The sequence below is a fragment of the Ruegeria sp. CDSC068 genome (assembly GCF_059610545.1).
In genome coordinates, this window is the sequence record NZ_JBXWNV010000002.1 from 1 (window position 1) to 57,671 (window position 57,671).

Below are 57,671 nucleotides of genomic sequence, written 5' to 3' on the forward strand. Positions count from 1 at the left end.
GCTCTGCCCCCGGACCCCCGGAGTATTTTGGAAAAGATGAAATTAGAACTCGACCGGACCGTCAAGCTCGTGGACCTGCCACGGTAGGCCGTGCCCGTTCAGCATATCCATGAAGTCATCCGGATCCAGCTGTTCCATGTTCCACACGCCCGGCTCGGACCAGTTGCCTTTCAGCACCTGCGCCGCACCGATCATGGCGGGGACGCCGGTGGTGTAGCTGACGGCTTGGCTGCCGACTTCTGCGTAGCATTCTTCGTGATCGCAGATGTTGTAGATGTAATAGGTCTTCTCGCCGGAGCCGTCCTTGGCCTGACCCGTGGCGATGTCGCCGATGCAGGCTTTGCCTTTAGTTTCGGCACCCAGATCGCCGGGATCGGGCAGCAGAGTTTTCAGGAACTGGATCGGGATGATTTCCTTGCCGTCATGCATCACCGGATCGATGCGGGTCATGCCGACGTTTTCCAGCACCTTGGCATGCATGATGTAGGCATCGCCAAAGGTCATCCAGAAGCGGGCGCGCTCAATCTCGGGGAAGTGGGTCGTAAGCGACTCCAATTCCTCGTGATACATCTGGTACATGTTTTTCTGGCCGATGGCGGGGAAATCGTATTCGACTTTTGTGGTCATCGCCGGGCTGGTATGCCATGCGCCGTTTTCCCAGTGGCGCACTTCGGCCAGCACTTCGCGCAGGTTGATTTCCGGGTTGAAGTTGGTGGCAAATTCCTGATCGTTCGAACCGCCATTGGCGTCCAACACGTCGATCTGGCGGATGGTGTCCAGCTTGTGTTTCTTCAGCCATTTGGCGAACACGCTGGTTACACCCGGATCGAAGCCCGAGCCGAGGATGGCGGTCAGGCCAGCCTCTTTGAACCGGTCCTGATAGGCCCATTGCCAGTGGTATTCGAACTTGGCCACGTCTTCGGGTTCATAGTTCGCAGTGTCGAGATAATGAATGCCCGCCTCAAGACACGCATCCATCAGCACCAGATCCTGATAGGGCAGGGCGAGGTTCACCAGCAGTTCGGCCCCGGTTTCCTTGATCAGCTTGACGGTATCTTCGACCTTGTAAGCGTCCAGTTCGGCGGTGGCGATGTCAACGCCCACGCGATCTTTCACTGCCTTAGCGATGGCATCGCATTTCGATTTCGTGCGGCTGGCCAGAGTGATTTCGGTGAAGATATCCGAATTCATTGCCATCTTGTGCACGGCCGCGTGCGATACGCCGCCTGCGCCGACAACCAGTGTTTTGCCACTCAAAGTTCCCATGGGGGTCATCTCCTCTCTGGAGTTATTCGTAATAGGTGTAGCCATTGATGGAGTCGCGATAGGCGCTCATCAGGGTTTTGCGGTCCTTGGCCATCAGAGTACCGGTCGAGATCGCCTCGTCCACCATTTTGCGGAACGCGGCGACACAATCGTTGGGGTCGAACTCGACATACGACAGAACCTGGCTGATCGTGTCGCCCTCTTGCTCGTGCAGCAGGTCAAAGCCGCCGTCCGCGCGCAGGTCGATGGTGACTACGTTTGTGTCGCCGAACAGGTTGTGCAAATCGCCCAGTGTTTCCTGATAGGCACCGACGAAGAAGACGCCCATGAGGTATTCCTGATCTTCGGGCAGGGAATGCACCGGCAGGCTGGGCGAGACGCCGTCGGCCAGAATAAACCGGTCGATCTTGCCGTCGCTGTCGCAGGTGATGTCGGACAGCACCGCGCGACGATCTGGCGTCTGGTTCAGGCCCTGCAACGGCACGATAGGGTGCAGTTGGTCAATGGCCCAGACATCAGGCAGCGACTGAAACAGCGAGAAGTTGCAGTGATAAATATCGGCCACTTTCTCAAGCTGATCATCCACATCCGTGTCCAGATCATCGCTTGCGGCCAGCGCTTTGAGACGGGCCATCAGCGACAGATAGATCCGTTCGGCCCGAGCCATCTGGCGCAGGTCTACATAGCCGCGGCGGAACAGCGCGCGCAGTTCGTTGCGGTAGAAATTCGCGTCGTTCCAGCATTCCTGCAGTCGGTCGCTGCTGAGATAGCCGTTGATTGCAGCCAAGTCTGAGACCAGATGGTGGTCGTCCGCTTCAACCTCGGGGCCGTTGGGCGCATCGTAAAGCGTGCTTTCCAGCACGTTAAACACCAGCATCGACGATGTTGCCACCACGGCGCGGCCGCTTTCAGTGACCAGCGTAGGGTGGTTCACTTCTGCCTCATCCATCGCATAGGCGACGGTTTCGACAACATTGGCGCAGTACTCCTCGACCGTGTAGTTGATCGAGTTCTCGGCGGCCTTCTTCTCACCTGTGTAATCCACGCCCATACCGCCGCCGAGGTCCAGATGGGTGAGCGGCACGCCCTCGCGTGTCAGTTCAGTGTAATAGCGGCAGGCTTCGCCCACCGCGCGACGTACATCGTTGACGTCCTGCACCTGCGAGCCAAGGTGTGAGTGCTGCAGCTTCAGGCAATGCAGCAGTCCCGCCGCTTTCAGCTTGTCCACCGTGGCGACCAGCTGATCGGTGTTCATGCCAAAGGCCGATCGATCACCCGAGCTTTCTTCCCACTTGCCGCTGATCTGGTTGGTCAGTTTGACCCGCACGCCGATCAGGGGTTCGATGCCCAGCTCGTTATAGACCTGGATGACTGTGTCAGCCTCTTTCGGGCTTTCCAAAACAATGACCGTGTTGAACCCGATCTTGCGGCTGAGGATGGCCAACTGAATGAATTCGGCATCTTTGACGCCGTTGCAGACAATCAGCGCCTCGCTGGCCAGACGATGCGCCAAGGCCACCACCAGTTCAGGCTTTGACCCGGCCTCAAGCCCATAATTGTATTTCTTGCCGAACTCGACAATCCGGTCGACCACCTGCGCTTGCTGGTTCACCTTGATCGGGAAAACACCGCGATAGCTGCCCTTGTAGCCGGTGCGTGCAATCGCATCGCGAAAGCTCTCGTTAATGTGGACAATCTCGTGTTCCAGATAAGAACTGACGCGCAGTATCATCGGCGCTTTGATGCCGCGTTCATCTAGATCACTGAGAATACCCGGTAAGCTGATCGCTTCGGCCTCGGGGGCCATCGGATTGCGCAGACCGATTTCGCCCTGCTCCGTCACCTCAATGAGACCTTTGCCCCATTTCTCAACTCCGTAGATGGAATGCGGTGCGTCGGGCGTGTGTTTCAATCAAGTCAGTCCTTGTAAGTCAGGGTGCCAGTTTCGCGCCCGCCAATACGGCAGCTATATGATTCTTCCAAGTGTAATCTATGGGGCGGAATTTTCCGAATTCATGCAGCTGTGCGAATTGGGATCAAATGGTTGTCCCATTGGCAATCAGCCCGGTTGGATATTTTGGCCTTGTTTGTGGACAATTGCCCGATGACTCCAGTCCCGGTTGTGAACACAAACCCGTTTGATGCGGTGCCAAGGCCGCAAACATCCTCGTGCAGGAAGACGCCATCAAACTGTCCGTCCGCGACCCGAAAACGGTGCACGGCATTGCCGCGGGGGCAGGTGATAGCGACTGTTTCGCCTGCACCGGAAAAGGCGATGCTGCCCGCATATCCCTGCAACGTGCTTTGGTCAGCGTCGGGCGCTCTGAGTAGCAGGGGCTTTTCGCCACGGCGATGCAAACCCAAAAGGGGAGGATGTTGCGATGTATCGCCTTGCCATTGCATCGCGAACCCGATCAAACCGTCAGGTCGCACGGCCAAATGGCGGATCGAGTTTTTGTGAAGCTTTTGTGGCAGTTCTACCTGCTCAAGAACCCCGCCATTTTGGTCCAGATAGGTCAGGCGCGGTTGCATCACAGGCAGGTTGAGCTTGGTTCTTCCTGTTTCTGGGTGGGTTTCGATCCCGCCATTTGCCACAACCAATGTGCGACCATCTGGCATGAGACGCATGTCATGGGGACCGACACCGCCCGAAGCGAACTCGCCAATTCGTGTGTAGTCATCTGTGTTCCAGACACCAATCACGCCCTGACCGGTCTCATAATCGTTTTCGGTGGTGAACAGCCGCGTTCCATCGGTTGAGAACACACCATGCCCATAGAAATGGCGGCCTTTTGGGGCTTCTAACACAGCGGTCTGTGTGCCGGTCGCGCAGTCGATGATGATTGCAAATGTTCCCGGACGGCGTGCAAAAGCCACCGCTTGCGCGTGGTGGGGATGCGCCGCCGCCGCGTGCCCGCGCGCGGGCAACGGCAGAGAAAACAGGATGTCGCCACCCGCGTCCATCCCGGCCAGCCGATAAGTCCCATCCGGGAACAGCGCCGCAGCCAGGTAATCCGGCGCACCGACAGCAGACCATCCACTCATGGGTGCAAGGCTAGCGGCAGCCAGCCCGGCTAGGAAGCGTCGACGGTTGGTCATGGTTCAGTCCCCGTCCAGCGAGTTGAAACCGGCATTGATGCCCAACGTCGGGCCAAGCTCGGTCGAGGCAATGGCGCGGATATCGTTGATGGATTGCTGTAACGCCTCAAGGCGGAACCGTCCCTGCGGGGTTGCCACAGCGACAAATGCCGGATCGTCCAGTGACTGCGCACGGTCGATGGCTGCAGCGAATGCGCCGTCCAGATCTGCCGCGATGTCCGGATGATCTGCCGACAGGCGCGCGGCAAGGTCACGCAAAGCGGTCAGAGACAGCTGCACATGGCGCAACGAACGTTCGGAGCGCCGCGCCTCGGCGCGTTTGGGGCGGGGGCGATCGAAACTTCCCATTGGGCGACCAAGGCGGGTTTCGGCGGTGAATTCCAGACCGGTCGTCAGGGCCTTGTAAAGCTCTTGCATGGCTTCGTCTTCAGACCGGTATGGACTGTTCTCACCCGGGCTTGCCAATGCGCGTGCGTAGTCCGCCCAGTCTGCATCAATTGCCCCGGCATTGCGGTTGATGTCTGCGGTTATGGCCTGCATCAGTGCGCAGCGATACTCGGCGCTGCCCAGATCGGTGAACCGTGGATCGTAGAGCATCAGTTCCAGCGCGAAAAAACCGCGTCCGGCCACGGAGGTTTCCGCAAAGGCATCCGGGGATTGAATGGCTGTATCCTCAGCAGAAATCAGGCCGGACAGGGCTTTGGGGGTGAATCCCTTGGTATCGGGCCAAAACGCCAACGCAAAGGCGCGGTCCTCGGCTTCGGATGGGCCAAAGCGCAGATGACTAACCGAAATCCAATCGTCAAACGCCGCGTGGTATGCAGTGCGAAGCGGGGTCGAGTTCGGGTCACAATCCGCCCGTGCAGCATTAGCCAAAGCATTGGTGGAATCTGACAGGGCGGTATAGCCAGGTAGGATATGAGCCTCGATGGCGTCGGACAGGATCGGCCCACGATCTTGTGCGTTGGCGCCCAGAGGCAATGTCAGGGAAAGAGCAAGTACGAAGGCGCGCATGGGTCAAAGGCTTTCTAGAAAACGGATAAGGGCATCGCGGTCGGGTTTTGGCATCTCGACGACAGCGTCACGCGCTGCCTGCGCCTCACCGCCGTGCCACACGATCGCCTCAAGTAACGACTGCGCGCGCCCGTCATGCAGAAACTGCGTATGTCCTGACACCTGCTGGGTCATGCCGATCCCCCAAAGCGGTGGTGTCCGCCATTCACGACCCGTTGCACGCGCCTCGGGTCGGTTGTCGGCCAGCCCTTCACCCATGTCATGCAGCAGCAGGTCTGTGTATGGCCAGATCAGCTGAAAACTGTGCTCGGGGCGATCTTCCATGCGATGCGTTACGAACGAGGGCGTGTGGCACGATGCACACCCGGTGTCGTGGAACACCTGCTTGCCGCGCAACACGTCAGCGTCGTTCATATTCCGCCGGGTCGGGACACCCAGATTCCGGCTGTAGAAGGCGACCAGATCCATGCCGATTTGATCGATTTCGAAGGTCCGGTCGTCGCCATCACCATGCGGCGCGTTCACGCAATCGACTTGCGCATCAGTGCAATCGCCGTGCGCCGCTGGATAGAGCGGGCTGGAAATGCCTATATCCCCGGCGAAGGCCGCCGCGGATTGCTCCATGATCGTGGGCATGCCTGCCTTGTGGCCAAACCGGCCCACCATCGGCGCGCCATATTCAATCGCCCATACGATGTTGGGGCGGCCGGAGATTCCATCGCCGTTCCCGTCTTCGGGGTCCGCGTTCGCCAACAAGTCCCCGACCGGGATCGCTTCGAGCAGACCCAGGCCGATCATCTGCGGGGCTACGCGTGGGCTTATCATGGCTTCGGGGTGCAGCGGGCCATAACCCAGATCCGCAGCCTCGTAGGTCGGGCGGCGCAAGGTAATGGTTTCCCCATCAGCCAACGTGACGGGAACGTCCTCGTAAGTGATATCCAACCTGTATTCCGCCGGGTGGCCGGGAAGGGCCAGATCCTGCATCTGCCCGCCGTAATTCGGTTCGGGCAGGGTGGCGATGTAGTCTTCGATCTCGGCGTACCCGTCTTCGGATGTGCCAGGGATGGACACGCGCAGGAACATCGAAATCGCGTTGTCATCTGGCCCGTTGGGCGTATGCCCGCGCCCGTCTTTGATGTGACAGCGTTGGCAGGATCGTGCGTTGTAGAGCGGCCCCAACCCATCTGAGGCCAGTGTGGATGACGGAGATGACACCCAGATTTTCTTGAACAGGCCGTTGCCGACTTTGAAGTCAAGCTCCTGCTCGAAACTCAGGTTGCCCGAGGGCTGCGAAAACGCATCTGCGTCGGTGCGCACGCGGACAGTTGCGGCACCACCGGGCAACTCTTCAAAGCGCTGCGGCGCGCTGAAATCGTCAGGTGCGGCGGTTACGCGCGCAATCCTTGCTTGTTCGTCTTCGGTTCTGGGAAGGTAGTTCAGGTGAAAATCCCGCAGCTCGGCCGACAGGGATTGGGTGGCCGCAAGGGCGGCCACCGTCACCAGCGAAAGCTTACGCGCCTTCGTCCATTTTCGATGCGTTGAGTTGCGCATAATTGGCTTCGCCAATCCTTTCGTACAGGTCCAGCTGTGTTTCGAGGAAATCGATATGCCCTTCCTCATCCGCCAGCAATCCTTCAAACAGAGACATAGTGACGTAGTCGCCAGCGCTCTGACAGTATTCGCGCGCTTCCTTGTACAAGGCCCGGGCGTCGACCTCTGCGGCCAGATCACATTCCAACGTCTCTTTTGGGGTCTGGCCGATGCGCAACGGGTCAAGTTGTTGCAGATTCGGGTGACCGCCCAGGAAAATGATTCGCTCGATCAGCTTGTCCGCGTGCTCCATTTCTTCGATAGATTCTTCGCGGCTTTTCTTGGCCATGTGGCCAAGGCCCCAATCTTCCTGCAGGCGGTAATGCAGCCAATACTGGCTGACCGCCGTTAGCTCATGCCGCAGAGATTTGTTGAGATACTCTATGACCTTGGGGTCGCCCTTCATCTGCATTCTCCTGTGTTACCTCGCTGCGAAGTGCGCGAAGCTGCATCGGGACCTCCAACTTATCGCTGGAGCGCATCGAGTCTAGGAAAAGCGGCATGCACCCGCCACAATCTGCTGATTTTCCAAGGGCATGGTAGATTTTACCAGGGGTAATGACCGCGTAAGGATCAGACGTACGCATCCAATCGATGGCTGCGCGGATATCGTGATCCGAGATGTTTGTGCAGTGGCATACGATCATAGCAATCAGGGCTCTGAGTTGTATTTCTTACTGTATTAGTAAGTTAATTTGGAAACGTCCAGAGGCAACAGATCAAAGGTACCTCACAAGATTTGGAGGCGGCGTGAAGCAGCCGCCTCCGTTTGGCGCAAACCTTGTGTTTTACTGGAAGACCGCGTCTGGGTTGTCCAGGCTGTCCGAACCTTCGAACGCGATTTGGTCAAGTTCCAATACAGTCACAATGCGCTCGATCGTCTTGGTCTGATCGACCAGACCGTTAACGCCACCCATGATCAGCACTTCGCCGCCTTCGCTGCCGCGTTTCAGCATCTGGTCATAGGCAAAACCGGCCTCTGCGGTCGATTTCAGACGCCCAAGGGCCTGCATGGTGTTGGCTAGTTTCACCTTCATCTCGGCATCCAGAGCCGGATCGTTGGCAACAACCAGATCCGACAGCGATGCGCCGGAAACCGGAGTGCCGTCGATGCGGGTGTAGCTGCCCAGATAGACGTTCTGAACGCCCAGACCATCGTAGTAGTGGCTGTTGTGGGTGTTGTCCGAGAAGCAATCATGCTCTTCTTCGGGGTCGTTCAGCATCAGGCCCAGACGCATACGTTCACCGGCCTGCTCGCCGTATGACAGCGAACCCATGCCGGTCAGAATGGCGCTGACGCCAGCGGTTTCGTCGGCCGTCAAGGCGGCGCGTGCTTCGCCACCTTCGACCCATTGCGCGGCCATCCATTCCAGATCGCTGACCAGCAGATCAGTCGCAGCGCTCAGGTATTGTGCACGGCGGTCGCAATTGCTGTTGGTGCAGTCGTCACCCTGAACGTAATCGGTATACGGACGGTCGCCTGCGCCCGCGCCATGGCCGTTCAGATCCTGGCCCCACAGCAGGAATTCGATTGCGTGGTAGCCTGTGGCAACGTTTGCCTCGATCCCGTCGGCTTCGTGCAGGGTTTCGCCCAGCAATTCCGGGGTGATTTCGCTGGCGTCGATGGTTTTGCCCGACAGCTCAAAGCTGGGGTTGGCGATGACATTCAGCGCGGCGAACTCGTTCTCGTCAGTCGGACCGCCATAGGCTGCGTCCACATAGTCGATCAGCCCTTCGTCCAGCGGCCATGCGTTTACCTTGCCTTCCCATTCGTCAACGATCGCGTTGCCGAAACGGTAAACCTCGGTCTGCTGGTAAGGAACACGTGCGGCAACCCAAGCGGCGCGTGCCGAGTTGAGTGTGGCGTCTGACGGATCATCGATCAGCGCGTTTACGGCGGCCTGCAGCGACTTTGCCGCGATCAGGCTGTCGTCATATTTGGCTTCGGCGATGTTCGCGTAGGTGGTCAGAACGTCGATCTTCGCTGGGGCGTCCGCAAACGCTGCAGTCGCGATCCCAAGGGTCAATACGCTGGTGGCGGCAAAAAATTTGGTCATAGAGGTGACACTTTCCTGTCAAAAAAACTCACTAGCGCCGCCTCAGCGACGCGCATGCGCCAAAAACTGAGTGAATTAGTAGGTTAAGTCAACCTGAGTCTTATTGTCGGAAATAAATGTCGCACCCTTTCCCCATAATTAGCGGGGTAGGTGGGCCGAAGCCGCGATTGCACGGAGTATTAATCACATTAGAATGGACGACGTGATTCCTTGTTGGATGGTGCTTTGTTTATGAAATGTGCAGCCATTGCTTTGATGCTGACACCGGCGATTGTTCTATCGCAGGTGCAAGGCCCTGCCCATGAACATGGTACGGGATATGTGGATATCGCCTTTTCTGATCAGGCATTTACTTTGTCCCTCAACGTGCCTTCTGCAGACATCATTGGTTTTGAAGGGCCGGCCGAAACCGATGACGATCGCGCGCAGGTGGCGGTTGCGGTCTCAGACCTGTCCAAACCTTTGGGCTTGTTTGTGCTGCCGGAAGAGGCCGGATGCGTTACCGCATCAGCCAATGTCACCCTTACGGGTGAAGGATTGGGGCAGGACAATACCACCAAGTCTGCTGATCAAGATCAACATAGCGATTTTTTGGCCGACTACCTGATTCAGTGCCAGGATATTACAGCGCTGGCTAATATTCGGTTTGCGTATTTCGAGCGGTTCGAAAATGCGCAGACGTTGATCTTGCAGGTGACCCGATCCGGTCAAACCCAAACGTATGAGATAACTCGGAACCAACCGGATCTGGTAATGTGAAATGCCAAAACGCGGGCCATAGCGGACGGCCCGCGCCCATATACGATGCAAAGGGCGCAATCATGCAAGCGTGACGAAAGCGCTATGGACGGCACCCAACGTGCCGTCAGTGCACGAAATGCAGTTCTGAAAAACTCTGCCGCCACTCTGCAACCTCGGCGGCGATATCCGCGCCCGCCAATCCAGAGGTGATCAATGCCGCCAACCGATCAGCGTCTTGCGACGTCATCCCCCATCTGACCAGTTCAGGCGTCCCGAACCGAAGGCCGTTCATGTCCCCTTTTACTTCGGGTGTAGGCAGTCCAATTCCGCAAGCAAGAAACCCAGCGCGGCGCAACGTTTTGGACGCCGCTTGCCCGCCGCCGTAAGATTCTGCCGACACAGCAAACTGGTGTGATTTGGTAAACCCTTCCCGACCCGCAAAGACGGGAACGCCACGAGCGTCCAATCGTTCTGCGAGCGCTTGCGCCATCGAGATCATTTCGGCCGCGTATTGTTTGCCGAAGTCGCGCCAGTCCAGCATTGTTACGGCCAACGCTGCGGACTTGGCCGCGTCGAAGTTGGCCGTCATTCCCGGAAAGGCAATCGCGTCGAGTTTTTGCGCAATTTCAGCGTCATTGGAGACGATCAAACCACCAGCGGGGCCGCCCAGGCTTTTGTAAGTGCTCATCGTCATGAAATGCGCGCCCTCGGCCAGTGGATTGCTCCACGCTTTGCCTGCGATGATCCCGCATTGGTGCGCAGCGTCGAACATGACCTTGGCCCCGATCTCGTCAGCGATCTGCCGGACCTCTTTTACGGGATGTTCGAACAGATTGAGGCTGCCCCCGATAGTGATCAGCTTGGGCCGTTCTTTCTGAGCCAATGCGCGTAGCTGATCCAGATTGACGGTATAACCGTCAGCATCCGTCGGTGCCTCGATTGTGCGCAGACCAAAGAGACCGGCACATCCCGCTAAGTGATGGGTCACGTGCCCACCGATGGAGGCTGGGGGTGCAATTATTGTATCGCCAGGTTTGCAGGTGGCCATAAAACCATAAAGGTTGGCAATCGCGCCCGACGGCACTCGGATTTCGGCGAATTTGGCATCAAAGACCTCGGCGCAGAGTTGGGCAGTGATCACTTCGATCTCTTCAATGGCCTCCAACCCCATCTCATATTTGTCGCCGGGATAGCCCAGCGACGGCCGCGACCCGATGCCCGACGATAACAGCGCCTCGGCCTTTGGGTTCATCACGTTGGTTGCGGGGTTTAGGTTGAAACACTCTCGCTCGTGGATCTCGCGGTTTCGGGTCGCAAGATCATCGATCCGTTTGATCAGTTCATCAGACGAGGCCTGAGACGCCTTAACGGCGATTTGTTGAACCCGAGTTTCGCACTGATCCGGGACCCAGTTTCGGTGTGTGATTGTCATGTCTGTGACCTCCTGCTTGTCACCAGATTGAACAATTGAGGCGACATCGCAAATCAGAATTGCTATTTCTTGGCGTAGAAAAACTGAGTCTAAGGCAATGGCTGTTCTCCCAAGACGCCCGAAAGGGCCACCTCTTAACGCACTCCGCGCTTTTGAAGCTGCGGCAAGGCTGGGCAGTTTCGTAGCTGCTGCCGAAGAGCTGAGCGTCACGCCCGGTGCGATTTCGCAACATATAAAGACAATTGAAGCGTGGGCGGATGTGCCTCTGTTCCGGCGAAACGCGCAAGGGGTTGAGCTGACCGCGCCCGCGCGGCAACTGGCCAGTGATTTCACTCTGGCTTTCGATCAGCTTGCGGCCGCAACGCAGAACCTGCGGAACCTGAGCCCGAGCGTTGAGATCCACATCGCCGCCCTGCCTTCGGTCGCGCAACTTTGGCTGCCGGCGCGTTTGGGACGAATCCGAAACACTAGGCCGGACATGAAGTTTTCGGTAACGGCCATGGAAACATCGCCTCGCCTATCACGTGATCTGTTTGATCTTTCAGTCTTCATTGCCGAACCTGACGGGGCGGCCGATCAAATTGTAATCGCGGAGGACGTCATTTTCCCGGTTTGCGCGCCGGAATTGGCCGAGAGTTTCAATTTTGAATCCACCCCGCTGCTGCACGATCAGACGTGGCATGATGACTGGCGGCGGTGGTCCGAGGAGACGGGGACACTCATCAGCGATCCTAACAAAGGGCCGAAATATTCGCTTTACGGTCTTGCAGTTGAAGAGGCTAAGTCCGGGGCTGGTGCTTTGATGGCGCATGGATGTCTGATCGAACCTGCGCTCAAGGCCGGGCATTTGGTGCGTGTATCGGCGCAGGCCTGCGAAACAGGCCGGTCGCTGGTGATAAACCTTCCACATCCATCGAGGCGACGCGCGGAACTTGAAAAAATTGTCGCACTATTGCGGGAAGGTTAGCGACGATGGGACGATGACTACTGCCCTTAAATAGTAACTGAACTTTGCGAGGATGGTTTCGGAGAGTAATTGAGATCTCGACCATGCAAGGTCCGACTAACGAGTTTCCTGAGTTGGAACTGATACGCCAGGATGCAGCCCAATTCAGCCACGGCGACAAGATCACAAGAGGTGTTTGGGCCTGTGATTGCGACGGTATAATTTGAATGGGGAATTTGGTAGCGGAGGAGGGACTTGAACCCCCGACACGCGGATTATGATTCCGCTGCTCTAACCAACTGAGCTACTCCGCCATGAGTGAGAGGCGATTTAAGCGAGGGGCCGGAAAGGGTCAAGGGGGAAACACCGCCTTACAGAGATTATTTTTGCCCCGATCAATCTGCTTTGGTTGCCTGTTGTTCAGCGACCCCAGCAGTATCAGCAATTCTACGAATGAAGGCCGCGCAGGCGTCGGGTGCGGTGATCGGGATCATATGGCCCAACCCTTCTATCTTTTCGTCGCTCAGCCCGAACCGGGTCATGGGGGCACCGTTGGCGTTGGGTGAAAGTATGGTGTCTTGTGCCCCGTACAGAATGCCGCCGGGTACGGACAAGTCGGCATAGCGGTCTACCTGGGCTCCGATACTTTCATCCACCCCTACAACATCCTGCGACGCGGTAATGAAGGCCGAAGGGCGCAACCCCAGCGCACCGCCGGCGCGGTCCAGAAAGTCATCTGGCGCGGGTTCCGGATAGAAAACGGCTCCCAATGTATGCGGGGCGGTCTTAGCCGATATAGGGACAGCGATCGTGTTGCCGATAAAGTTGCGCAACCACTCGGTACGTATTTCCAGTGGTTTGAAAACTTGCGGCGTGTTCGACAGCTTTTGCGTCAACGGGGCGAGCAAAGCGAGCGCTTTGGTTTTCTCCGGGTGTTCCAACGCCATAGCCAGCGATACGGCCCCGCCCAATGAGTGTCCGACCAGAACGGCGTTGGAAATGCCTTTGGTGTCCAGAAACTCCTGAATCATGCGGGCCTGTTCGGGCAGGCGCCCAAGATCGGCGCTATCGCGGGTTGAGTATCCGCAGCCAGGGCGGTCGACTGCGATGACGTGATAGTCATCCGCCAACAGGTCCATCAGAGAATAGGTGAAATGTTGCAGTTGCCCCGCAAGCCCGTGGATCATGATGACTGTCTGCTTAGTGGGGTCGCCCTTTTCCACGTAATGAATGCTGCCGCCGCGCACCGGGACAATCTGTCCAAGTTGCGGGACGCGCTTCAATCCCTGCCGGGTCAGTCGCCGGGTCCACAGGTTCATGCCGACAAAGAAGCCGCCGATCAGAAGGGCGATAACTAGAATTGTGGTCATCTCATCACTTTCCGCCTGAGGAAGGGGCAGGTTGGTATTGTTCCAGCCCGGATTGCGCCATGCGCTTTTCATACTCTGAAACGGTCCCGGGCCAAAGCGTCGTGTTCCGGCCCTGTGCATCCTGATACCATGAGGCGCAGCCACCCACCTGCCATACGCTGTCTTCGTGCCGTTCGCGCATCTCCTCTTCGAAGGCTTCCTGGTAGTCCGGGCGGGGTGTTATAATCTGCAGTCCGTCGCGGTTCATCTGGTCCAGCACTCGGCCGATGTGGCGAACCTGTGCTTCGATCATCAGCACAACCGAGTTGTGACCGAGGCCGGTATGTGGCCCGAGCAAGATGAAGAAATTGGGGAAACCTGCGATGGCAGTACCCAAATGCGCTTTCATTCCGTCCGACCATGCCTGGCGCAATGTCAGTCCATCGGATCCCGTTATGTCGAGGCGCTCGACCACATCTGTGACATGAAACCCGGTGCCCCAGATCAGAACGTCAGCATGTGTTCGGCTTCCGTCAGATGAAATGATCTGATCGCCCTCAATTGATGCCACACCGTGCGGGAGAACTGTCACGTTTTCACGCGCCAGTGCCGGGTACCAATCGTTCGAGCTGAGGATGCGTTTGCAACCGATCCTATAGTCCGGCGTCAACTGTTTGCGCAGGCCTGGGTCGGCGATCGCGCTTTCCAACGATTTGCGCCACATCTTCATGGCAAAATTTATCATCCGTTTTTCGCCGCTGAACACGCGGTGGCGATACTCGAAGACAATGTAAATCAGTTTCCGGCGTGCCCAAGGTAACACCGGGATGCTGCGATAAAGGCGGCGTAACCGGGGCGCGATTGGGCCATCCGGGCGGGGCAGGACATAGGGCGCGCTGCGTTGAAAGATTGTGACGTGTGCAGCAGTTTTTGCAATCTCTGGAACAAACTGGACAGCGGATGCGCCGGTTCCGACAACTGCGACGCGTTTTTCCTCAAGCGACGTGTCGTGATCCCACTCGGCAGAGTGAAAGCAAGGCCCGGGAAAGCTGTCCGCACCGGGTAAATCGGGGATGCTGGGCAGATGCAGCGCCCCTATGGCTGAGACTAGAAACCGCGCTGACCAGCGCTGCCCACTTTCGGTTTCCACCTGCCAGCGCATGCCGTCCCAGCGGGCAGATTTCAGCTGCTGCCCGAAATGGCATAGCTCGTAAATCCCCTCATCAAGGCAGACCTTTTTCAGATAGGCCTGAATTTCAGCGCCGCCCGCATAAGCCCGGCTCCAGTCCGGGTTCAGATGCGTTACCATGGAATAGAGGTGCGATGGGATATCACACGCGACACCGGGATAGGTGTTCTCGCGCCACGTCCCGCCAATCTCATTCGCTTTTTCAAGGATCGCAATGTCCTTGATGCCGCGTTTGCGGGCCTCAATCGCCATCGTCAGGCCGGAAAACCCGGCGCCGACGATCAGCATATCGGTTTGATAGTCCATGCGCTCGTCCCTCCCAAAACGACCGATATGGTTGGATCAGACTATAGGTGCTGGATTGCGTGAGAACAGCCTCCCGTAGGGTCAGGCACCGTTCACGGTTTATTCAGCCGCGTAGGATTTCGCCATTTGGATCAAAAGGCGGCTCGGACAGAATGGTCGCCTTGTGCGGACGTCCCAATACCATCACCTCGACCTCATCCCCTGCTTTGGCATCGGTTACAAAGCCAAGCGCCAGAGACATGCCGACGGAATAACCATAAGCGCCAGAGGTCACGCGGCCGATACCCTGACCATTTTTGAAGACTGGCTCACCGCCGGTCGCGTCGGCGTTCGACGCGCTGGTGTCAGCCTCATCCAGATGCAAAAGGACAAGCTGTTCGCGGGCAGGGTTGGCTAAAACGGTCTCGGCTGCGTTCTTGTTCAGAAAGTCTTTGCTGAACTTGCACAACCGATCCAGACCTACCTCATGCGGCCAGTATTCGGGGCTGTATTCGCGGCTCCACGAGCCATATCCTTTTTCGACCCGCAACGACATCAGTGCTCGGCTTCCCACTGGGCCTGCGCCAAACTCCTGACCGACCTGAAGCAGGGCGTCATACAGGCGGGCCTGATCTTCGGTGGCACAGTGAACCTCCCACCCCAAATCACCCGTGAACGAAACCCGTAGGGCCAGTACTTCGATTCCGGCCAGTTCGATTTGGGCGGATCGCATGAAGGGGAAATCCTCGGTGGCCAGCGAGGTATTGGTCAGGCGCTGCAATAACTCGCGCGATTTTGGGCCAGCGACGTTGAACCCGCACACGGCCTCGGTCCGGCTTTTGAATGTGGTGCCATCGGGCAGGGGGACCTGTTTGAAGAACCGTTTGTGATACCGCTCGGCCAATCCGGATCCGATGATCCAAAACTCGTCATCGGCCACACGGGTTACAGTGAAGTCCCCGGCGATGCCCCCGCGTTTCGAGATCAGAGGCGTAAGACAGGACCTGCCGACCGATTTGGGCATGGTGTTGGTGAAAACAGCATTCAGCCAGTCCTCGCCTCCCGGTCCCTTGCAGACATATTTGGCAAAGTTCGAGATATCGATGATCCCCGCGCGCTCACGCAGCATCCGGCATTCCTCACCCACGGGTTCCCACCAGTTCTGACGGGTAAAGCCATTAGTGTCTTTGGTTCCTGGCGTATCCGCGAACCACAAGGGGTGCTCCCACCCTGCGTTCAGGCCAAACACTGCGCCTATTTGAGCTTGCGTGTCATAGATGGGGCGCGTGCGCGCTGGGCGGCCTGCGCTGCGTTCCTCGTTCGGGAAGTGGATCGCGAACCGGTGGGCGTACTGGTCCTGAACGCGGGTCATTGTGAACTCTTTCGTCGCCCAGTCATCGAACCGAGCCATATCCCAGGCGAACATATCGTACTGCGTTTCACCCTCGATGATCCATTGCGCCGCCATCAGGCCCATGCCGCCAGATTGTGAGAAGCCGGGGATGATACCGTTGCAACAGAAATAGCCGTCGACCTCGGGCACTGGTCCCATCAGCACGTTGCTGTCGGGCGACCAGATCATCGGCCCGTTGATAACCCGCTTGATACCGGCTTCACCCACGGCGGGCAGACGTTCGATGGCGTTCATCATATTTTCTTCGATCCGTTCCAGATCGTCGGGGAAGAGATCATGCGCGAAGTCGAGTGGCGTGCCGTCCTCGGCCCAGAATTTCATGTCCTTTTCATAGGCGCCAACCAGCAGGCCCTGACCTTCCTGCCGCAAGTAATACTCGCCGTCACGATCACTGACCGAGGGCAGCCGGGTGCCATGCGCTGCCACGTCCGCCATTGTTTCGGTCACGAAATACTGGTGCTCAGTCGGTTGTAGGGGCAGCTCAATTCCGGCAAGTTTGGCGACTTCGCGCCCCCACAGACCGGCGGCATTGACGACCCAAGGGGTGTGGATGTCGCCCTTGGGTGTTCGTACGATCCAAGTGCCATCTTCTTGCTGGTCAGTCGCCGTGACGGGGGTAAATCGATGGATCTCGGCTCCGCGTTGCCGGGCGCCCACCGCATAGGCGTTTGTGACGCCCGATGGATCCACATTGCCACCGTCTGGTTCGTACATCACGCAGCGGATGCCATCGTAGTTGACCAGCGGGTTCAGTCGCTGGGCCTCTTCGATGCTGATCTCATAAAAGTTCATGCCGTAAAGCTTGGCCTTAGCGGCTTGCAGCATCAGCTGATGTTCGCGTTCTTCGGTTTGAGCGAGGTAAAGCGAGCCGGGCTGGAACACGCCGCAGCTTTGGCCGGTTTCGGCCTCAAGCTCTTTGTACAGGTTCATCGTATAGTGCTGAATGCGGCTGATATTGGTGCTGTCGTGCAGCCCGTGGATGTTCGCCGCGGCGTGCCAAGTGGACCCGGATGTCAGTTCATCCCGTTCCAGAAGAACCACATCCGACCATCCCAGTTTGGTCAAATGATAGAGGATCGAACACCCGATCACCCCGCCGCCAATCACCACCGCCTGTGCATTCGTTTTCATGAGCCTGCCGTATCAAAGTTGGTCCCGTCGCCATGTGTCATCATCGCGATGGCACCGGCAACGGACATAAATTTCATGTTGGGTTGAGTGAGTTTAATCTGAGGCTAAACTCAGAAATCCAGCTTTTGGGCGCGGTCATATGCGACTAGCCGCTGGTTCAGCGCGTTAGCCTCGGGCGCGCCGGATTCCAGCGCGAAAACAAAAGCATGCGTGAGGTAGAAACAGGCCGCGTCAATGTCTTGCGCCGCTTCGTGCTCATCCGCGGCCAGGGTGTATAAGCGGATCAGATTGGCATGATCATTGCGATCATGTGCGTCCAATAAAAGGCGATCCAGTTCCTGTTTGTCCATGGGCGTCCCCTTCTAAGATCAACCGGTCGGCCACTTGGCAACCGACCGACTAAAAGAGGTTAATCCGCGCGACCGTTTTCGACTTGCGTCGCGACCCAATGGTGGAAGTTATGCGTCGGCCCGTCCATAGCAGGCGAAAACCGTCCGCCGTCGAACAACATCCCGTGTCGGCCTTTCTGCATGCCTTCGACCACAAAGACATCCTCTTCGAATACCGTCTTCCACAGCTGCGCGTTCGAAGCACGCAGTCCATCCTGCTGCGGAGTGTCATCAATGCTTTTGGCATAGTATAGCTCGATATGTTCGACGGTGTTTTCCTGATCGACCGGCTCCAGCACAATGGCAAATGCGTGATCGCGCTGCACGCCCAGCAGAACGTTTGGATAAACCGCAATATACTCTGCGCCTTCGTTCCACTTGTCGCTCAGCCCGTCAAAATCCGGGAAGGTTGCGCCGTCCTGATCTGTCAGTTGGCGGTAAACCAGGGTCCCTTGACCCGAATACTGACCGCGCTCTTCGATGTTGTAGTGATCCTCCAGCCGCGAATAACTGTTCAGACCGGGATGCACCCATGGCAGGTGATAGCTTTCGCAATAGTTCTCGACCGCAAGCTTCCAGTTGGTCTTGACCTCAAGCTTGAATGAGGACGTTTCACCGCCGTGGAAGACGGGTTTCTCAAATTCCTTCCAACGTTCCAGCAGGGGGCCGTGTACCTCTTCGAATTCCGGTGCTGTGCCGTCAACATTCACAAAGATCACGTCGCGCCAGACGTAGGACCGCACGCGGATCAGACCCAGGTCTTCGCGATTGACGTCTTCGTGCTTGTTCTGGCCGGGACCACCCACATGCGGGGTTGCGCGCAGCTCGCCTTTCAGGCTGTAGCACCAGCTGTGATAGGGGCAGCGGATTGCGCCGCCGATTTTGCGCGGCGTGTCTACCAGAATCATCCCGCGGTGGCGGCAGGTGTTTTGAAAAACGCCAACCTCGCCGTCTTTGTCCCGGACAATCAGCAGCGGCATGCCCAGAAAATCGACTGGTTTTGCATCGCCTTCTTCCGGAACATCCTTGCCGAAGCCGATCCCGGACCAGTTGGCATACAGCACAGAACGCTTTTCTTCGTCAAAAACGGTCGGATCGATGTAATGTTCGTTCGGCAGGCCATTTGCGACGTTTACATCGGCCAGAACGGAAGACAGCGCGCTATGCTTGTTCATCGGGCTCTCCTGAGGTTTTGCTGGATGCTATTAATCCCTATTGGCGGATTGAACCTGTTGGTCTCAATATCAGAAAAGCTCATCAGAGAGTGATTTCACCTAAACCGAACCTTCTTGAACCTCTTGAACGATCCAGTTCTTCAGGGCGCGGGCGCTATCTGAGAGCTCTTCGTCCGGGCGTCCGACCAGGTAAAACTGGTTCGGAGCGGGCACTTGGTGTGTGCCAATAGGAACCAGTTTGCCTGATTGCAGCATGGGTTGGATCAGCCGCTGCCAACCCAGCGCCAGCCCGGCACCCTTGCGCGCAAGCTGCAGCGCGACGGAATAGCTGTTGACGCGGGATTCAATGGGCACTGTGCCATTATATCCCAACTGCTGGAACCATTCGGGCCAGGTGGTCCAGGTGCGGTCTTCTGACTCCAGATGGATCAGCCGTTCAGAAGTCAGATACTCAAGACCGGCATCCGCAAGCCTTTCTGCCATTTCTGGGCTTCCGACCGGGACTAGCTGGTCGCGAAACAGCGGAGTGTGTGACAGGTTGGGATCGCTGTCCCGCCCATAGCGAATGAAAAAGTCGACGTCAGGCCGATCGCGAAAGGGGCGATCCTGTGACAGTTGATCAACATTGACTTCGGGCATGTCCCGCCAGAACCGAATGACAGCCGGAGACAACCACAACGCGGCAACCGCGGTTGTCGATCCTACGGTCACCTTTCCCGCCGTGGACCGGTCGCGGATCATGCTCAGCGTTTTTGAGATGCGCCCGAAGGATGTGGACAGCGCGTCATAAAGCGCCTTGCCATCCTCGGTCAGATCAACGCCGCGATGCTTGCGTTGAAAGAGAGGTGTGTCCAGATCGCCTTCTAGCGCCTTGATCTGGTGGCTGACCGCGCCGGGTGTGACAGACAGTTCAACGGCGGCGTTCTTAAAGCTCAGGTGGCGGGCGGCGGCCTCAAAAGCTGACAAGGTTGTCAGCGGCGGCAGGTTGTAGTGGCGTCTGGACATGGAAGCTGGTGAATCGTTTTTCGGTTTAGTTTAATTTTTATCAACTCAGTTTTAGTTTTTTTGAAGGTGAAAGCTATAGCGCTTTTGATGATTTGATGTTTTTCTGGCTCAAGTTAAAGGCGGATGTCGCATTTTTCGTCAATGCGTCGGTTCTGGCCGAATTTAGAACGGAGCGCCACTATAGTCAGTTCTACCAACAAACGTTGTGTTTTTCGGGCTTTTCGAGAGAATTTTCCGGGCGTCGCAAGACGGTACTGCGACGCAATGATGTCCCGAACTGACAAACGGGAAAGGTCGAAAGGGGACGTGAAGGAGGCGCGAACCCATTCCCAGTTGGTAAGACCGAGTATCGCCTGATTGCACGGTGTGTTGAATTCAATGCAACTCAGAAGGCGTAAGACCATGCGGCGGTGCCGCATTTCTGAAACACAGAAACGAAACAAGAAAGAGCCGATACGTCTGCTGCAGCACCTTCCCCATCGTTCGAGGCGATTGGGCGAATTGCGTGAAATGCAGAGGCAGTTTCGCAATTGATACAGCACCACGGAGGAGCAACATGTCGATACCCGAACCCTTTACGGATCTAGAGATAGAAACGGCCGATGCCGGATTCTATGAAAATTACAGCGTCCCAATCGCCCTAATCAGTAAGGGCATCATGGTTGCCCTTGTACTGTGGGCACTTGTCTTCCCGGCCAATGCCAACAGCACACTTGGCAGCTGGAATGGAAAGCTGCTGGAAATCTTCAACAGCTTCTACGTGGTCATTGTCGGCCTGTTTGTCATCTTCCTCGTCATTGTTGCCATCCTTCCAACGACCGGAAAGCGGGTTATGGGAACAGCGGGCGAAAAACCCGAGTTTTCGAACTTCTCCTGGTTCTCGATGATGTTTGGAGCGGGTCTGGGTGTCGGCCTGATGGTTTTTGCCACCGCTGAACCGTTGGGCCTGTGGGGATCGAACCCCGAAGTCGTGGCCGGTGCAGTTGCAGGCAATGATCCAGAGTCCGTTCAATCCGCGTATCGGTATACTTTCCTGCATTATGGCTTTCATGCCTGGGCAATTTACGTGGTGACCGGCCTGTCGCTGGCCTACTACGCCTATACTCGTGACATGCCTCTGACCATTCGTGCGGCTCTTACCCCGCTTTTCGGTCGTCTGATGAACGGTTTTCTCGGCCACGTCGTTGACGTTCTGGGCGTTGTTGCAACGATCCTGGGTGTGTCCGTTACGATCGGGTTTGGTGTCAGCCAGTTCATCGACGGTCTGTATGCAATCACCGGCATGGAATGGATCATGGATTTTGGCGGTGAAGTACCCACGCCAAGCAAGGTTGGTCTGATCGCGGGTCTGGTTGTCATCATGGGTCTGTCGATTATTTCGGCGGTCTCGGGTGTTGGTCGCGGTGTTAAATACCTGTCGAACCTGAACCTTGTTCTGTCGATCATCCTGCTGGGCACCTTTGTGATCTTCGGCTCGTTCGTATTCGCCATGACAACCTATGGCACAGCACTGTTTGACTACCTTCTGCACTTCCTCTCGCTGAGCTTTGGTGCATACGGTCCGTTGTCGACCGAAGCGTTTGCAGCGGCTCTGCCTGCAGAAGCGCAGGCGCATGCGGCTGATCTGGTGGGTGGCGCAACCAACGCATGGGGCAGCTTTGACGGCTTTAAAAGCGGTCTTGAAGGTGCTGCGGCTGAGTTGAGTGATGACACGCTGGCGGCTGTTTACGCCGCAGGCGAGCAAGGCCGTCAGTTTGGCTGGCAATCGGGCTGGACCACCTTCTACTGGGCTTGGTGGATTGCGTTCTCGCCGTTTGTGGGCCTGTTCCTGGCGCGCATCTCCAAGGGTCGGTCTGTTCGTGAGTTCATTCTTGGCTGCGTACTGGCGCCGGCGCTGGTTTGCTTTGCCTGGATGACTGTTCTGGGTGGCACTGCGATTGATCTGGAATTGGCTGGTGCAGCAGAAGGCGCGATCATCGGTGCGTCGAACACCAACAAGCTGTTCGTGACGCTGTCTTACATGATCGACGGTGGGCTTCTGTCCATGCTGAACGTCATGTGCGTGATCCTGATCATGACCTTCCTAGTGACTTCTGCGGACTCAGGCATTCTGGTTATGAACACCATCATGTCCGGTGGCAGCCAGGAAACCGGCGTCAAGCACCGTATCATCTGGGGTGTTATCCTGACCGCCGTGATCGGTGCGCTGATCTTGGCCGCTGGAGAAAACAACCCGATGGACGCGTTGCGCAATGCGATGATCATCGGTGCTCTGCCCTTTACGGTTGTTATGGGGCTGATGATGGTTTCGCTGACCAAGGCGCTCTATCGTGATGGTCGGCGCGACAAGCATGCTGATGCAAGCACGCAGGCGGCTGAATAAGCGCAGGTCTTAATGCCAAAACAGACGCCGCCCCAGTTGGGGCGGCGTTTTTCGTTCCGGGTTCCCGTGTCGTTTCCTGCAAACAGATATCGCAATCAGTGAGGTGCGCCGGTGCCGAATCCGTCAGTCTGATCAGCAAGATTGGAGGATTGCCCCGTGAACATTCGTACCGCGACACGCTCGGGCGGACGCTCTGCCCGTCGCGCCCTGCGCACTGCCCCGAACTTTGAAATGCTGCCCGGCCTGACCAGAGGTATCCCCTTGTGTGAGGTAATGGATGGTGCTCAGGTCGAACGCATCGACACTGCTTCGATGGATATTCTGGAAAATGTCGGCGTTCAGTTTCGCGACCCGATTGCGCTGAAAGACTGGAAAAAAGCCGGAGCCAAGGTCGAAGGGGAGCTGGTTTACCTCGACCGTGGTTTGGTGCGTGAGTTGATTGCCACCATACCCAGCGATTTCACATATCACGCGCGGGACCCGAAAAAGAATGTGCGGCTGGGCGGTAAACACTCGATCTTTGTGCCTATGACCGGCGCTCCATTCCTGCGCGATCTGGACGACGTGCGCCGAAATCCGTTGCTGGAAGATCTGGCGATGTTCCACAAACTCAGCCACATGATGCCCGCGCTGCATTCCTCGGCGCATCACATCGTGGAACCTTATGACCATCCGATCAGTCAACGCCACCTGCGCATCACCTATTCGTCGATGAAACACTCGGACAAAACGTTCATGGGCATGACCACCTCACCCAAGAACGCCGAAGATGTGATGGATATGTGCGCGATCCTGTTTGGCGAGGAATTCCTTGAAGATCACCCGGTGACCACCGGTAACTGCAATGGCAACTCGCCGTTGGTGTGGGACGAAACCATGCTGGGTGCATTGCGGGCCTTTTGTCGTCGCAATCAACCAGTGCTCTGCTCACCCTTCGTTCTGGGGGGGGCCAACACGCCCGCATCTGTTCCGGCCACGGTGGCCCAGTTGAATGCCGAGGCGCTGAGCGCACTGGCCTACACGCAGGTCATCCGCAAAGGGGCTCCGGCGATCTATGGCCACTACCTGTCGACCGTGTCGATGAAATCCGGTGCTCCGATGGCGGGTACACCCGAGATCAGCCTGATGAATTTCATGATTGGCCAGATGGCACGGCATTATGACGTCCCTTGGCGTACTTCGAACACGTTGGGTGGGGCCAAAACCTTTGATGCTCAGGCCGGATATGAATCTGCCACCACCTTGCAGGCAGTCATACATGCGGGTGCCAACTACATCTGGCACTCGGCCGGATGGAATGAGGCCGGGATGCACTGTTCCGTGGCCAAGTTTATCGTCGACGCCGAACAATGTGCGATGGCGTACCGCATGGCCGAGGGGCCAAAGTGGCACGATTTCGATCAAGCCCTCGCAGCGGTTCCGGATGTTGGGCCCGGTGGTCATTATCTTGGTCACCCCCATACACAGGACAATTTCCAGAGTGCGTTCTTCATGCCCGAGCTGTTCGACAACAACTCGATCGAACAATGGCAGGCAGAAGGCAGCATTGAAATCACCGCGCGCGCCCTGAACCGCGCACGCGCGTTGCTGGCCGAGTATGAAGAACCCAAACTGGATGAGGCGAAAAACGAGGCCTTGCTGGACTACATCGCCCGACGTGAGCGTGAAATCCCGGCCGCTGATGAGCTGAACCAAAGTTACTGAAGTTACTCCCCCGCATTCCACCCGCCCGGCCAGTTGGGCGGGTTTGTCCCTTCAATAGCAGTACGGAACACAAGCCGTGAAAATCGCTGAAATTCACATCTATAGCCACGATCTGCCTGTCAAAAACGGCCCCTACACAATGGCCAATGCCGAGGTCTGGGCGCTAGACACCACATTGGTCAAACTGGTGGCCGACAACGGGTTGGTCGGATGGGGCGAGACCTGCCCGGTTGGCCCCACTTACGCCGAGGCCCACGCCGCTGGTGCTCGGGCTGCGTTGGCTCAGATGGCCGAAGAATTATTGGGTGCTGAGATCTCTCCGCTAGGACTGCACCGACGAATGGGCGGCCTTTTGAACGGACACAACTATGCCAAGGCGGCTATCGACATCGCGGCACATGATCTGCTGGGCAAGCAGTTTGGGATCAGCGTGTCGGAACTTCTTGGCGGTGCAGAAGTAGACAAGGTTCCGTCATATTATGCGACGGGGGTTGGGGCACCCGACGATATAGCCGTTCTGGCTAGGGAAAAATTGGCCGAAGGTTACCTGCGCCTGCAAATCAAAGTTGGTGGTCGACCGGTTGAAATCGATATCGAAACCATCCGCAAAGTGTGGGAGGCAATCGGCGGGTCAGGCATGCGGCTGGCCGTGGACGGAAACCGCGGCTGGACAACCCGTGATGCGTTGCGTGTCAGCCGCGAATGCCCGGACATTCCGTTTGTCATGGAACAACCCTGCGATACGATCGAAGATCTGCAAAAGATACGGTCACAAGTGAGCCACCCGATCTACATGGACGAAAATGCCACCAATCTGAATACGGTTATCACTGCGGTGGGCACTGGTCTGGTGGATGGGTTCGGCATGAAAGTCACGCGGATCGGTGGCCTGCAGTCCATGCGCGCGTTCCGAGATCTCTGCGAAGCGCGGAATCTGCCCCATACCTGCGACGACAGTTGGGGAGGGGACATTATTGCCGCAGCATGCACACATATCGGCGCGACTGTTCGACCCGATCTGCTGGAAGGCGTTTGGCTGGCTGCGCCATACATCGAAGGCAATTACGATGCCCAGAATGGAATTCGCATTGAAGGCGGGCATATCCAAGTTCCAACCGGGCCGGGGTTGGGCGTCGTTCCCGACGAAACCCGCTTTGGCGCGCCGGTCGCATCTTTCTGATGGAGCATATCATGGAGTTTGCGGGAAAATCAGCTTTGGTCACGGGCGCTGCAGGGGGGATCGGAACCACTCTGGTGCGCCGCCTACGTGCCGCCGGCGCGCAGGTTGCCGTTGCTGACCGCCTGACTGACGGGATCGAGGCCGAGGCCCATCTGCCTGGTGATCTGCTGGACCCGACCTATGCCGATGCACTTCCGCAAAGGGCAGCAGATGCGCTGGGCGGGTTGGACATTGTTGTTAACAACGCAGGTGTCATTACGCGGGGTGCCGTTACCGAAACCTCGGATCAGGATTGGTCCCTGTCACTGGGAGTGAATGTCGAGGCCCCATTTCGCATTTGCCGCGCTGCGATCCCGATTATGGCTGCGAACGGAGGAGGGGCGATCGTAAACACCGCATCCTGCTGGGGCCTGCGCCCCGGTCCAAACCACGCTGTCTACTGCATGACCAAGGCAGCGATCGCTTCTCTGACCCAATGCATGGGGATGGACCACGCCCATCAGGGCATCCGCATCAACGCCGTTTGCCCAAACGAGGTTAACACGCCTATGCTGCGATCCGGGTTCGCCAAGCGCGGGTTCGATCCGGATACCGCGGTAGCCGAACTGGGGCAGACTGTTCCCCTGGGCAGAATTGCCGAACCTGAAGATATTGCCGACGTGATCCTGTTTTTGGCCTCGGATGCGTCGCGGTATGTGTGCGGTGCGTTGCTGGAAGTGAATGGAGGCAAGCCGGTATCATGACCCGATTTAATGGCAAAACCGCTCTTGTCACCGGCGGACGCAGCGGGATCGGTCGGGCCATTGCTCAACGACTGGGTCAGGAAGGGGCGCAGGTGTTTACCGCGCAACGTGGGCAAGATCCCAGGTTCGAAGGGATCGAGGCAGATTTTGGTGATCCGAGCGGCCCGCAATCTGTGGTCAATCAGGTCGTTGAGCGGGCAGGGCGTCTGGATATCCTCGTCAACAACGCGGGCATGATGCAGGAAGCCCTTGTCGAAGACATGAGCCTGGGGGATTGGCAGCGCAACCTGACAGTCAACCTGACGGCTCCTTTTTTGCTGATCAAGGCGGCACTGCCTCATCTGCGGCAGACGCAAGGGAACATCGTCAACATCGGCTCGATCGAAGGATTGGGCTGTAATCCGGGCCATGCGGCCTATTGTGCGACCAAGGCCGGGTTGCACGGCTTGACCCGTGCCGTCGCCGTGGATCACGGGGCGGAGGGGGTCCGCTGCAACGCGGTGGCACCCGGCTGGATCGACACTGAACTGAACATGGGTTTCATTGACGCTCAGCCGGACCCGGATGCATTTCGCCGCGACATTGGCCGCATCCATCCCGTCGCCCGGACTGGCCGACCAGAGGAGGTCGCGGCAGTGGTAGCGTTTCTTGCGTCCAAGGACGCCAGCTTTGTCACCGGTCAGATTTACACGGTGGATGGGGGTCGCACGACCAAGCTCAGCCTGCCCTGACAGGTCATTCCTTTCCTGAACGCCACTCTTTCCAAATCAGATAGCTGTTTGCACCCAGTGAGGCGAACGGCTCGGGTGGTAGGCGCGGCGGCATCGGTTGGGTCAGGAAATGAGCCGCGATGTCCGATCCGCCCTGCGTGACCAATTCCGCCACTGCCATGCCCTGCAATGTCCCTCGGGCAATTCCCAAACCGTTCTGACAACAGGCCGAGAAGACGCCCTTGTCCAACGCTCCGAACGCCGCTGATCCGTTTCGGCTAAGGCAAAGCATTCCGGCCCAACGATGCTCCATTCGTACATCGGGCAGATGCGGAAACCGTTCACGAAACTTGCGGTCATGCACCCACCCTGCATTGCGCAGGCGCATGGGGCTGGTCTCGATCGTCGGGTGGAAGGTCGAGCAGGTGCGGATCAGCAGTCGATCCCCATAACTGCCCGAGACGCGCCGGACCGACGTGCCCATCGGATCGGCTGGGGTGACGGCCCAGCGGGGCTGGCCTCCCAATGTCTTGATCTGTTCAGGCGTCAAACGCTCGGTGATCGACGCGTAAAGGCAGATATGCATCAGTCGGCGTTCGTAGAAGCCAAAACTCTCCAGATGGCCGTTATTGGCCAAAATGACCTGGCCCGCTGAAACCTGCGCTTCAGGTGTTTTCACCAGCCATCCCGCGCCTTGTTTTTCAAAGCCGGTAACGGGAGAGTTTTCGAACAGATCAACCTGTGACGACAGGTGAGAGGACAGAGCCCGAATGTAACCGGCGGGCTGGATCATCACTGTGCCGGGTGCATAGAGGCCCGAGCTGTAGTGCGGGCTGCCCGTGATCTCTTGCATCTGTTGGCGGTCATAAAGCGTGCAGGGCTCTCCCAACCGATCCAGATGTGCGGCGAATTCGCGGTTGTGCCTGTCCCCGGCTCGTGTGGCGGCGGCGTTGAACTTACCGCATGGGTCGAACATTTCCTGCGGCAGCTCGCATTCTTCAGCCACGTTCGTTGCAAATCTTATTGCGCGGCGGTTTAGGGCTATGGTTGCGCGGTCCGCTTCCAGCCCGCCCCCGGCGTAATTGTCCGAGGCCAGATCATGGGGCAGATCGATCATGAAGCCCGAATTGCGGCCAGCGGAACCTTCGGCGAAACGACCAGCCTCTAGCAGAACAACCTTGAGCGCCGGGTCAAGCTGGCGCAGCCGGCGCGCAGCGCTCAGCCCGGCAAACCCACCACCGACAATTGTGACGTCGGCTGAGATGTTCTGTTCAAGTCGGGGTAGCGATGTTTGGGGCGGCAGAATGGCGTTCCACCCCGCCGGCCCGGTCTGTCGTGGCAGCCGTTTTGCAGTATAGGCCGTCAATCGATCGCCTCGTCCGCGTCATCGGCCAGATCAATCCAGATGGTTTTCAACTGGGTGTACTGGTCGTGGGCATGGACCGAGTTGTCGCGGCCACCAAAACCGGATTGTTTGTAGCCGCCGAAGGGGGTGGTGATGTCACCCTCTCCGAAGCTGTTCACCGTCACGGTTCCGGCGCGGATCGCCCGTGCGCCGCGTATGGCTCGCTTGGCGTTAGCCGTAAAGATCGAAGCACACAGGCCATAGTCGGTGTCATTGGCAATCTTGATGGCCTCGTCAAAGCCAGACACTTCGATCACCGACAGAACGGGACCAAAGATCTCTTCGCGCGCCAGAGTGCTGTGATTGCCGGGTACTTCGACCACGGTCGCTTCGACAAAACCCTTGTTGGCATTGCCACCAATCACCACGTTTTCGGCTTGTTCTAAGTAGCCGCAGACCTTGTTGTAGTGGCCTTCGCTGACCAACGCACCCATTCGGGTTTCCGGGTCCAGCGGATCACCGATGTTCCACTGCTTCGCGTGATGGGCGATCCGCTCCAGCAACTCGGCCTTTACGTCCTTGTGCACGATCAGACGGGACGAGGCGGAACAATTCTCACCCATATTCCAGAACGCGCCATTCACGACATGGGCCGCCACGCGGTCAAGGTTCTCGGCGTCATCCATCACGATGGCCGGGTTCTTGCCGCCCATCTCCAACACAACCTCCTTGGCGTTGCTTTCCGCCGAATAGGTCAGGAACCGTTTGCCAGTGACGGTCGAGCCGGTGAAAGAGACCATGTCGATATCCATGTGTCGACCAATCGGCTCACCGACATCAGCACCGCCACCCGGAACGATGTTCAGAACGCCACGCGGCAGGCCCGCCTCCATCGCCAGTTCCGCGAGGCGCAGGGCGGTCAGCGTGGTTTCGGTTGCCGGTTTCACCACGACGGAACAGCCCGCCGCCAGCGCTGGCCCGATCTTCCACGCCAGCATCAGCAGCGGGAAGTTCCACGGCAGCACCAACCCCACAACTCCGATGGGTTCGCGCACCACCATGGCGATGTGGTCGTCGCTGGCGGGCGAGACCTGATCATAGATCTTGTCGATCGCCTCGGCATGCCATTTCAGGCAGTGGATCGTCTCGGGTACGTCCACGGTTTCGCAGTCATAGATGGTCTTGCCGCTGTCGATACTCTCCATCACTGCCAATTCACGGGCATTGCGGGTCATCAACTTGGCCAGTCGGATCAGTATGTCCTTGCGATCCGAGGGGTGCATCCTGGACCAGCGTCCATCGTCAAACGCCTCGCGCGCTTTTTCGACGGCAAAATCCACATCCGCCGCGTCGCAAGCGGCAACATCGGCCAGTTTCTCGCCTGTAGCGGGGTTCACCGTCTCAAAGGTCTTGCCTGAGACAGCCGGGCGGAAAGCGCCGTCGATGAAGGCCCCGGTGGGCAAGGTCAGGCCCGCAGCGATGGATTTGTATTCGTCTTGTGTCAGCAATTCCATGCCTTAGCCCTCCGCCACGATATCTGCGATTGTTTTCTTCATCACGCGCGTCACCTGTTCCAATGCGCGTTTGTCATCCTTGTTCAGCCCCTTAAGCGGGGGCCGCATCGCGCCTGCGTCGACCCCGTTCATGGTGACGCCATGCTTGATGGTCTGGATGAACTTGCCGCCCTGTTCCAGCACCCGCATCAACGGCATCATGGCGGACATGATGCGGCGGCCCTTGGCGAAGTTCCCTTCGACAACGCAGGCTTGATATAGTGCTACATGTTCGGCTGGCAGGAAGTTCGACCCACCGCAGACCCAGAACGGTGCGCCCCAGGCGAAGAATTCCAGCGCCTGATCATCCATGCCGCAGCCAAGCTGGATATGCGGGTAATCCCGCGCCAACAAATGCACCCGGTTGATATCCCCCGAGCTTTCCTTGATGCCGCAGAAGTTTCGGCTGCGACCCACACGGTCAAGGAATTCTTCCCCCATCATCGTACCGGTGCGGTGCGGGTAGTTGTACAACATCACCGGCAAGTCAGCGGCCTTGTCGATGGCCAGCGCGTTCAGGGCGTTTTCCCGATCGGTCGGCACCGAATAGGGTGGGCTGGCCAGCAGGATCGCGTCCGCGCCAATCTCACGCGCGCCCGAGGCCAGCGCGATGGAATCCGGCGTCAGCATCGCGCCGGTTCCGACAACCAGAGGCAACCGGCCTTTCAACTGCTTATGCGTGAACGACGCCAGTTCCAGTCGTTCTTCGACAGTCTGGGCATAGTTCTCACCCGTTGACCCGCCCGATATCAGCCCGTGCACACCATTCTCTATCAGGTATTCGATCACGTGGGACAGGGCATCCCAGTTCACGCCGCCATCTTGGTGATAGGGCGTGACCACCGGGGTATAGATCCCCTCAAATCTAAAAATCGGGTTCATTCCGTCCTCATGCAGGTTTCGAAAGGGGCGGGATACCCATCGGGATATCCAGCGCAGCAGGCATCACGAACAGTTCGATTTGGTCGCGTGACAGGTTCCAGTGATCCTCGGCCAGCTGCGCAGCAGCCGCCTCATCGCCCGCCTCGATGGCGGCGATGATGGCGTCATGCTGGCGACTTGCCTCGGACAGGTTCTCGGTCTTGTGCGCGGATTGGGGTCTATAGAAGGTCATCCCGATCCGGGCATGGTCGATCAGCAACCGGTTGAATGATGGCCGCAAGTAGACATTGCCTGACATCTCTCCGGTCACATCATGAAAGCGGTTATTGGCCAGCGCCCGATCTTCGGCGGATCCGGATTGCAACGCAGCCTTGAACGCCTGTTGCGCGTCTTTCAGGTCGTTGATCTGAGTTCGTGTGGCGTTCTGCGCGGCAAGTCGCAAAACCGCGCCATAGACCATGGGTGCAGCCAGAAAGAAGTCACGCAGGGTGGTATAAGACATCTCGGATACCCGGGCACTGCGGTTGGTGCGCAAGTCCAGATAGCCTTCGCCCGCCAGTTGCCGGAACACTTCGCGCAACGGTGTCCGGGACAAGCCGAAAGCGTCGGACAGATGCGCTTCGTCCAAATCGGTGCCTGGTTGCAGGCGCAGCGTCAGGATCGACACTTTCAGGTGCTCCATCAACTCTGCCTTACGGGATTTGGCGTCGTCTTTCATCCGTTCCTCCAACAGTCGCTGCGCGAATCGTGTCGGCTAATTCGTTCATTCTCTGTATTCTAAAAAAATACAAGTTGTATACAGAAAAGAATCGTGCAGCATAGGCCGTCGACCACGTCAAACTGAAACGGACGTCTATGCGCCAACCCCGTCACATCACTTTCATCCTGATCGAGGAATTCTCGCATCTCGCCTTTTCCTGCGCGGTCGAGCCGCTGCGCATTGCCAACCTCGTCAGCGGTCAAGATCTGTATGAGTGGTCTTTTGTATCCGAACACAGCAAGCAGGCCGTCTGTTCCAACGGGTCGGTGACTTTGGTTCATGGTGGACTGAATGCGCTGCCAAAGACTGACCAGCTGTTCGTGCTGTCAGGTATTCATATGCGCAACCATGTCTCGCGCCCTTTGCTTGCAACCCTGCGGCGCGAGCGGGCGAGAGGTACGGCCATCGGCGCTTTGTGTTCGGGCGCGTGGTTGCTGGCCGAGGCAGGATTTCTGGACGGGATGCAGGCCGCTATTCACTGGGAATACCATGATGCCTTTATGGAAGCCTTTCCCGAAGTGAACCTGGTGCGCAGTGTCTTTGTCGCCGATGAAAAGCACATCACCGCCTCGGGTGGCACGGCGACCGCCGACCTGATGTTGCACCTGATTGAAAGGGACCACGGCGAGGAGTTGTCCATCGCGGTTGCTGACCAGATGGTCTACAACGCCGTGCGCAATGCCACGGCCAAACAGCGCGTGTCCCTTCAATCGCGCAACGGGATGCGTAACGCGCATCTCGCCAAGGCAATTCATATCATGCAGGACTGCATCGAGGCACCGGTTTCCCCATCTGATATTGCCGGGGATCTGGGGATATCAACGCGCCAGTTGGAACGGCTGTTCGGTAAATACCTCAACACGTCGCCCAAGAAGTACTTTATGGAGCTTCGGCTGGAGCGCGCCCAGAAGCTGTTATTGCAAACCGAGGCATCCGTGACCGAAGTGGCAATGGCCTGCGGGTTCGAAAATCCGGGACATTTTTCGCGCGTTTACCGGTCGAGTTTTGGCGTGACGCCACATGCTCAAAAGAACAAGATAGACTAAGTGATAAGGACGGGGGGAGCGTCTCTGTCCTAAGGCGAGCCTGGCTGAACAGGCGCTCACCCCCTGATCCTGCTTCGTACCCCCTCGTTAAAACTTTACTGGTAAACTGGTCAGCAGGATTGAGTATTCATACATATCGAAGTGGGCATAACTATTACAAGATCGTGTCAGATATGTGTGCTTTTTGTTTAAAACATTAACGTTTGCGGTGTTCACCAGTTGACCAAATGGCTCAAAACAGGCCAACTTATAGGGTGAAATGTATAGACAGACTCTGAAGTTGGCCAAAAAAGACGACAAATCGGGAAATTCTGACCGCAATTCCCATGCCGGCGATGCCGTCAGATTTTATATCTTCATCACAATTTGACGGTGGAGGATATCAATGCACTTGGAAATCGGTAAATCTGACTCCTGCTTCGCCAACGGCGCGGTTTCTCGTGCCAGTCGCGAGCGTCAGATTTGCGATGCGGCCAAATTGGCCGAAGCTGCCTTTTCCGAACTGACCGCTGTTGCGGGTCGCGCGCCGGATATGGCGGCGTCCAACGGTCAGGTTTTTCAGGTGTTCCGTTGGTATTTCTTGTCGGCTTATTGCACGCGACTGCTGACCAACGCCGCCCATCGGCTAGAGCGTCAAACTTTACAGGTCTCGATGGACGTGTTCAGCGCCGTTAGAATGGTCCTGCCGGACACAGAGGTTGAAGCATCCATGGCCCTGGCTCAGGGTGAAGTGACAACACCGGCCGCGGCGCGCTTGAACAAGATCGGATGCCGTGGACATTCTGCGGGCTGGATCGCCGCAAAGCTGAATCAGCAAGGTCGGGACATCCCATCAGAGATCAAGAGCTCGCTTGCGGGCGCATTGTCAGCGTCGGAACGGCGCATTTGACGTGACCGGGGATCCCAGCACGCGCTGGGTAATTTCGACAAAAAATAATTCAACGCACTGTCGGTTTCTCAATGGGAGAGTCGATCGACAAATTCAAGTTTATCCCGGCAAGTGGGGCTTGCATACGCCAAGTCTCACCCCCGTTTGAGGAAGGTTGCATTCATACTCCGCGAACAAGGCGTTGAGCTGAATGGTTCAAAGTAAACTCAACGCGTCACGCGCAATTCGAACCGCGCTACTGGGGCTTGATGCGCCCATGGCACATGCAAGCGGGTACTGGACTGCCATGCTCATAACCGAGCAGCGTGTGCATTATTCAATGGAGATTATATGGTGCTGCTGGAGAGAATTGAACTCTCGACCTCTCCCTTACCAAGGGAGTGCTCTACCTCTGAGCTACAGCAGCGCTGTGGGCGGGTGATTAGACTCAAACGAAACGCGGCGCAAGGGTGTCTGGACGGTTTTTTTCGTCTCCTGTAGAGAAAGACAATGGCAGATAAAAATTCACCTAAAAAAGACGGTAAATCCGGGGACGCGCGCGAAGAACGGCTTAAGGCCGCGCTTAAGGCGAATATGGCGCGGCGCAAGGCGCAGGCCAAGGCGCGGGCGGCATCCGAGGACAAGACCGGCAAGGACGAGGGATAAGAGCAGATGGATTCGATTTTGGTAACGGGCAACGGGCCGCTGAACGGTCAGATACCGATTGCGGGGGCCAAGAACGCATGCCTGACGCTGATGCCCGCAACGTTGCTCAGCGAAGAACCGCTGACGCTGACCAATGCACCGCGACTGAGTGACATCAAAACAATGACTGCGCTGTTGCAATCGCTCGGGGCAGAGGTGTCCTCGTTGCAGGATGGTCAGGTGCTGGCGATGTCCAGCCATGATCTGACCAGTCAGACAGCGGATTATGAGATCGTGCGCAAGATGCGGGCGTCCAATCTGGTGCTGGGTCCTTTGCTGGCACGTTTCGGACAGGCCGTTGTGTCGTTGCCGGGGGGCTGTGCCATCGGCGCGCGGCCGATGGACCTGCATGTCGAAGGGCTTGAGGCGCTGGGCGCCGAGATCGAGCTAAAGGACGGTTACCTGCACGCCAAAGCCCCCGGTGGGCTGAAAGGCGCGGTGCACGAGATGCGCTTTGCCTCGGTGGGCGCGACTGAGAACATCGTCATGGCCGCCACGCTGGCCAAGGGCACGACCGTTCTGAAGAACGCCGCACGTGAGCCGGAGATTGTTGACCTGGTTGAGTGCCTACGCAAGATGGGTGCGCAAATCTCGGGTGAGGGGACCTCGACCATCGAGATTCAGGGCGTTGATCGCCTGCACGGTGCAACACATCAGGTGGTGACCGACCGGATTGAACTGGGCACCTATATGCTGGCCCCTGCGATGTGCGGCGGTGAGGTTGAGCTGTTGGGTGGCAGGATGTCTCTGGTCGAATCTTTTGCGGCCAAGCTGGATGCGGCAGGAGTGCATGTCGAAGAAACCCCGAACGGCCTGAAAGTTGCCCGTAAGAACGGACGTGTTAACGCTGTGGACGTTGTGACCGAGCCGTTTCCCGGCTTCCCGACGGATTTGCAGGCGCAGATGATGGCGCTGATGTGCACGGCCGAAGGTACCTCGGTTCTAGAAGAACGTATCTTTGAGAACCGCTTCATGCACGCCCCGGAATTGGTGCGCATGGGCGCGAATATTGAAGTGCACGGTGGTACGGCGACCGTGACCGGGGTTGAACGTCTGAAGGGAGCGCCCGTGATGGCGACGGATTTGCGGGCCTCAGTCTCGTTGATTCTGGCCGGAATGGCGGCTGAAGGGGAAACGACAGTCAGTCGGGTCTATCATCTGGACCGCGGATATGAACATGTGGTGCGTAAGCTGGAAGGCGTGGGCGCAAAGATTGAACGGATCAAAGGCCAATGACAGATGCAAGTTTCGAAGACGGACGTGAGGCCCCACTGAATCTGGGGGCCGAGGATGCTGATGACCTTCAGGTGATCTCGACCTTGGCACAGGATGCGATTTTCCCAATCACCGAGATGACGTGGCGGCCCTCTGAGCGTCGCTTTGGCCTGTTGCTGAACCGGTTCCGCTGGGAAGACAAAGATGCCGCCGCCCGCCGCGACCGCCCGTTTGAACGGGTGCAGTCGGTTCTGGTTTTCGATTCAGTGCTGTCTGTGGCGAGCCAAGGGGTCGAACGCGGCGACAAGGAAATGGTGATGTCCCTGCTGTCGATTGATTTCGAAGCGGGCGAAGACGGTGCCGGGCAGATCCTGCTAACTCTAGCGGGGGACGGTACGATCCGCTTGTCGGTCGAGGCGCTGGATGTCACCCTCAAGGACGTGACCCGGCCGTATCAGGCCCCATCCGGTCAGGCACCGCACCATCCGGAATAAGCGCGGCATAGCGCAGGCATTAACCGGCCCCCCCCCAGGGTCTGGTGCTGCGCCGTGTGACCGTTTTCGACGTGTTCGATCTGAGCCGTGTTCTGGTCCGGTCAATTACCGAGCTTTGCACGGCGGACCATCAGGATGATCCTGAGGTGATCGCACAATGGACCGCAAACAAGGATCCGGCGACGATCAGGGGCTGGATCAGGAACGGCGCACAAATCTGGCTTGCCGAGAATAACGGGCAGCCTGCGGCAGCCGGTGGGCTGACCGAAGCCGGAGAAATCACGCTTTTGTATATCGATCCAGATCACATTGGTTGGGGTATTGGCGGCGCTTTGTTGAAGGCACTTGAGCAGGAACTTATCGCCTTTGGCTGTACCGAGGGACAGCTTGAAGCCACCCAAACGGCACAGGGTTTCTATGCGCGGCACGGCTGGGAAACCACCCGAGGATGCAGTCAGCGCAATGACGTGTCCTGTTTGAGTATGCGCAAATCGCTGCACCTACAGGACTGAGGGTTGAGGCCGGCCCATCTGGGCGGTATGTCCCGATCAAACGCTCCGGAGTGCCAGAACATGCCTGTTTTCCTCGACACGACGTCGTCTGAATTCGAGACCGCCTTCAAAACACTATTGTCCGCCAAGCGCGAGGACAGCCCGGATGTGGACGCCGTTGTCGCCGGGATTATCGATGACGTGCGGAAACGTGGCGATGCGGCGGTGATCGAGCTGACCGCCAAGTTTGACCGGCTGGAGCTGACGCCCGAAACAATGGCCTTCAGCCCTGAACAGATCACCGAGGCTGTGGATCAGGTCTCGTCCGAAGATCGGGCTGCTTTGGAATTGGCCGCTGAGCGCATCAGATCCTATCACGAAAAGCAGTTGCCAGAGGATCACGAGTGGACAGATTCGTCGGGCGCAATGCTGGGTTGGCGTTGGTCTGCTGTGTCGGCTGCCGGTCTCTACGTGCCCGGCGGGCTGGCATCGTACCCGTCTTCCGTGCTGATGAACGCAATCCCCGCGAAGGTCGCTGGGGTTGAGCGTCTGGCCATTGCCGTGCCAACACCGGACGGGCAAGTGAACCCGTTGGTCCTGCTGGCGGCGCAGCTTTCCGGTGTGGACACGATCTATCGTATTGGCGGGGCACAGGCGATTGCCGCACTGGCCTATGGCACCGACACAATTGCAGCGGTCGACAAGATCACGGGTCCGGGCAACGCATTTGTAGCCGCCGCCAAGCGCCGCGTATTCGGGAAGGTTGGTATCGACATGATTGCCGGCCCGTCCGAGATTCTTGTTATCGCCGACAAGGACAACGATCCCGACTGGATCGCGCTGGATCTGCTTAGCCAGGCAGAACATGACGAAAGCGCGCAGTCGATTCTGATTACAGATGACGCCGGGTTTGGTCAGGCCGTCGCCAAAGCCGTCGACAAACGACTTAAAACCCTGCAACGCCGCGCCATCGCGGGGGCCAGTTGGCGCGATTTCGGCGCGATCATCACCGTGCGTGATTTGGACGAGGCGGCGGCACTGTCGAACCGCATCGCGCCCGAACACCTGGAGCTGTGCGTGGCGGACCCAGTGGCGCTGAGCGCTAAGACTGTCCACGCCGGGGCCATCTTCTTGGGCCAGTACACACCGGAGGCCATTGGCGATTATGTCGGTGGTCCCAATCACGTGCTGCCAACAGCGCGTTCGGCCCGCTTCTCCTCTGGTCTCAGTGTGATGGATTTCCTCAAGCGCACGACACTCAGCCAAATGACACCAGAAGCCCTGCGTGCGATTGGACCCGCAGCCGAGCAGCTGGCCCACTCCGAAAGCCTTGAGGCGCATGGACTTTCAGTAACGGCGCGGTTGAAGCGACTGAACGGCTAAATCCTTATGGCCTAAGGGTCACACCCGCCGCGAACCTGCACGGATTATGTAGGTAGGGACTTGAAACAACCGGTTGTTCAACGGCGCCTTGACAGAAGGGCCTGACAAATAGGAGCCAGATTTGGAACGCGTGGCAACACTCTGGATCGGCAAGCGGTTTAGTTTTCTGGAGCATTTGTGCCTGAAATCCTTCGCGGATGTGGACCAGAAGCCGATCGTCTACCACTATGGCGACCTAGAGGATATTCCGGACTACATTGAGGCGCGCGACGCACGCGAAATTTTTGATACGCCCGAGATTTACCGTGATCCAATCACCCGATCCGTTGCCGTTCATGCGGATCTGTTCCGCCTGAAACTTATGCAGGATACGGACTATATCTGGGTGGATGCCGATGCCTATGCGAACAGACCGTTCGAGACGAACCAGGGCTACCTGTTCCCGCAAGGGAACCGTAACAAACAACGGTTGATGAATGGCGTTCTGGCCTTTCCATCTGGAAGCCTAGCGTTAAAGCAGATGTGCGAATTTGCATTCGAAAGCGATCTTGTTCCGCCCTGGTGGCCGGAAGATCAGCAACAAGCCTACCTGCGTATCTTTGGAAAATCCACGTATTGGAGTTTGCCCCTGTTTAGCCTGGGGCCTCCAATGCTGTATTACTATGTCTCTAGAAGCGACGAGAATTCGATGGCAACGCCGCGAACCGAATTGTATTCAATTCCGCCGCGCTTCCGTGCTTTGTGGAACGACCCAGATATCTCAAAGCTGGATTTTCTCGAGTGGCAGGACAAGATGTCGATCCACTTTTATGGATCATGGTTCCGTCGGATGTTTTCAGGCGTAAAGAGCTTCAATGAAGGCTCTCTGATCGATCAGCTTCTGAAAAACCATCAAATCGACCCTGCGGAGCATCCGATTTGATCTGCTCTTGCGTTGTTCATCATTTTTAATTGCGATAAGTCTGTCCCGACCTGAACGGACCACGCACTATGACTCGTATCTCGCACATCGAACTAGATGACCGAAACCTGCCACCGCCGACCCCCGAAATCGAGCAGGAGCGTAAGGTTGCGATCTATGATCTACTGGAAGAAAACAGCTTTGCGCTGCCTGTACGCGATGACCGTGTCGTGCCCGACGGACCGTACCGTGTGCAGCTATCGATCCGCGACAAACGGCTGGTCTTCGACATCGCCACAGAGGCTGAGGAAAAGGCGGCAGAGTTTCATCTGTCACTGGGGCCGTTTCGCCAGGTGGTCAAAGATTACTTTCAGATCTGCGAAAGCTATTTCAACGCGGTAAAGACCCTGCCGCCCAGCCAGATCGAAACCATCGACATGGCCCGTCGCGGCATCCACAACGAAGGCAGCCGCGTTTTGCAAGAACGTCTTGAAGGTAAGGCTGACATCGACACCGATACCGCACGCCGTTTGTTCACGCTGATCTGCGTGCTGCATTTCGGGGGCTGACGCGTGAAGCCTTTGCCGCAGTCGGTCCTGTTTTGTTGCGACCATAACGCGGTTCGGTCCCCTATGGCCGAAGGGCTCATGAAAAAGTTCTACGGCACCGGCACCTACGTACAATCCGCCGGTGTGCGAAATGACCTTGAGATTGACGGGTTCTGCATCGCCGTCTGCCAAGAAGTCGGCGTTGAACTGTCCCGTCATCGGTCACGCTCGTTTGATGAAATGCAGGAATGGGGCGACGACCTCAGCTCGTTCGACCTGATCGTTGCGTTGTCGCCGGCCAGTCAACGCCAGGCGCTGGAATTGACGCGAATTTTTCACCTGGATGTCGATTATTGGCCAATAATGGACCCTACCGGACTGGGCGAAAGCCGCGCGGACAAGTTAATTCACTACCGACAGACCCGCGACCAGATCATTCAGCATCTGAAAGGCCGCTGGGGCGAACCTACGGAGTGACCATGAACCAGACCGTCAAAACCTATTTCGACGCTTTCAACGCCGGTGACGTCGACGGCATGTTGGCCTGCCTGTCCGATGATGTGGCGCATCACGTGAACGAAGGCCAGATCCGCACCGGTAAGGAAAAATTCACGGCCTTTTGCGCCCATATGAACCGCTGCTACAAGGAACACCTAACGGATATCGTGGTGTTTGAGGCCGCAGGCGGTACTCGTGCTGCGGCAGAGTTCACTGTGAACGGCACCTATCTGGAAACCGACGAAGGTCTGCCCGATGCGCATGGCCAGACCTATCGCCTGCCGGCCGGATCGTTCTTTGACCTGAAGGATGGCAAGATCACCCGCGTCACCACCTTTTACAACCTTGCCGACTGGACCAAGCAGGTTTCAAATGGCTGAGGTCACGTCTGTTCGTTCCCTGACCGGGGCGGCGCTGACGGATGCCTTGGACGACGTGGCGCGTTTGCGGATCCAGGTGTTTCGGGCGTGGCCATATCTGTATGACGGCGACATAAAATACGAGCGGAAGTACCTTCAGTCCTACCGGGACAGCGATAAGGCTATCGTGGTCGGGGCATTTGATAGAGACCGCCTGATAGGCGCTTCGACCGGTGCCCCACTGACCGACCACGCTGATGATTTCGCTGCCGCCTTTGATGGCTCTGGTCTGGATCTGAACGAAGTCTTCTATTGCGCCGAGTCTGTCCTTTTATCGGATTATCGAGGGCAGGGAGTTGGCCATAAGTTCTTTGACCTTCGCGAGGAACACGCACGCAAGCTGGGCTTCAGAAAATGCGCCTTTTGCAGCGTGCAGCGCCCTGTTGATCACCCGATGCGTCCGGAAAACTATCGCCCCCTGGATGCCTTCTGGCACGCGCGTGGATACGAACCGCTACGTGGTGTGATCGCGCAGTTTTCTTGGAAGGATGTTGGCGAAGAGGGCGAAACAGCAAAGCGACTGCAGTTTTGGATGCGGGATTTATAGATAGTTTTCTGTTCTCTGTGGACGATATCGACGTTCTGCATCCCCGCGCAAACGGTAAGTGCCCGCGATTCACGGCCGAAGCAGGAAACGCTCGTGGCGCATTCCGATGCCTCGCGGTGGACGCGAAGAGAAACTGAGCTACCCGTCATCTTTCGGATAGATAAACCCGTTCACTGGGTAGAAATTGCCATACCGGCCCGGTTGGGTTTCAACACGGACCAAGGTCCAATCATTGCGTTTGGATACGTCCCTGACGCCCATTTTCAACGATACCTTGTTTCGGTGCCAGTTGGCGTGATTCACAATAACTTCCCGGTCCGTGACAATATCCGACACGACAGCCACATGACCCAGGGGCATTCCGCGGGTTGCCCGAAACGACATCACAGCACCGACAGCTGGTTCATTGCCGCGTTCAAATGTACTGCGCGCCCTTCCCCACCAATCCTTGGCGTTGCCACGAATTTGGATGCCGCTGAGGTTCCGTGCGTAGGGAACGCACCACACCCTTTGCCCCCGGGCTTGCTTTTGCGCGACCTCCCGCAAAGCCATTGACTGACGTTCCGGATTGAGGTCTGCATCGGTTGGACGCTCGGAGCAGGCGGAGACAAGACAAAAAACACCCACCGCAATCGCGGTTCGGGCGGTGCCGGACAGGCGCGGCCAAATCGTATTTGTTTTGTAGGTGCTGTATTCCAAGACGCTTCATTGCCGGTTCGAAGACTAACGGGGTTCTACGATGATTTGACCGAAAATGAAAAGGGGCTTGCCAATTCTCCCGCAAGATTTTGCACAGTTCCCTGTGCCGTTATTAACCCAATGGCTGAAATGGAAGTCGCATATGCACTCGTTGTGATGGATGTTGCGCTTGAACAAGAAGTCAGCACTGGGCTCACAGTGGAGTTGTTCGTTCAATACACATGTTGACAGGATGGGGCTATACAGACCGCGAACTCACACATAAATTCGCCCGAGTTTGGACCGCAAGGATAGCCCATGAAAGTCGCTACTGCCGCTTATAACCTCGATTGGCTCGACAGCTGGGCGCAGTATGAGGACAAGCTAGATAACTGGGTCTCGGACGCTGCGGGGCAGGGGGCGGAATTGCTGGTTTTCCCCGAATATGGCGCAATGGAGCTGTCGACGCTCGACGGGGCTGTAGTGGCGGGTGATCTGGAGCGTTCGATCCACGCGGTCTCGGATCGGATGGAGGATGTGCGAAATCTACACCGGCGCCTCGCGCAGGAGTATAAGACGTACATTTTGGGCGCATCGGCCCCGGTTGTGGATGGTCCTGGTCGACCTGTGAACCGGGCTGCATTCTATGGCCCGGATGGCAAACAGGACCACCAGGACAAACAGATCATGACCCGGTTCGAACGCGAGTCGTGGGATATTGCGCCTGGCGGCCCGCTGAAACTGTTCGATACTGCGCTGGGCAAAATCGGGGTGCTGATCTGTTACGATAGTGAGTTTCCGCTGTTGGGTCGTGCTCTCAGCGAGGCAGACCTTATCCTTGTCCCGTCCTGCACCGAGGCGTTGTCAGGCTATTGGCGGGTGCGTATCGGCGCGATGTCCAGAGCATTGGAAAATCAATGCGTTACGGTGATGTCGTCCCTGGTGGGCGCTAATGATTGGTCCGAAGCCGTTGATCTGAACACCGGCACTGGCGGTATATTTGGTCCACCGGACAAGGGCTTTCCCGCGACCGGAGTGCTGGCCGAAGGCACGCTGAACCAACCCGGCTGGACTTATGCTGAGGTCGACATGTCGGCTATCGCCTGTGTGCGTTCCGATGGCCATGTCCTCAACCGAACGCATTGGGATGAGCAATCACCCCGAGTCGATTCGGTCACAATATCCGCCCTATAGGTGATTCCGCCCTTGAAATAGGGCCAAAATAGGCTCATTTAAGCGCACATCCCCGCAGATTCTGCGGGTGCAACTTAAATGTGGAGACAACATGGCCAAGGAAGATACGCTCGAATTTCCCGGTGTCGTGAAGGAACTCCTGCCTAATGCGACGTTTCGGGTCGAGCTGGAAAACGGCCATGAGATCATCGCACATACGGCAGGCAAGATGCGCAAGAACCGCATCCGTGTTCTGGCCGGCGACAAAGTTCAGGTCGAGATGACCCCCTATGATCTGACCAAGGGTCGGATCAACTACCGCTTCAAGTAACGCCTGCCGCAATGGCGTTTATCTTAGGATCGGGCAGCCCAAGGCGGCTGGACCTGTTGGCCCAGCTTGGCGTGCAGCCCGATGCCATCCGTGCACCCGACATTGATGAAACGCCGCTGAAAGGTGAGCTGCCGGTGCCCTATTGCAATCGCATTACGCGGGCAAAAGTGCAGGCGGTACAGGCCGATGGCGACGATGTAACTCTTTGTGCGGATACCACTGTCGCACTGGGCCGCCGTATTCTGGGAAAACCGGAAGACGCGGGCCAGGCGGCTGAGTTCCTGCATGCTTTGTCCGGTCGACGGCACCGCGTAATCACCTCGGTCGCTGTACGGCGCGGGGACCGCGTTCTGCAACGTGATGTGGTGTCTCAGGTCAAGGTCAAACGCCTGTCAGACGTCGAAATCAACGCTTACCTGGCGACCGGAGACTGGCAGGGCAAAGCAGGCGCTTACGCCATTCAAGGCCCTGCCGGGGCTTTCATCCCTTGGATTTCTGGTTCGTTTACCGGCATCGTGGGGCTCCCCCTGTCCGAGACTGCCGCGCTTTTGCAAGGCATCGGCTATCCCCTGTATCGTGAGGTGTCATGAAGGGTCGAACCATTGTTCTGGATCACATCGAAAACCGCGAAGCTGCCGCCCTTATGGTCGACGGTCAGCTGGACGATTTCCTGATTGCAGCTGACGCGTCCGCGCCGGGTACGATTTACCGTGCCCGTGCCGACCGACCGGTCAAAGGGCAGGGCGGCATGTTCCTGACCACACCTGACGGTCCGGCCTTTCTACGACAGATCAAAGGGCTCGCACCCGGTGCACTGATGTTGGTTCAGGTGACGGGCTATGCCGAACCCGGTAAGGCGTTGCCAGTGACCGATCGGGTTCTGTTCAAAAGCCGCTATGCGATTGTCACGCCTGATGCGCCCGGTTTGAATATCTCACGTTCCATCCACGACGAAGATGAGCGTGACCGCCTTCTTGAAATCGCTCATGAGAGCATGGAGGGCAGCAGCCATGGCCTGATCCTGCGGTCCTGTTGTGAGGGCGAAGGTGCGGCTGAAATCGCCGAAGATATCGGCGCGATGCTGGCCCATGCGGATCAGGTTTTGAACGATCCGGGAACTGAGCCCGAGCTGCTGCTGGAAGGTGACGGGCCCCATGTTCTGGCTTGGCGCGACTGGACCGACCCGGCTGAGGTTGTGACGCAGCCGGGCAGTTTCGAAACGCATGGCGTATTGGATGCATTGGACGTGGCGCGTGGTATTTCCGAGCCACTGCCCGGAGGCGGGTATCTATATATTCAGCCCACCCGGGCCTTGGTCGCTGTGGATGTCAACACCGGGTCCGACACGTCGATGGCAGGCGGAACCAAGGTCAATTTTGCCTGTGCCAAGGGGCTTGCCCGTGCCTTGCGCGTTCGCGGTCTTGGGGGGCAAATCACTCTGGACCTAGCACCAATGCCTAAAAAGGATCGCCGTGGGTTCGAGGCCTCTCTGCGCGCTGCGTTGAAGGCAGATTCGGTCGAAACCACGCTGGCAGGTTGGACCCCTCTTGGCCACTACGAGCTACAGCGCAAACGCGGCCGTATCCCGTTGTCGGAAGTGCTGAAATGAGCTGCCCGATCTGCGCAGAAAAGTCTGTAACCGAGTTTCGGCCATTCTGTTCGAAGCGGTGTGCTGATATTGATCTGGCCAAGTGGCTGAACGGGTCCTACGCGGTTCCATCGCAGCGGGAAGAGGACGTTGAAACAGAAGTTTCCGATCCCGAACCAGAGCAACAACGTCCACATTGAAAAAATGTGAAAAAGCCTCTGGACACTGCCTGTAGCAAGTCATAGAAGGCCTCCACCCAACGGTAAACGCCGTTCCCGTGCCCGGGTAGCTCAGGGGTAGAGCAGTGGATTGAAAATCCTCGTGTCGGTGGTTCGATTCCGCCCCCGGGCACCATTCTTAAATCCATAGATAGTCAAGAACGAACAAAAAGCATTGATTTATCAATGTCTAGCGTTGATGCTGTGTCCAATGCAGTCCAGTAAGATCCTGCTTAAATCAGTTTAGATGGGGGTATTATTGGGGGTATTTTCGTGAGGATGTTATTTTGCCGCTTAGCGATGCAAAGATTCGGAACCTGAAGCCAAAAAACAAAACCTACAAGATTGCCGACCAAGGTGGGCTCTACATCTCAGTTCAATCCAGTGGCTCAAAGCTTTGGAGATTGAAGTACAGGTTTAGGGGTCGTGAAAAGACGATGTCTTATGGCCCATATCCTCTCATCTCTTTGAAAGAGGCGCGCGAGAAACGTGACCGAGACAAAAGGTTACTTCTTGATGGGCAAGATCCAAGTGTTCGGAAAAAAATGCAAAAACGCGCTGCTTTCCTCGCGGAGGAAGACACTTTTTCTGTGTTCGCAGCAGAACTCTTGGAGAAGAACCGCCGCGAGGGCAAGGCGGCTCAAACACTGAAGAAGAAAGCGTGGCTGATCAAACAAGCGAATGATGGGATTGGACATCGGGCTCTCAAGACATTGCGCCCAGCTGATGTCTTCGCGACGGTGAAGCCGATTGAAGATTCAGGCAAGCGAGAAACGGCTGGTCGAGTGCTATCTGTGATAGGCGAGGTGTGTCGCTACGCAATTGCCACGGGTGTCGATGTTGATGACCCTACCTACGCTCTTCGCGGTGCGCTTCAAAAAAAACAGGTGGTTCATCGAGCGGCCATCCTTGACCCTAAGAGGATGGGTGATTTGCTCAATGCAATTGATACATATGGCGGTCACATCCAAACGGCACTGGGAGCGCGGTTGCTTGCAATCGTCCACCTTCGCCCTGGCGAATTGCGCAGGTCAAAATGGCACGAGTTCGATCTTGAGACTGCGATTTGGACCATTCCAAAAGATCGTATGAAAATGAGGCGAGATCATCGTGTCCCGCTACCAAGGCAAGCACTTGAAATTCTAGAGCGCCTCGCGCCGTTATCAAAACCGGATGGGTATGTGTTGCCTGGAGTGACCGATTGGAGAAAACCGCTAAGTCCCAACACATTTAACAAAGCGCTGCGAACAATGGGGTTTTCAAGTGAAGAAGTGACCTCACACGGCTTTCGTTCCACCTTTATGACAATGGCAAGCGAAAGTGGTTTGTGGAGTTTTGATGCGGTCGAACGGGCGCTTTCGCACGAAGAAGAGAACAAGACCCGTCGCGCCTATTTGCGAGGCGATTTCTGGGAAGAACGAGTGAGAATGGAACAATGGTGGGCAGACAAGCTTGATGAGTTGCAACTTGCAGCACGCGCTTCTTCTGACACATAATGCATCAGAACTGCCGACCTGGTGGCGCGCCGTGATACGGCCTGCCTCTATCAAGTTTCAATCTTTGAGAAATCCCAAAAGTGCTGCGTGTGAAATACAGGCGCACAGACGTTGAAGAGTGGCTGGCCGCTCAGGTTCGTCAAGACGCTGGTCTCGTTGGCTCATGGCCTATGTTCCGCGTTGATTTCGGTGGGTGACGGTGACTCGGATATGCCACCTTGAGCCGATGCTCCCAGGGTCTGTTGTGTCAAGCGGCGCCACCTATGCAACGGCCATCCAAACTTCACAAGAAAAGTAAAGCGCAGCAGGTGGCTTTGGACTGTATTTCCGTGGATATCTGTCTATAACTGTCTGAATCCGCGTTATTTTTTCATTCATTTGGAGAGGTTAATTTGAAGCAAAGCAAGCGCTTAACACAAATCGAAAAAGCTTTACTTGGAACTGTTTCAGCGATCACTCAGACACCCAGTAAGAACGTACAGAAAACACGATTGGCATCTTCTATAGCGACGGCAAAGCTCGCTGGAGCAGCAACAACTGCAAGCATTTGGGGATTGGTATCAACGCTGGGTACAGCAGGTACTGGCACCGCCATAGGAACTCTAAGTGGGGCGGCTTCCACAAGCGCAACGCTAGCCTGGATTGGCGGCCTCATGGGAGGAGGAATGGCAGCTGGAGCGATAGTTTTGCCGGTCACGGGAATTGCTGCTGGCGCTGCGGCAACAATGTATATTCGCCATAAGCTGCATGGGCGGCCCAGGAAACTCGAAGATTTACAGTATTTTGAAGAGGAAATTCTGTTCGGGGCAGACGGTTTGTTGCGGCCCATCGATGCCTTGTCCCGAAACGAGTCGGATCCGCCGACTGCGGATGAATTGCGCGTTTATGCCCATGATGGACTGAAACCATTGATTGCTCAAATCGAACGGAATTTGGCAGCGAGCGAAGCGAGTGCGGATCAAGAAGAAGCGCTCTCGGGTTTTGCCGCCACACTGATGCCGAAGTATCAAAAGCAACTCCAACGTCATTGCCGCACTTTAAGAAAGCATGCTGAATTCCTTGCGAAGCCACACAAAAAAACTGTCTTGGAAAGGCTTAGCGCCTCAATATCGCGATTATTTGGCGGAAAGTCGGGGAATTTGCCGAACCCGAAACAAGCCGAGAAACTTGGATCGGTCGTCCTGGCAGTAACGTTTCAACGGTTGTTGGATGACAAAATCTCATCGCTTAGTTTGGAAAACGATCTCGTTTTAGAGGCACTTAGACGTTCGACTGGCAAACTTGAAGGCGCCTCAGTCGAACAGTTGTCCGAATATGTCCGGAGCCTTTCGCCTGAGCAGTTGACCGGGGTCGTTTCGAACACCAAGGGCATCTACCATGAGCTACTTTTCATAGAGATGCATAATGCGTCCGGTTCGGCTTTAAGTGCACAGATCATGGAAGCTACGAACTTTGCCGGTACCGACGTTCAATTCATATTGGAAGGTGACGTCGTGCGTGAAGTGCAGCTGAAAGCCGTAAACTCGCCGACTTTGGTCTACGAACATCTCGAACGATATCCTGACATCGAAATATTGGTCACCGAAGAAACTGCCGCCGTACTTGACGGCATTGCAAGTTCTGGGTTGAGCAACGCTTTATTGTCGCGAGAAGTCTCCGAAAGAATGGCTCAACTGCATGGTGAAGGATTTCTAGAAGAGGTGTCAGACGGTGTCCTGACTTCTCTCTTCGTGACTTCAGGCTTTGCAATATGGAGTATCTTTGGACGGGGAGAAGACCAGACTTTTGACTTCAAGCCCTATTTGACCAACGCCGGGATCGCAGTTGGGACTGCCTCAGCAATTGAAGGTGCGGTGTCTTTAGCTGGCGGCTGAAGACTATCAACCAGAGTCGCGTAAAAAAGCAGCCCGCGTAAGGTCCAATATGTATGCCACTGCGCGAATTTACCTATCCGCTAGTTTATTCAGAGACTTTCGAATCTGCCTTAATTCCTTCAAATTCCTGAACAATATTTCAGCCCTGAAATCATCCCGAAAGAGTGATTGAGTCATGAGCAGCCCTACAGACGTGAAGCACCTCAAACCATTCCTTTCGCCGCTTTTTCTCAAATGCGCTTTGACTTCAAACACCTCATTCCACAAAAAGATTGTTGATGAGATAGAGAGTCTACTAACCAACGGATCGGGGATTAAGGCCATCCGGAAAAGGAGGACCCAAAAGTCAGGGGCTCTTCGCTACAGCACTGTCGAATACATCCAAGAAAGGCCGCCTGCTTGGGCACCCAGCAGCACGATGATGGACGTTCGAAACCACATCGTACTCATCGCTACCAAGCATGACCATTGTGCAGTTTGCGCGAGTGACCCTTCGATACGAAACCAAATCTCTAGAAAGACAAAGGTTTCTCAACTTGTGTCTCGAGGTCAGATTGAAGCGGCTTTCGTTGGAAACAGGGCGTCCGTTCTCTGGATGAATGGAGTTCATGCTACCACTGACGCGAAACCCTCCGCCAAAACTCTAATGGGAAGCGCGTTGGAATATGCACTTGACCCCCTTGGAGACCAATCGTTCTTCTACTCTTCAGTTCGAAGCACTGTTGAGGTCAACATCGCAGACAAAACGAGCATTTCTATGGGCGCGAGCCCAAGCGCGAGCCGCGTTTGGGTTGGTAGGTCTGCCAATTTCTCCTCCTTCATTAGAGATTTGGAGGAGCTGATCGACAGAGTTACTGCCCCGAAACCGCCCAATGCAAAGTTTCCTGCGCTTGCTGTCCACCTTGAGGATCTTTCTTCTATTTCTGGAGCGTATGAAGTTGGCTTTGTTCCCAGCGAATTGAACAACGATGGTCTCAACGAGGATGAGCTGCGAAGAATTGAAGAATGGTGCTACTCAACGAGATTCGAGATAACTAAAACCAAAAATTCGCAATTGAGCGCAGAGGTTTTTCATAAAGAGGAAAAACTGGGTGAGGCAAGTGTGACGCCGTCGATAAATCGAGGGCGTGTTTCCCTATGCATTGAGTGGACTTCCACTGAACCCGGGGCGGAAGATCTGGTGTCGGAATGCTCTATTTTGCTTGGAGATCCCGATTGGGCGAAAATCTATTACGAAAGTGGACATACCATCGCGCGAGGCGGCTGTTATGCCAGCTCGTATAGCGACCAGGCCTTCGCTTGGAGTTTTGAGGACCTTGGCGGTTTCGACGTTGACCGCGAGAAACCAGATGTTTTGCCAGGGAAAAATCTGGCGCAATCTATCGGCGAAAAGAAGGGCGACGGGACTCAGGACAACTCGCTCTTCGGGTTTGTGTTTTCAAAGATGCGAAGTGAGGGGTGGCTAGCCAGTGATGATGGTTCAATGGAGATCGCCGACTTTATTCATATCAGTGATGATGACGTCGTCACTCTGATTCATGCGAAGGCTGCGCGTAACAGCGAGGCCAACCGATCGGTTTCAGCGTCGATGTACGAAGTTGTTGTAGGTCAAGCGGTCAAAAATCTCCGACATCTTCAACAGACCACACTTGCAGAGGCGTTAAAACGCAACAAAGACAACGCTATTGGAGAGGCAGTTTGGCATAGGGGCGCCCGCAAAATCGACAAAAGAGAAAGCCTTATTGCAAGGGCCAAAAGACTCCCAATGAATCACCCATGCCGGCTAGTAGTGCTGCAACCTCAATTAACTAAAACCGAGTTCACTGAGTGCATGGACGGCACAGCCACACCAACCCGAACCTTAAAAATGAAGCAACTGAATACTCTGATGCTTGCAGCTAGGCTCTCAGCTTCATCCGTGGGCGCAACATTCGAGGGCTGGGCTGCACAATGACATTTCCTGCCAGTCAGCGAACTGACAAGCGCCCTTAGCCGAAATTCAGGGCGAAACTTCCAGAAGCCGCATGGCCGAGACTGCGTCTCGGTTCACGACAGCCCGGCCCGAGGGGTGCGCCGAAGAACAATCAAAAAGTATTTGAAGAAAAGCTTTGATCGGCGATGAGCTAGACAAAGAGCTCCGCCACAGGTTCTGGCCCAATGTATCGCACAGTGAGAACTTCAGGGTCTGCACTCATCTTTGCAATAATGACCCCTCGCGGAGTGCTCGCCAGATTGCCATTAAGTCTTCCAATAGCTGTCATAGACGCAGAGAACAGAATGACTTCTTCACCTTTCGTCATAAGGCGGACGCTTGCACCTTCGACAAAGTCCTTCTCGGAATTGAACAGCTCTATCGAAAGGGTAGTGTTTTGGGCCTTCCAAATAGATCGTTCTGGAGGAATGTACTCCCTTGTGAACTCAATCCATAGACCACGACTATCAGGAGTTGGCCAGTTTTCATCCTCACTGAGCGCTTGAACCAAATCTGAGTCCAACCACGCTTTTAGTTCTCGTGAATTCAGAAACGTCGCGTCTGTATCCTCTACAGCCTTTATCGCAGCAAGCCGCGACGTAAAGCCTGCCTGCATAAGCGTCGCAGCACTCAGATTCAGTGTACCTGTTTCGATTGCCGGTACGGCGAGCCCAACCTCGAAGTCATCAATTGTAAACAAGCCATCGTCATCGAACGTGTCTCCGTTCGCCTCTGCTCGCACTCTAAAAGACTCGATGCCCCATGGCAGCTTGTAGATCAGACCGTTCTCTACAAAACGAAGAGCATCCGTCGCGTTTCCAGCAGTGAACTCGGCGAGAGTTCTTCCCTTCAACCAGGCTTCAAGGATTTCCTTCCAATTGTACGGAAAGGGTTCAGGAACAAACGGGTCAATGCCAAAAATGATCTCGGCCAGACCGGTGATTGCAGCTATCGCGTCCTCAGCCTCCCCATCATTAATACGGGCGTTTGCCGCCACCAAGAGATCGTTGGCATTTCCCGCCGCTGCATCAAGCATTTGTCCGGTACGCAACCCTACCCCTGCGAGGAAATACCCTCGCCTTTGCGGGGCTGTACTTTGCTCCCAAATAGTGTTGGCGCGCGCTTTCAATGCACCTGTCAGTAGGGACTGGATATCCTCATTGTGATGTTGAAGGCGCCGATGCCAGAGTGATGACTGCAATACATCGTCCAACTGCGCGGATATCTCTGCCGCGTCGAGCTCTTGATCCCCGAGTAGGCTCAGGAGCGCCGTATCCAAAATGGTGATGTATCTTTTCCAATCTTGAGCTTCGGCCTCGCGCTCATCTTCGCCTTCTTCAGCTATCTCGGGAAAATCCCACGCGGCAGCATTGTTGACGATGTATTCAAGAAGGTCGTCACTATCTGTGAGAACAAGCGCTTTGCTTAGTCGAAAGATGAGAGTAACGACCAAGCGAAGAAGACCGCTTTCTAAACTATGCTTGCTCGCTTGACCAATTAGGGTCTCCCATTGGTTTTGCCGATAACCATGTTTGTCGAAGATTGGAAACAGGACTAGGCCTTCAACATCGATAAACGCCCGACCTGCGCGGCCAATAACGTTCTTGAATTCCGATGCTGGAATAATCTCTCCGCTTCTGTGTAAAGAATGGAGCACTACGGCGGTGGCAGTCAGGTTGAGACCCTGCGCAAGCGTTGGTGACGACACGGTGATCTTGAGCACACCATCTCTCAGCAACCGCTCCATTTCCTTTCGAAAAGGCGTCGGCAGAGCACCATGATGGATCGCAATTCCCAACGATAGGCACTTCAGGATAGGATGATCTTCACCAAGCCACTCCTTTCCGATGCTCATTGCCGAGGCTAAAACGTCTGGATCGGCGGTAAGCACTGATTGCAAGAAGCCTCTTTGCGCTAGGTCGACAATGGCCTTAGCAAACGGCTCTACAGAGCGCCTCATCGGGCAGTAAATCAAGACCGACTGGCCGTCTTCGACAAGCCGCCATGCTGTGGCTAAAACAAGTTCGCGCTGATCTCGTGGGAATGGGGCTGTTCTCAGCCCGCTGGTCGGATGCCTTTGACCAAAATAGGTCGGAACGAAGGGTTTTTCTTCACCGACGCGAAGCTCAAGGCTAGCGCGGCTTGTTCGCCAAAAAACCTCTCCAAAACGAATACGGGTCGGCCTCCAATCAACAGAGACGGCGTCACCATCCTGATCACGCCGGAGCCACCCTACAAAATCATCAAACTGATCACCTTCGGGAAGAATGGCTGACAGACAAACAATGCGCCTTTGATCGGCGTCCGGTCTCTTCAGCAACCTTTGAATCTGTAGCTCATAGCGAACTTCGCGCTCGCCAAGTCCGATCATGTGCCCTTCGTCGAGGACGACGAGACCAACATCATCCAAAATCGCCGGGTCATTCCTTAGTGCAAAGTCAAGCTTTTCAGGCGTCGCCACGACGATATGTCTGCTCTTCAGAGCATCTTCTTCAAATCCGCTGGTTCCCATGCTGCCGTAAAGAGCTGAAATGGTCTTGCCGAGTGGTCCAAAAGTTCTGCGCAGGCCGGCTTCGGTCTGCGCAGAAAGGGCACGCAGCGGCGTTACAAAAACAACGCGCTGTCCCTGAGCCAGACAACGCAGGATACAAAGTTCAGCGACACGCGTCTTTCCTGCGCTTGTTGGCAATGAGACGACAAGACTGTCGGTCGCATCAACGGAGCGGCGTGCACCTTCGAGTTGCGAAGGCCACAGCTCGATTTCGGATCGCTTTCTTCGGAACAAGGAGGAAATCAGAAGTGAGCGAAGTTCTCCCCATGCCTCATTGTCCTCACCGGGAACGTCCGGCGGGAGAATTTCGTGGAAGCTTGAATCCCAAAGGTCATCCAGCAAGTGGATCGCCAAACGGAAGCACCACCACTGCGGAACCATGTTCGATGCGCCAGCGCCTTCCAACCCACTTGTCAGTTCCTCCCGCGCCTGCTGCATAAGTGCTGGTTCGCCTGTCTCCAGAGCAAGGAGATATGCCCCTAAGCCGCCGTAAAAGACATCAAGGAGTGCTCGATCCAAAGCATCTGACAGCGGGTCGGTGTCCTGGTCACTTTCTGACGCTTGTTCCAGTTGGTTGAGTCCCTCAATGAGGGCTTCATCCGAACCCAAACCGCCCAATCGCCATTCAAATATCTCTGCTTCGAGGTCATCCAAAGCACGGAGAATGAGCAAGGCGAGGCCTCGCTCCATCTTGGATAGATTGGCGTCATCGACGGTTTCATTCAGCAAAGAGAACGCCCGAGCTGACAGACGTGCCAGATGAAATGCTGCGGCGGCAAGGAGTCTGAAGAAACCCCGGCGCGGGTCTTCGGGACTACCCTTGGAAACGACAGCTTCAATTGCTTCGCCTGCACGCTCGAAAGCGGAGCGCATTAGAGCCTCATCGCCGCCTTCTTCTCGAATGCGAATGCCCAGTAAAAGCAATGAGTTCCCGTAGCTGAGAAGATCGTACGAAAGGGTTGGAATGAACGCTGGTGCGCCTTCGGGCAGTTCCCCGTCCCGCCAGATCATCGCCCGCGCTTGTCCGCGTGCTAGCAAATTTCCTCGATAGCCAGGTTCGATGGCACTCGAGACAAGCTCCTGAACTTCCTCAAGATTCATCGTCGCCACCTATCGCCTTGTAGATCGCTCTGATGAAGTCCTGATGCTGCGGCATGACTAGTCCGACGCTGGATTGAGAAATCGCTCCTGCGTAGGTTTCCAAGTCGGCGCGCAGCAGCCCTTCGGTATCGTTGCCACTAAAGGTGAAGAGCATATGCTGCGCTTGAGCCGCTGAGATTTCCCCGACCAACTGCGCTCGGCGTATTTGGTCTGAGAGTTCAACTTCACCAATTTCGCTCAACCTATCGCCGACAAATGCGAGAGCATGAGGAGATGGTAGTCCGTTGTCACCGTCCAGAGCCGTTCTGGCCTTCGAAACGGTGTCCTCGTCCATGTCCTTTTTGCTCTTCGCTTCCACTTTGAGAAAACGAATGGGATGCGGATCATCAGCTGGACAAATGCCGATGACGTCGTCGCCTTTCATCGCCCAATTGCGATTGTCTCGCCACCACAGCTTCTTTATCGGAGCTTCAAATTCCGTCTTCTCAGAAATGAACTCGGAAGCAAAAATCTCGCCAAGATCACCAGAGCGGAGATTTTGTTTCGGCGGTAATTTTCCGCGCAGGTGTTTTGCTGCGGCGCCCTTCCCAAATTTCTCAAGAATGTCTGCGACGTCTGCCGCACGTGCGTAGTGTTCGGGAACGACGGCTACCGTTCTATCGTGCGCTACTTGGTCAAGGCCGTTTCGCAAAACCAAGACACGTAAGGAGTGTCCACTCTCCTCGCTCTCGGTTTCGTCGCTCCATTCGTCGAACGAAGCCATGAATACTATTCCCTATTGCAGTTCGTCATGCGTTCAGTGCGGAGTTGCGAAGGCACCTTAAAGATCAGATCATTTGTAAGCAGTTTGTTCAGCTCCGGCTTCTCGTCTCGACGTTTTACTTCAATATTTTTCATTATCCCTTGGCCAATCCAGAAGCGGTTTTCCGCAAACATTAACTCGGAGGTTCGCACCTGTGTCTTCAGTTCTCCAAGCATAGGCATCTAGTGCCGAGGTTTTCATTCAATGCCAACTTATAGGTCGATCACAATTATTTGCCCATTTCTCGTAACGCAATTCACGATTGGTCTATTGGCGGAGACATCGATACTGGTAATTGGGTCGTCGCATACCATTAGCGCTTCAGTTTGTGCTGTCTCAAGGTCCCAAAGGCGCAGTGTGCCGTCATCCGACCAAGACAAAACCCGGTGCCCGTTGTCAAGGAGTCGCGCGCCGTTTACCTCGCCGGTATGCTCGCCGAGCATAATGGATTCGCCGGTCTCGAGGTCCCAAAGTTGTAGGCTCACTCTCAAATTCTTGAAAAGATCGTCGACAGCCCGATTGGTCAGTGGTTTCTTGAGCACGTGGAAATTTGCGGACTTTGGCGCGCGCTATTCGTCGATCATCAAATCTACCTCAAGGTCTTCAAAGACTGTTCTATGGTTACGGAAATTGTCTTTCCTATTTGAGCATCTCCCAAAAGGCCGCTAGGAACAGGCTCTCCGCCAAGTTGAACCACGGTGTCAACGTGGCTAAAACACCAAGCCTATTAATCTCTGGTTAGCGAAACATATAGTAGGTATCTTTTTCGTTTCATTGGGTTTTCTATGAATTCGGCATGGGCTTCGAAGGAAAGTTGCAGCGCGCTCGAAATGGACACGAGGAGCAAATCGGGTTGGGCGCACGGCAAGTCAAGGCCGCATGGTCAAGCGTCGCCCAGTTCACGCTGACTGGGTCTTCGCAATCTACGAGCCAATGGCATGCTTCCTGTAGCCATGGGTCGTGCCGAATGTCCACCAGCCGTCGCCGGCGGAGGTATCTTTCCAGAAACCTTGCCATGTTCACGTCAACGAGCGGCTTTGCCCTGCCATGCTGGAACAACTGGATGGCATTCGAAACGTATTGCCCAACAGCCGGCACCTTCGCGAGCTCCTCGCCTGCCGTTGGGAAAACCCCGCCAAGTTCGTCTGCATAGCGAGCCAGAGCACTGACCGATCGGGCACGACGACGCCAAAGACCGATGGGCTTCAGAACATCTTCCAATTCATTGATCGGCGCGGCCGCCAAACTCTTCCAGTCTGGATACCTCTCAAAAAATGCATCGTAGATGTTTGCGACGGACTCTGCGCGCGTGCGCTGGAGCAAGACCTCGACGCAAATCCGTTCATATTCGCTGGCTGCGCTTTGTCTCCAGGGAAAGGTACGCCCATGCAGCTCGAACCAGATCAAGAGCTTTTTTCGAACTCTGGTTATCCGGGATTTCTCTCCCCTTGTCAGACGGTCTGGCAGTATTTTCATCCGAAGCGGTCTCTAAGCAGGAAAACGACATACCGCGGAAAGTCGTCCGTGGCTATTCGTTCTGCGCCATCCTCACTTGCGTTATCTATGAAACCCGAAGTAATAGGCAAATCGTAGATGGAACTCGCCTGCTTTATACAGGATGTTGTGGGTGAGAGACCGTTTTCATTTGCCTTGGTGGCCAACAGATGATCGAATAACAGCCACGTCTGTTGGGCTCTGTGACCGGGCAGGCGAGCAGGGTGCATTGCGAAGGTATGACTATGGGTTCTTCCCCGACTTGCGTAGATTTGTTCGCGGGCTGCGGAGGTCTTTCGCTTGGCCTGAAACAAGCCGGGTTCGAGGTGAAGCTCGCGGTCGAGAAGTCCGACATGGCCGCGGAAACCTACTACCACAACTTCATCAAACCCTTGAATGATCCCGAGGAGTGGCGGCAATTCCATGAAGATCGCTCCATTGAGGAGCAGGCAGAAATTGGCCTTGTCGTGCGTTCGTTGGGCGACGTGCTCGGCTCCTTAGAAACAATCTCCCGGCTGCGGGACAGTGAGGTTGACCTCGTCGCGGGGGGGCCACCTTGCCAAGGGTTCTCGCTGGCTGGCCGTCGCAACCCGAAAGACATGCGCAACAAGTTACCGTGGCAGTTCCTCGAGTTCGTCGAGAAAATCCGACCTAAGGCCGTCATCATCGAGAACGTGTCGGGGATGCGGCATGATTTCCGCAAGCACGGAACACGATCACCGTTCGAGGACCTTCGGATTGCGTTGTCCGAGACAGGACCGGGCTACGAGGTCCAACCCATGGTGCTAAATGCGATGCACTTCGGTGTACCCCAGCACCGCCCACGTGTGTTCCTCGTGGGATTGAGAAAGGACCTCGCCGGCCAGATCTCTTCGAAAATTACCGAGGAGATCTGGGACTCCTCGCTGGATTCCCCGCATGTGACCGTTCTAGGCAAGCGACCTCTGCTCGCACCTAGACGAACCCATTTCGACGGAAAAAACAAGGAAAGTGAACGCAAACACCTGACGGTGGAAGCAGCAATCTCGGATTTGTTTGTACATGGCTACGACGGGAATGGGCCTGTATCCGAATTCGCTAAGGAAATGATGGAGGACATCAGGTTCCTTAAGGCGGCGGTGTCTCGCCAGCACGCGACCAGCCGCCGCGCGAACCACGTACCCCGGAAGCATTCCGATCTGGTGAAGGAAAGGTTTAGGTTGTATCAGTTCTTGCGCGATGCCGAGATCCACCCAACCGTTCTAGCGATTCCACGCAAGATGGACATCTCCGACTACGCGCGACGCAAGATGATGCGTGAGGCAATTTCGACAGTGAAGTACCCGGTGAGGAGCGGCGACGGCAGCGTTCTGGCGAAGGATCAGCGCGCACTCATGCGCCTATTGAACAAGCTCGCAACGAAGAAGCACAGCCAACGCGCGTTGTCTTGGGACCGACCTGCTCCCACCGTAGTAAGCATGCCTGACGATTTCGTTCACCCGACGGAGCCCCGCATTCCCACGGTGCGCGAGCTGGCCCGATTCCAGTCGTTCCCTGATGCATTCGAGTTTCGGTCCAAGGAAACCACCGGGGCACACAGGAGACGAATTGAAGTTCCACAGTACACGCAGGTAGGAAACGCCGTTCCCCCGCGCTTAGCTTTCTCCCTAGGCTGTCATCTCCGGGAGCTCTTGGCGCAGACACAAGAGCAGCAAAACACCACGAGTGTATCTGTGGTTGCATAGCAAATGACAGCCATTTGATTGGCAACATCGGAACCTTTTCACCCCTTCTTTTTATCGAAGAAGGTGAAATAAGGCTTGTCTTTCATGAACGTACCCAGCACGTGATCAGGGTCGCATTTGAATAATGAGTGCAGGTTTTCTAGCACTGGGACTCGTGCTGCCATTTCTGCTGCTCCATCGCCAAAACCTAGTCTGGTGAGATCCTGAGCGGT

The 57,671-nt window shown here is 56.3% G+C and carries 52 protein-coding genes and 3 tRNA genes (1 of these 55 running past the window's edge); 29 read left to right on the forward strand and 26 right to left on the reverse strand.

The genetic code is table 11. The annotated features are described in order from the left end of the window. Positions 1-42: 42 nt before the first annotated feature. The 8 genes from AC2FID_RS04800 to AC2FID_RS04835 all read right to left on the reverse strand — a co-directional run bounded on the left by AC2FID_RS04800 (position 43) and on the right by AC2FID_RS04835 (position 9,026). A complete protein-coding gene (locus tag AC2FID_RS04800; RefSeq protein WP_496835665.1) occupies positions 43-1,266 on the reverse strand; it encodes a saccharopine dehydrogenase family protein in 1,224 nt (407 codons plus the stop codon). Between the two features lie 22 nt (positions 1,267-1,288). Then, positions 1,289-3,178 (reverse strand): biosynthetic arginine decarboxylase, encoded by a 1,890-nt coding sequence (gene speA, locus AC2FID_RS04805; protein WP_496835666.1) that lies wholly within the window; start codon positions 3,176-3,178, stop codon positions 1,289-1,291. Between the two features lie 101 nt (positions 3,179-3,279). Next, a complete protein-coding gene (locus AC2FID_RS04810; RefSeq protein WP_496835668.1) occupies positions 3,280-4,365 on the reverse strand; it encodes a DUF1513 domain-containing protein in 1,086 nt (361 codons plus the stop codon). Between the two features lie 3 nt (positions 4,366-4,368). Beyond that, complete coding sequence (locus tag AC2FID_RS04815) at positions 4,369-5,379, reverse strand: imelysin family protein (RefSeq protein ID WP_496835670.1); 1,011 nt, start codon at positions 5,377-5,379, stop codon at positions 4,369-4,371. A gap of 3 nt (positions 5,380-5,382) precedes the next feature. Next, complete coding sequence (locus AC2FID_RS04820; RefSeq protein WP_496835672.1) at positions 5,383-6,930, reverse strand: di-heme oxidoreductase family protein; 1,548 nt, start codon at positions 6,928-6,930, stop codon at positions 5,383-5,385. Continuing rightward, positions 6,890-7,375, reverse strand: a complete 486-nt coding sequence (bfr, locus tag AC2FID_RS04825) for a bacterioferritin (protein ID WP_282170976.1) — start codon at positions 7,373-7,375, stop codon at positions 6,890-6,892. Before bfr ends, AC2FID_RS04820 begins: the two co-directional genes overlap by 41 nt. Then, positions 7,323-7,616: a (2Fe-2S)-binding protein gene (locus tag AC2FID_RS04830; protein WP_108859208.1), complete on the reverse strand. Its 294-nt coding sequence runs from the start codon at positions 7,614-7,616 to the stop codon at positions 7,323-7,325. The genes bfr and AC2FID_RS04830 overlap by 53 nt, the downstream gene beginning before the upstream one ends. A 141-nt stretch (positions 7,617-7,757) precedes the next feature. Continuing rightward, on the reverse strand, positions 7,758-9,026 hold the full coding sequence (locus tag AC2FID_RS04835) for an imelysin family protein (protein ID WP_496835673.1): 1,269 nt from the start codon (positions 9,024-9,026) through the stop codon (positions 7,758-7,760). A 231-nt stretch (positions 9,027-9,257) separates the two neighbouring features. Here AC2FID_RS04835 and AC2FID_RS04840 point away from each other — a divergent pair, with 231 nt between their 5' ends. After that, entirely contained in the window at positions 9,258-9,785 is a 528-nt protein-coding gene (locus tag AC2FID_RS04840; RefSeq protein ID WP_496835675.1) for a ZrgA family zinc uptake protein, read from the forward strand. A 106-nt stretch (positions 9,786-9,891) separates the two neighbouring features. On the opposite strand, the gene glyA is transcribed toward AC2FID_RS04840, so the two are convergent. After that, positions 9,892-11,199, reverse strand: coding sequence for a serine hydroxymethyltransferase (gene glyA / locus AC2FID_RS04845; protein ID WP_496835677.1), 1,308 nt, complete (start codon positions 11,197-11,199; stop codon positions 9,892-9,894). Positions 11,200-11,296: 97 nt separating this feature from the next. Here glyA and AC2FID_RS04850 point away from each other — a divergent pair, with 97 nt between their 5' ends. Then, positions 11,297-12,166 carry a LysR family transcriptional regulator gene (locus AC2FID_RS04850; protein WP_496757301.1) on the forward strand — a complete coding sequence of 290 codons (870 nt, stop codon included), beginning with the start codon at positions 11,297-11,299 and terminating at the stop codon, positions 12,164-12,166. A gap of 216 nt (positions 12,167-12,382) precedes the next feature. On the opposite strand, the gene AC2FID_RS04855 is transcribed toward AC2FID_RS04850, so the two are convergent. The 7 genes from AC2FID_RS04855 to AC2FID_RS04885 form a co-directional block, all read right to left on the reverse strand. Then, a tRNA-Met gene (locus tag AC2FID_RS04855) sits at positions 12,383-12,459 on the reverse strand. An 81-nt stretch (positions 12,460-12,540) separates the two neighbouring features. Further along, positions 12,541-13,515, reverse strand: coding sequence for an alpha/beta fold hydrolase (locus tag AC2FID_RS04860; RefSeq protein WP_282170971.1), 975 nt, complete (start codon positions 13,513-13,515; stop codon positions 12,541-12,543). A 4-nt stretch (positions 13,516-13,519) separates the two neighbouring features. Further along, positions 13,520-14,989: a flavin-containing monooxygenase gene (locus AC2FID_RS04865; RefSeq protein WP_496835680.1), complete on the reverse strand. Its 1,470-nt coding sequence runs from the start codon at positions 14,987-14,989 to the stop codon at positions 13,520-13,522. 103 nt (positions 14,990-15,092) lie between these two features. Continuing rightward, positions 15,093-17,513, reverse strand: coding sequence for a GcvT family protein (locus AC2FID_RS04870; protein WP_496835682.1), 2,421 nt, complete (start codon positions 17,511-17,513; stop codon positions 15,093-15,095). Between the two features lie 110 nt (positions 17,514-17,623). Next, the gene (locus AC2FID_RS04875) at positions 17,624-17,863 is read right to left on the reverse strand and encodes a hypothetical protein (protein ID WP_496835569.1); all 240 of its coding nucleotides are present in this window, start codon (positions 17,861-17,863) and stop codon (positions 17,624-17,626) included. Positions 17,864-17,922: 59 nt separating this feature from the next. Further along, positions 17,923-19,077: an aromatic ring-hydroxylating oxygenase subunit alpha gene (locus AC2FID_RS04880; RefSeq protein ID WP_496835570.1), complete on the reverse strand. Its 1,155-nt coding sequence runs from the start codon at positions 19,075-19,077 to the stop codon at positions 17,923-17,925. Between the two features lie 99 nt (positions 19,078-19,176). Then, on the reverse strand, positions 19,177-20,082 hold the full coding sequence (locus tag AC2FID_RS04885; RefSeq protein WP_496835684.1) for a LysR substrate-binding domain-containing protein: 906 nt from the start codon (positions 20,080-20,082) through the stop codon (positions 19,177-19,179). 556 nt (positions 20,083-20,638) lie between these two features. Here AC2FID_RS04885 and AC2FID_RS04890 point away from each other — a divergent pair. The 5 genes from AC2FID_RS04890 (at position 20,639) to AC2FID_RS04910 (ending at position 26,823) form a co-directional block, all read left to right on the forward strand. Continuing rightward, positions 20,639-22,465, forward strand: a complete 1,827-nt coding sequence (locus AC2FID_RS04890; RefSeq protein ID WP_282121115.1) for a BCCT family transporter — start codon at positions 20,639-20,641, stop codon at positions 22,463-22,465. A gap of 156 nt (positions 22,466-22,621) precedes the next feature. Next, complete coding sequence (locus tag AC2FID_RS04895; RefSeq protein WP_496835686.1) at positions 22,622-24,169, forward strand: trimethylamine methyltransferase family protein; 1,548 nt, start codon at positions 22,622-22,624, stop codon at positions 24,167-24,169. A gap of 76 nt (positions 24,170-24,245) precedes the next feature. Then, the gene (locus tag AC2FID_RS04900; RefSeq protein WP_496835687.1) at positions 24,246-25,349 is read left to right on the forward strand and encodes a mandelate racemase/muconate lactonizing enzyme family protein; all 1,104 of its coding nucleotides are present in this window, start codon (positions 24,246-24,248) and stop codon (positions 25,347-25,349) included. Between the two features lie 11 nt (positions 25,350-25,360). After that, positions 25,361-26,092, forward strand: a complete 732-nt coding sequence (locus AC2FID_RS04905; RefSeq protein WP_496835689.1) for an SDR family NAD(P)-dependent oxidoreductase — start codon at positions 25,361-25,363, stop codon at positions 26,090-26,092. Continuing rightward, positions 26,089-26,823 carry an SDR family NAD(P)-dependent oxidoreductase gene (locus tag AC2FID_RS04910; protein WP_496835691.1) on the forward strand — a complete coding sequence of 245 codons (735 nt, stop codon included), beginning with the start codon at positions 26,089-26,091 and terminating at the stop codon, positions 26,821-26,823. The genes AC2FID_RS04905 and AC2FID_RS04910 overlap by 4 nt, the downstream gene beginning before the upstream one ends. Positions 26,824-26,827: 4 nt before the next feature. On the opposite strand, the gene AC2FID_RS04915 is transcribed toward AC2FID_RS04910, so the two are convergent. From AC2FID_RS04915 to AC2FID_RS04930, 4 genes are read right to left on the reverse strand one after another with little or no spacing between them, the layout of a single operon-like run. Continuing rightward, positions 26,828-28,168, reverse strand: a complete 1,341-nt coding sequence (locus tag AC2FID_RS04915; protein WP_496835692.1) for an NAD(P)/FAD-dependent oxidoreductase — start codon at positions 28,166-28,168, stop codon at positions 26,828-26,830. Further along, positions 28,165-29,661, reverse strand: a complete 1,497-nt coding sequence (locus tag AC2FID_RS04920; protein ID WP_496835694.1) for an aldehyde dehydrogenase — start codon at positions 29,659-29,661, stop codon at positions 28,165-28,167. The genes AC2FID_RS04915 and AC2FID_RS04920 overlap by 4 nt, the downstream gene beginning before the upstream one ends. 3 nt (positions 29,662-29,664) lie before the next feature. Continuing rightward, the gene (locus AC2FID_RS04925) at positions 29,665-30,582 is read right to left on the reverse strand and encodes a dihydrodipicolinate synthase family protein (RefSeq protein ID WP_496835695.1); all 918 of its coding nucleotides are present in this window, start codon (positions 30,580-30,582) and stop codon (positions 29,665-29,667) included. 7 nt (positions 30,583-30,589) lie between these two features. Next, positions 30,590-31,300 (reverse strand): GntR family transcriptional regulator, encoded by a 711-nt coding sequence (locus tag AC2FID_RS04930; RefSeq protein WP_109310760.1) that lies wholly within the window; start codon positions 31,298-31,300, stop codon positions 30,590-30,592. Positions 31,301-31,437: 137 nt separating this feature from the next. Here AC2FID_RS04930 and AC2FID_RS04935 point away from each other — a divergent pair, with 137 nt between their 5' ends. Further along, positions 31,438-32,388, forward strand: a complete 951-nt coding sequence (locus tag AC2FID_RS04935; RefSeq protein ID WP_496757330.1) for a GlxA family transcriptional regulator — start codon at positions 31,438-31,440, stop codon at positions 32,386-32,388. A 385-nt stretch (positions 32,389-32,773) separates the two neighbouring features. Further along, complete coding sequence (locus AC2FID_RS04940; RefSeq protein ID WP_496757332.1) at positions 32,774-33,277, forward strand: hypothetical protein; 504 nt, start codon at positions 32,774-32,776, stop codon at positions 33,275-33,277. Positions 33,278-33,608: 331 nt separating this feature from the next. Here AC2FID_RS04940 and AC2FID_RS04945 read toward each other — a convergent pair. Next, positions 33,609-33,683 (reverse strand) — tRNA-Thr (locus AC2FID_RS04945). Positions 33,684-33,766: 83 nt separating this feature from the next. Between AC2FID_RS04945 and AC2FID_RS04950 the strand changes: the two genes are divergently transcribed. From AC2FID_RS04950 to AC2FID_RS04995, 10 genes are all read left to right on the forward strand, one after another. Beyond that, positions 33,767-33,922: a hypothetical protein gene (locus AC2FID_RS04950; RefSeq protein ID WP_199520031.1), complete on the forward strand. Its 156-nt coding sequence runs from the start codon at positions 33,767-33,769 to the stop codon at positions 33,920-33,922. A 6-nt stretch (positions 33,923-33,928) separates the two neighbouring features. After that, complete coding sequence (murA, locus tag AC2FID_RS04955; RefSeq protein ID WP_496835698.1) at positions 33,929-35,197, forward strand: UDP-N-acetylglucosamine 1-carboxyvinyltransferase; 1,269 nt, start codon at positions 33,929-33,931, stop codon at positions 35,195-35,197. Further along, entirely contained in the window at positions 35,194-35,670 is a 477-nt protein-coding gene (locus tag AC2FID_RS04960; protein ID WP_496835700.1) for a DUF2948 family protein, read from the forward strand. The genes murA and AC2FID_RS04960 overlap by 4 nt, the downstream gene beginning before the upstream one ends. A gap of 56 nt (positions 35,671-35,726) precedes the next feature. Next, positions 35,727-36,182, forward strand: coding sequence for a GNAT family N-acetyltransferase (locus tag AC2FID_RS04965; RefSeq protein ID WP_496835702.1), 456 nt, complete (start codon positions 35,727-35,729; stop codon positions 36,180-36,182). A 60-nt stretch (positions 36,183-36,242) separates the two neighbouring features. Beyond that, on the forward strand, positions 36,243-37,544 hold the full coding sequence (hisD, locus tag AC2FID_RS04970) for a histidinol dehydrogenase (protein WP_472723011.1): 1,302 nt from the start codon (positions 36,243-36,245) through the stop codon (positions 37,542-37,544). A gap of 121 nt (positions 37,545-37,665) precedes the next feature. Continuing rightward, complete coding sequence (locus tag AC2FID_RS04975) at positions 37,666-38,466, forward strand: hypothetical protein (RefSeq protein ID WP_496835704.1); 801 nt, start codon at positions 37,666-37,668, stop codon at positions 38,464-38,466. Positions 38,467-38,534: 68 nt separating this feature from the next. After that, entirely contained in the window at positions 38,535-39,014 is a 480-nt protein-coding gene (locus tag AC2FID_RS04980) for a UPF0262 family protein (RefSeq protein WP_058279383.1), read from the forward strand. Between the two features lie 3 nt (positions 39,015-39,017). Then, entirely contained in the window at positions 39,018-39,470 is a 453-nt protein-coding gene (locus tag AC2FID_RS04985) for an arsenate-mycothiol transferase ArsC (RefSeq protein WP_058275393.1), read from the forward strand. Positions 39,471-39,472: 2 nt separating this feature from the next. Next, positions 39,473-39,871: a ketosteroid isomerase-related protein gene (locus tag AC2FID_RS04990; protein WP_496724137.1), complete on the forward strand. Its 399-nt coding sequence runs from the start codon at positions 39,473-39,475 to the stop codon at positions 39,869-39,871. Next, entirely contained in the window at positions 39,864-40,457 is a 594-nt protein-coding gene (locus tag AC2FID_RS04995) for a GNAT family N-acetyltransferase (protein ID WP_496724135.1), read from the forward strand. The genes AC2FID_RS04990 and AC2FID_RS04995 overlap by 8 nt, the downstream gene beginning before the upstream one ends. Before the next feature lie 138 nt (positions 40,458-40,595). Here the strand turns inward: AC2FID_RS04995 and AC2FID_RS05000 are convergent, their stop codons facing one another. Further along, on the reverse strand, positions 40,596-41,009 hold the full coding sequence (locus AC2FID_RS05000) for a CHAP domain-containing protein (protein ID WP_472723014.1): 414 nt from the start codon (positions 41,007-41,009) through the stop codon (positions 40,596-40,598). A gap of 444 nt (positions 41,010-41,453) precedes the next feature. Between AC2FID_RS05000 and AC2FID_RS05005 the strand changes: the two genes are divergently transcribed. The 9 genes from AC2FID_RS05005 to AC2FID_RS05045 all read left to right on the forward strand — a co-directional run bounded on the left by AC2FID_RS05005 (position 41,454) and on the right by AC2FID_RS05045 (position 49,769). After that, the gene (locus tag AC2FID_RS05005; RefSeq protein ID WP_496835706.1) at positions 41,454-42,329 is read left to right on the forward strand and encodes a carbon-nitrogen hydrolase family protein; all 876 of its coding nucleotides are present in this window, start codon (positions 41,454-41,456) and stop codon (positions 42,327-42,329) included. A gap of 91 nt (positions 42,330-42,420) precedes the next feature. Next, a complete protein-coding gene (gene infA / locus AC2FID_RS05010; protein WP_005978431.1) occupies positions 42,421-42,639 on the forward strand; it encodes a translation initiation factor IF-1 in 219 nt (72 codons plus the stop codon). An 11-nt stretch (positions 42,640-42,650) separates the two neighbouring features. Then, complete coding sequence (locus AC2FID_RS05015; RefSeq protein WP_109312466.1) at positions 42,651-43,229, forward strand: Maf family protein; 579 nt, start codon at positions 42,651-42,653, stop codon at positions 43,227-43,229. Beyond that, on the forward strand, positions 43,226-44,248 hold the full coding sequence (locus AC2FID_RS05020) for a ribonuclease E/G (RefSeq protein ID WP_496757358.1): 1,023 nt from the start codon (positions 43,226-43,228) through the stop codon (positions 44,246-44,248). The genes AC2FID_RS05015 and AC2FID_RS05020 overlap by 4 nt, the downstream gene beginning before the upstream one ends. After that, entirely contained in the window at positions 44,245-44,427 is a 183-nt protein-coding gene (locus AC2FID_RS05025) for a DNA gyrase inhibitor YacG (protein WP_058275399.1), read from the forward strand. The genes AC2FID_RS05020 and AC2FID_RS05025 overlap by 4 nt, the downstream gene beginning before the upstream one ends. A gap of 79 nt (positions 44,428-44,506) precedes the next feature. Beyond that, a tRNA-Phe gene (locus tag AC2FID_RS05030) sits at positions 44,507-44,581 on the forward strand. 151 nt (positions 44,582-44,732) lie between these two features. Further along, positions 44,733-45,941 carry a tyrosine-type recombinase/integrase gene (locus tag AC2FID_RS05035; RefSeq protein WP_496835708.1) on the forward strand — a complete coding sequence of 403 codons (1,209 nt, stop codon included), beginning with the start codon at positions 44,733-44,735 and terminating at the stop codon, positions 45,939-45,941. A gap of 392 nt (positions 45,942-46,333) precedes the next feature. Next, the gene (locus tag AC2FID_RS05040) at positions 46,334-47,815 is read left to right on the forward strand and encodes a hypothetical protein (RefSeq protein WP_496835710.1); all 1,482 of its coding nucleotides are present in this window, start codon (positions 46,334-46,336) and stop codon (positions 47,813-47,815) included. A gap of 658 nt (positions 47,816-48,473) precedes the next feature. Continuing rightward, positions 48,474-49,769: a hypothetical protein gene (locus tag AC2FID_RS05045; RefSeq protein WP_496835711.1), complete on the forward strand. Its 1,296-nt coding sequence runs from the start codon at positions 48,474-48,476 to the stop codon at positions 49,767-49,769. 169 nt (positions 49,770-49,938) lie between these two features. On the opposite strand, the gene AC2FID_RS05050 is transcribed toward AC2FID_RS05045, so the two are convergent. From AC2FID_RS05050 to AC2FID_RS05060, 3 genes are all read right to left on the reverse strand, one after another. Beyond that, positions 49,939-53,439, reverse strand: a complete 3,501-nt coding sequence (locus AC2FID_RS05050; protein ID WP_496835713.1) for a DEAD/DEAH box helicase — start codon at positions 53,437-53,439, stop codon at positions 49,939-49,941. Beyond that, on the reverse strand, positions 53,429-54,202 hold the full coding sequence (locus AC2FID_RS05055; protein WP_496835715.1) for a Hachiman antiphage defense system protein HamA: 774 nt from the start codon (positions 54,200-54,202) through the stop codon (positions 53,429-53,431). Before AC2FID_RS05055 ends, AC2FID_RS05050 begins: the two co-directional genes overlap by 11 nt. A gap of 822 nt (positions 54,203-55,024) precedes the next feature. Further along, positions 55,025-55,717, reverse strand: coding sequence for an HhH-GPD family protein (locus tag AC2FID_RS05060; protein ID WP_496835717.1), 693 nt, complete (start codon positions 55,715-55,717; stop codon positions 55,025-55,027). A 263-nt stretch (positions 55,718-55,980) separates the two neighbouring features. On the opposite strand from AC2FID_RS05060, the gene AC2FID_RS05065 reads away from it, so the two are divergent. Further along, positions 55,981-57,459, forward strand: a complete 1,479-nt coding sequence (locus AC2FID_RS05065) for a DNA cytosine methyltransferase (RefSeq protein WP_496835719.1) — start codon at positions 55,981-55,983, stop codon at positions 57,457-57,459. Between the two features lie 38 nt (positions 57,460-57,497). On the opposite strand, the gene AC2FID_RS05070 is transcribed toward AC2FID_RS05065, so the two are convergent. Further along, a protein-coding gene (locus tag AC2FID_RS05070; RefSeq protein WP_496835721.1) for an ATP-binding protein crosses the window boundary here: on the reverse strand, positions 57,498-57,671 show its 3' end. It continues 5,475 nt past the right edge of the window; 174 of the gene's 5,649 nt are visible here — the last part of the coding sequence; the start codon falls outside the window, past its right edge; its stop codon occupies positions 57,498-57,500.

Excerpts from the sequence above, each read along its gene's own strand:
- AC2FID_RS04800 (WP_496835665.1), bottom strand. The coding sequence starts at position 1,266 with ATGGGAACTTTGAGTGGCAAAACACTGGTTGTCGGCGCAGGCGGCGTA.
- AC2FID_RS04810 (WP_496835668.1), bottom strand. The coding sequence starts at position 4,365 with ATGACCAACCGTCGACGCTTCCTAGCCGGGCTGGCTGCCGCTAGCCTT.
- AC2FID_RS04815 (WP_496835670.1), bottom strand. The coding sequence starts at position 5,379 with ATGCGCGCCTTCGTACTTGCTCTTTCCCTGACATTGCCTCTGGGCGCC.
- AC2FID_RS04820 (WP_496835672.1), bottom strand. The coding sequence starts at position 6,930 with ATGCGCAACTCAACGCATCGAAAATGGACGAAGGCGCGTAAGCTTTCG.
- bfr (WP_282170976.1), bottom strand. The coding sequence starts at position 7,375 with ATGAAGGGCGACCCCAAGGTCATAGAGTATCTCAACAAATCTCTGCGG.
- AC2FID_RS04830 (WP_108859208.1), bottom strand. The coding sequence starts at position 7,616 with ATGATCGTATGCCACTGCACAAACATCTCGGATCACGATATCCGCGCA.
- AC2FID_RS04835 (WP_496835673.1), bottom strand. The coding sequence starts at position 9,026 with ATGACCAAATTTTTTGCCGCCACCAGCGTATTGACCCTTGGGATCGCG.
- AC2FID_RS04840 (WP_496835675.1), top strand. The coding sequence starts at position 9,258 with ATGAAATGTGCAGCCATTGCTTTGATGCTGACACCGGCGATTGTTCTA.
- glyA (WP_496835677.1), bottom strand. The coding sequence starts at position 11,199 with ATGACAATCACACACCGAAACTGGGTCCCGGATCAGTGCGAAACTCGG.
- AC2FID_RS04850 (WP_496757301.1), top strand. The coding sequence starts at position 11,297 with ATGGCTGTTCTCCCAAGACGCCCGAAAGGGCCACCTCTTAACGCACTC.
- AC2FID_RS04860 (WP_282170971.1), bottom strand. The coding sequence starts at position 13,515 with ATGACCACAATTCTAGTTATCGCCCTTCTGATCGGCGGCTTCTTTGTC.
- AC2FID_RS04865 (WP_496835680.1), bottom strand. The coding sequence starts at position 14,989 with ATGGACTATCAAACCGATATGCTGATCGTCGGCGCCGGGTTTTCCGGC.
- AC2FID_RS04870 (WP_496835682.1), bottom strand. The coding sequence starts at position 17,513 with ATGAAAACGAATGCACAGGCGGTGGTGATTGGCGGCGGGGTGATCGGG.
- AC2FID_RS04875 (WP_496835569.1), bottom strand. The coding sequence starts at position 17,863 with ATGGACAAACAGGAACTGGATCGCCTTTTATTGGACGCACATGATCGC.
- AC2FID_RS04880 (WP_496835570.1), bottom strand. The coding sequence starts at position 19,077 with ATGAACAAGCATAGCGCGCTGTCTTCCGTTCTGGCCGATGTAAACGTC.
- AC2FID_RS04885 (WP_496835684.1), bottom strand. The coding sequence starts at position 20,082 with ATGTCCAGACGCCACTACAACCTGCCGCCGCTGACAACCTTGTCAGCT.
- AC2FID_RS04890 (WP_282121115.1), top strand. The coding sequence starts at position 20,639 with ATGTCGATACCCGAACCCTTTACGGATCTAGAGATAGAAACGGCCGAT.
- AC2FID_RS04905 (WP_496835689.1), top strand. The coding sequence starts at position 25,361 with ATGGAGTTTGCGGGAAAATCAGCTTTGGTCACGGGCGCTGCAGGGGGG.
- AC2FID_RS04910 (WP_496835691.1), top strand. The coding sequence starts at position 26,089 with ATGACCCGATTTAATGGCAAAACCGCTCTTGTCACCGGCGGACGCAGC.
- AC2FID_RS04920 (WP_496835694.1), bottom strand. The coding sequence starts at position 29,661 with ATGGAATTGCTGACACAAGACGAATACAAATCCATCGCTGCGGGCCTG.
- AC2FID_RS04925 (WP_496835695.1), bottom strand. The coding sequence starts at position 30,582 with ATGAACCCGATTTTTAGATTTGAGGGGATCTATACCCCGGTGGTCACG.
- AC2FID_RS04930 (WP_109310760.1), bottom strand. The coding sequence starts at position 31,300 with ATGAAAGACGACGCCAAATCCCGTAAGGCAGAGTTGATGGAGCACCTG.
- AC2FID_RS04935 (WP_496757330.1), top strand. The coding sequence starts at position 31,438 with ATGCGCCAACCCCGTCACATCACTTTCATCCTGATCGAGGAATTCTCG.
- AC2FID_RS04940 (WP_496757332.1), top strand. The coding sequence starts at position 32,774 with ATGCACTTGGAAATCGGTAAATCTGACTCCTGCTTCGCCAACGGCGCG.
- AC2FID_RS04950 (WP_199520031.1), top strand. The coding sequence starts at position 33,767 with ATGGCAGATAAAAATTCACCTAAAAAAGACGGTAAATCCGGGGACGCG.
- murA (WP_496835698.1), top strand. The coding sequence starts at position 33,929 with ATGGATTCGATTTTGGTAACGGGCAACGGGCCGCTGAACGGTCAGATA.
- AC2FID_RS04960 (WP_496835700.1), top strand. The coding sequence starts at position 35,194 with ATGACAGATGCAAGTTTCGAAGACGGACGTGAGGCCCCACTGAATCTG.
- hisD (WP_472723011.1), top strand. The coding sequence starts at position 36,243 with ATGCCTGTTTTCCTCGACACGACGTCGTCTGAATTCGAGACCGCCTTC.
- AC2FID_RS04980 (WP_058279383.1), top strand. The coding sequence starts at position 38,535 with ATGACTCGTATCTCGCACATCGAACTAGATGACCGAAACCTGCCACCG.
- AC2FID_RS04990 (WP_496724137.1), top strand. The coding sequence starts at position 39,473 with ATGAACCAGACCGTCAAAACCTATTTCGACGCTTTCAACGCCGGTGAC.
- AC2FID_RS04995 (WP_496724135.1), top strand. The coding sequence starts at position 39,864 with ATGGCTGAGGTCACGTCTGTTCGTTCCCTGACCGGGGCGGCGCTGACG.
- AC2FID_RS05000 (WP_472723014.1), bottom strand. The coding sequence starts at position 41,009 with ATGGCTTTGCGGGAGGTCGCGCAAAAGCAAGCCCGGGGGCAAAGGGTG.
- AC2FID_RS05005 (WP_496835706.1), top strand. The coding sequence starts at position 41,454 with ATGAAAGTCGCTACTGCCGCTTATAACCTCGATTGGCTCGACAGCTGG.
- infA (WP_005978431.1), top strand. The coding sequence starts at position 42,421 with ATGGCCAAGGAAGATACGCTCGAATTTCCCGGTGTCGTGAAGGAACTC.
- AC2FID_RS05015 (WP_109312466.1), top strand. The coding sequence starts at position 42,651 with ATGGCGTTTATCTTAGGATCGGGCAGCCCAAGGCGGCTGGACCTGTTG.
- AC2FID_RS05020 (WP_496757358.1), top strand. The coding sequence starts at position 43,226 with ATGAAGGGTCGAACCATTGTTCTGGATCACATCGAAAACCGCGAAGCT.
- AC2FID_RS05025 (WP_058275399.1), top strand. The coding sequence starts at position 44,245 with ATGAGCTGCCCGATCTGCGCAGAAAAGTCTGTAACCGAGTTTCGGCCA.
- AC2FID_RS05050 (WP_496835713.1), bottom strand. The coding sequence starts at position 53,439 with ATGAATCTTGAGGAAGTTCAGGAGCTTGTCTCGAGTGCCATCGAACCT.
- AC2FID_RS05055 (WP_496835715.1), bottom strand. The coding sequence starts at position 54,202 with ATGGCTTCGTTCGACGAATGGAGCGACGAAACCGAGAGCGAGGAGAGT.
- AC2FID_RS05060 (WP_496835717.1), bottom strand. The coding sequence starts at position 55,717 with ATGAAAATACTGCCAGACCGTCTGACAAGGGGAGAGAAATCCCGGATA.
- AC2FID_RS05065 (WP_496835719.1), top strand. The coding sequence starts at position 55,981 with ATGGGTTCTTCCCCGACTTGCGTAGATTTGTTCGCGGGCTGCGGAGGT.